This is a genomic window from Pseudoalteromonas sp. P1-11 (genome assembly GCF_001399995.1).
GTDB classification, from domain to species: Bacteria; Pseudomonadota; Gammaproteobacteria; order Enterobacterales; family Alteromonadaceae; genus Pseudoalteromonas; species Pseudoalteromonas atlantica.
The window spans coordinates 597,937-655,607 of sequence record NZ_LJSP01000002.1; the positions used below are offsets into that span (position 1 = coordinate 597,937).

Below are 57,671 nucleotides of genomic sequence, written 5' to 3' on the forward strand. Positions count from 1 at the left end.
CCACACTTCATAGGCTCTGCCTTGCCTAAAAACCAAACATACTGCTGCAAACTCAATCATTAAAGATCAACACGCCCTACTCAAATAAACAGCGAGGTGATTCCCGCTGTTTATTTTTATTGTGCGATTACTATTTATGGCTAAAAATTCGCGCTAATAAGTCTGTGTAAATGGCCTCAATTTTAAGTAAATCATCAACCGGAACATGCTCGTTTACCTGATGAATGGTACTATTTTTAACGCCGCACTCAATAACTTGGGTATGCTGGTTTGCAAAAAATCGGCCATCAGAAGTACCACCACTGGTACTTAACATGGGGTAACTCCCTGTTTGCGCATAAATGGTGTGCTCTAACTGCTGCAATAAACTCCACCCGTTTGTTGGTGGCGTATAATAGGGCTCACACGCTCGCTCCCATTCAACCTCAAGGTGCTGAGCGTATTCACTCAGCGCCGCTGATATACAGTGCTTTATTGCATTGCTTGTATAACCATGGCTATATCGCACATTAAAGGTAATTTCGCATTCACTAGGCACTAAATTATCAACAACATTATTTATATTAATGCCGGTCACTTGCAAGGTGGTTTTAGAGCTTGGCTCATCGTCAGGCCATGTTAAATTACTTAAACAATTTACAATATTACCCGCAATATGCGCAGCGTTTATAGTGTTCTGTGGGTAGGCAACATGTCCGGCCTTGCCATGAACTTTTATACGAGAAGAAATAGCGCCTCGGCGACCATTTTTAATTGTATCGCCTACGTGTGAAGAGCTTGTCGGCTCACCAACAATACAGCCATCAAGCTGTATATTATTTTTTGCTAAACGCGCGGCTATTACCTCTGAGCCAAATTCGGCCTCTCCTTCCTCATCGGAGGTAATAAGCCAGTAAAAACGCCCTTTTTTATTTTTAGTCTCTTTTAATAGTGCCTTAGTAGCACCAAGCATAGCGGCCACGCCGCCTTTCATATCGGCAGCGCCGCGACCAAACACGGCATTATTAATAATATTGCCGGCAAAAGGCGGGCTTAGCCAGTTGCCCGACTCTGCGGGCACAACATCAATATGCCCAGAAAACGCTACACATGGCCCTTCTTGCTCAAAACTAACGTAGGCAATTAAATTGGTAACGCCTTCACAAATAAACTGCTCACAGTTAAAGCCAAGCGCAGTTAACTCATTGCTAAGCCAATCTATGGCACCGCTTTGGTTAGGCGTTACAGACTCAAACCTAATAAGCGTTTGCGTATTTTTTACCACCGCGCTTAAAGGCTTACTTACACTGTTTTGCGATACTTTTGCAACAGACATAACAACACACTCAATAACCATAAGAGAGATTATTAAAGCGCGAGAATATGACCAAATAATGGCAAAGTTAATACAGTGCGATGACCGTTAAATATATAACTGTGTCAATTAATTAAAATACTTTTTGCACTGACTTTAATCTAAATCAAGAAAAGGGTTCACATACTTCAAACATTTTTGAAACTTTGATCTAGAACAGGTTTTCAACGCTCGGAGATTGTAATAATAGCGTCAATCAAAAAGTAGTTATTGGAGCACAACATGAAAACCCAAATCAGCATTGCCTTACTTACCTCTTTACTTGCTATTACCCCTGCGGCACACGCTAACCTTAGCGTTAATGTTGGCGCTATTAATGTAAATCCAGATAACAGCAGCTCGGCAATTAACGAAGCGCCAACACTGGGTCTCAAAGGCGACTCTGACACGCAGCTCGGTATTACAATCGATTATGCATTTAACGATAAGTGGGTGGTAGAGCTTATTGCCGCTACGCCGTTTTCGCACGATGTAAATGGCGCGGGTGGGTTAGCTGGCAATAAAATTGCCGACATCAAACAGCTTCCGCCATCATTGGTTGCGCAATACCACTTTTTAGATACAAGTTACGCGCTACGCCCGTTTATTGGTGTAGGGTTAAATTACACCACCTTTTTTGACGAGCAGCCTTCTCAAGCGCTAAAAGCAACCCTAGGTACTGATGATGTTGAAGTAAAACTCGATGATTCGTTTGGCTTTATTGCACAAGTAGGCGCTAACTATAAAATCGATCAACATTGGGGGCTACATGCCATGGTGTCAATGATTGATATAGATACCGATGCCACAGTGTACGCAAACGGTGCAAAAGCCCTTACATCAACCGTTGAGCTTGACCCAGTCGTTGCCATGTTTGGTGTAAGGTACAGTTTTTAATTAAGTTTGCAGCGCCTATGTTCTATGTGTTTAAGGCCGAAAGGCCTTATTTTATGAAAATTATTTAGGAAGGTTATTTACCTTTTTTTGCTCAAGCATTTCTTTCCAGTGCATAATTTCACTTGGCAAAATAGGCGCTACACCATCAAACTCGGCTACTTCAAGCATTTCTTCAATACTCACAATGCCTTTTTTGTTTTTAAACACACCGCGCACATACGCTATAGCGTGCAGGCCACGCGCAGAATGAAACTTTTGTTCAATGTAAAAATATTTATGATCCCACCCCACCAGCTTGGTACTAATGGTATAACGCTGCATAGGTTTAATATCGCGAATATAAGTTATGGCTGTAGCATTAACAATAGGAAACCAACGGCGCTTCATTACTTGTTTTAATAGACCAATTCGCTCAATCATCCAAGTGCGCGACAAGTCCATCATAGCCAAATAACGCGAGTTTGTTAGATGCAGGTTTATATCGCAGTCTGTTGGTAGCGCTTTGTAATCAATATCAACAGTATCAAGTAACTGTTGGTAGTCGCGGTTGCGCTTAATTTTAAAAAATAATAAAAGAAGTCTAATATATAAGTTCACGAGAAGGTCTTACCAGTATAAAGTTAACTCAGTGTAACATAGCCACTTGTTAAGGCGAATGTTCTGTTTTAATCTCAAATTATAAATATAAAAAAGTCATAGTATGAAATATAAATTAGCGACACTTTTCACAACCAGTTTATTATGCATTAGCACCTGCGCACTGGCCGATTTTACAATTAAAGGCCCAGGTACGGTAACTTACCCAACAGGTATAGAAAAAACCTTTAATTTTGGCTTTGCATGGCAGCAGCAGCTTGGTAAATTTTCGATAGGTAGCAAAAGCTACGATATGTCGCAATTACCTAACTCATACTCGGTGGCAATCACTTTAGCTAAAGACGATAGCCAAGTGTGGGTACAAGAGTTTAATAATGGCTTTATTGAAGCGTTTGATTGGCAAATAGGTAAACATACTGTCAGTTTGAAAAAGCAGCAATTTAAAGACCCCGTAAAAGGCAATTACGTGATTGAGCTTAATGGCCGCAGTTACTTTTTTACTCGTAATAACGCAAGCATAGTGATTAATTTTGATGTAAATGGCATAGAAACTATCGCCATTGATGGGGTTACAAAAAACATGGGCACTAAGAGCTAGTGCCCAGTAAAGCGGCTATTAAACTTTAACAGTTTTGCGATTAATACCGTAATCTCGTAGTTTATTTGCCACTGCAGTGTGGCTAAGCCCTAAACGCTTAGCTAATTGTCTTGAGCTTGGGTAAGCCGGATACAATTTGCGTAGCAAGGTTGCTTCAAAACGTTTTACAGCTTGATCTAACGACCCTTCAAAATCTGACTCTAAATAGCCTAAATCGTGGGTAAAAGTAGGCAATTGCAAATGCTCTACACGTAGCTCGCTATCATCAAGTAACGACACCGCTCGATAAATTGCATTTTCTAGCTGACGCACATTACCTGGCCACGGGTACTCTTGTAAAAAGCGTAAGCACTCTTGTGATAAAAGCGGAATTGCGTGGCCGTTTTGCTGTGCGTACTTTTGAATAAAGTGCTCGGCTAATGGGCCCACATCAGCTTTACGGTCTCTCAGTGGTGCAATCTCTAATGTGAGTACATTAATTCGATAGTATAAGTCTTCTCTAAATACGCCCTCTTGCACCATCGCGGGTAAATCTTTTTGTGTGGCTGCAATTATACGCACATTTACTTTTACTTCGTTTTCGTCGCCCACTTTTCTAAATGTGCCGTCTTGCAAAAAGCGCAGCAGCTTTGTTTGTAGCTGTGTAGACATTTCGCCAACTTCATCTAAAAACACAGTACCGCCATCTGCTTGCTCTAGTACCCCGCGTTTAGGTGCGGTGTTTTCTTCATATCCGGCGTAACCAAATAATTCAGATTCAGCCACATCATCGGGCAAAGATGCGCACGAAAGTGCAATAAACGGCTTAACCGAACGATTAGAGGCATAGTGGCACGCACGAGCAAGGAGCTCTTTACCTGTGCCAGTTTCTCCGGTTATTAAAATGGGGGCTTCTAGCTGTGACATTTTGCGTGCTTCGCGCACTACCCGGCGCATAGCAGTACTAAAGTTGTGAATTGTTGCAAAGCTTTCTTGTCCGTAACGTCTAAAGGCACTGACCTGCTGACCAAGGCGGCTTTGCGATTTTATATTTATAACCGCACCAGCTAACACGTCACCTTCACCACCTTGCGGGACGGCAATCGGTAAAATATCGGCAATAAAGTCTTCACCAGCAACATCTACCCGGGTTGTTTGTCCAAGTACTTCTTTGCCTTCTAACCAACGCGTAAAGTTAAACCCTTTTAGTAGGTTATTAATATTGGCCCCTACTACTTCTTTTTCGCTCAACTGTAGGTCTTTACAGGCAGCGTCGTTACACAAACGTACCCACCCTTTTGCGTCAATCGAAATAACACCATCGGGAAGTGCACGCAGCAGTGTATTTAATTCGTTATGCTCTCGCTCAGAGGGTAAAAAGGCGGTTGTGCGAACATCATGTACGCCATCAATCAAACGAATAGAAGGCATAATTTTTTGAAATTGCTCAAATTCAATTTCAGGAAAGCTTACATACATACGGCAATTTACCGAATCAACCTCAATCCCTTTTAAGTCAACATCGTAGTTTACTAAAATATTTAGGATCTCTTGGGCAATACCTACACGGTCGGCACAATGAATATCTAGACGCATACATCCTCGAATAAGGAAAAACTATATTAGCCGAATAATACGCTAACTCCGTTATTCAATACAGTAAATTGTAAACAAATTTGGACAAACCACCGCCTTTATCGCTGTAAACTCACGCCTATAAACATCAAACTGTAATAACGTACAGCTTAAAACTAAAAAACGCAGCGTGTAAGCTGAGTTTTAAAAGGGGTCATGCATATATGCTATTAATTTTGCGGGTATGGGGTCCAGTCTCCGCCATCTAATTGAATATAAGGACGCTGGTTGATATACATCATAATCGTGCCCTCATTTTCAGCAACTTTAGGCGCTTTAGGCAAATTTTCCAATAGATTAGCAACGCTATTATTTCCGCCAAATACATTGGTTTTCAATGTTTTGCTAACTATCTCAGAAAGTGCAAAGTAACTGGTTGATTTATTAACTACAATTTGCGAATAGTTTTGCACATCAGAGCCAATAAATTTAATAGCAACAGGAACGGAAACGATAGCTGGACTAGGAATTTCACGCAACCCTGAAAATTGTACTTTGTCACCTTTTAAGTTTGCGCCATGTTCTGGGACTATCATCAGCATGACATTACGCTCACTTTTTTCCAGCTTTTTAATAAAGCTTTTTATATCATTAAATAAATTTTTATGCCTTATTGAGTAGGTATCTTTACTATTAACTCTTGGCTGGTTCTCTAACTGATTACCATCATGCAAACTTGTAGTATTGTAGTACATAGCACAAGGTTTACAGTCATTTGATTGCTCTAACCAGGCGTTTAAAACAGCTTCGTCAGAGTAAATAGGGCTATCATCAAAACCTCTAAGCGCAACCGGCATTGAATCAATATTAAATGGCGTGCTATCTAAGCCACCAAACTTACTTATTAAACCTTTAAACTCATCAAAGTGGCCGTCGTGGTTCATTACCACATTGCTTTTGTAGCCTAAGTTTTCTAAATTTTTAAACAAATGACACTGCTCTGGCGCATTTTCAAATAAGGCAGTTTGGCTTGTTTGACCACAACTTGCTCGTAGAAGGCGAATTGCAGCAGGCCCAGAGTACGAAGTCGCCGAATTAAAATCAGAAAACACCACATCAAAATCGCTATATAAATCATCAAGGCTTACGCCAATGGCCTCTAGATCAGCCAAGGCCATCGAGCAAATATTTAGTACTATGACATCAAATAACTCGCCATCATATTGCTGAGGGAATTGGCTTGCTAGCAAACTTTGCTGCTGATAAAACTCTTTTAATTGCTGATCAGGCGATTTTGCTTCTTGCGTTACCACTTGTGCTTGTGCACGAGGCGCCGCTGTTTGAACATTATTAGCCGCCACTGGCTGTGAAATTAAATTATCCTCGTTGTTTGTGCCCTGCCAAGCTACAAACATAAGCCCAACAACTGTTACGGTGGTAAAGCGTATCCACTGTGAGCAATACCAAAAGCACACAGTAATAACAAACAGTGCTAATAACATATCAACATTAATAACCCGCGCCATGAGCTCTAAAAAGTAGCCAAAGCTAAAGTCTTGCACGTTACCAGCTTGGCGTGTTAAACGGTCTATAGGGGGCAACCACGAATCTTTATAAAGTAAAACAATGGCCATTACTGCGCCTAACAAATGTTTGGCTTTATTTAGTAAAGGGTGCGTGTAAGAAATAGCAAAAAAAGCAGCCAGCGCTGCATTTGCTAATAAGCCAAAGTCGATTGCACCATAATAAAAAAGTGCAAACTTAACTAAAAAATAGAGGTTCCACACCCCTAAGCCTGATAATTTCACTATTTACCCTTCTTTATTCTATTTGGTTTGTAAGGTTCGAGTACTTCATGTTTAAACGTAAGCTGAGCATAGTATTTTTTTATTTTTTTCAGTATCAACGACCCCGACATACATAAAAATACGCCAACTAGCATCGCTAAAATTGCTGTAATCAATAATTGATTAATACTCATACGTTACTCTTTATGGCCATTTTAAACGGCACAGCATCTGCGCGCTCGTTTTTAGTAAACTCTGGTGTTTCTAAATCAGCTGCAACACTTGCATCTATTTTTTGCGAAAATTTATAGCTTTCATTCTCTTTTAATTGGGCAGAGTAATCGGTTATATCTTGGCCCGCATAATAACGCCTAAGCTGTTTACATTCTTGCTGAATATAAAAATGATCGGAAATAATATTTTGCTGCGCAAAAAAATCGTTTGTTTCTAATTTAAACAAGTGCTTTATCGCATTGTTTACATCATTTTCGCGACACGCATGTAAATACAAATACACGGTGTTTTCTACCAAACTGAATACGTCACCTTCTCGCTTTATATGAAATAAATGCAAAGGGTGGATTGGGTCAATCCGAGGCAAAAGCTCTAATTTAACCAACACTCCACTTACCCCTAAATTTACAGCCGAGTCGCTGTGAACTTCTACCTGTTTGGTAAATTCTATAAAAGGCAAGTAACCTTTAGAAAAAGTATTTTCGGTAAATTGAAGTACATGTTCAATAGAAGGCGGTAACGGTCTTGAAAATTGAAACCCTTGAATTGACTGTACCTGTGAGAGCAACCTAGAAGGCTCTGAAAAACTATACAAAATAAGATTAACACCTAAGGTCAAAAATAAGCATTCATCTTGATGGCGGATCACCCCATCAACGTTCTGAATCACTAATTTAAGCCAGCGACCACAGTTTTTTCTCAGCTCAAAACATTGCTTGGCAAGCAGGGCTAAATCGGTATAGCGAGATACTGCAAATACCAATGTTGCCGCCTCTAATTTAGGGCCTTTAGAAAAAAGCGCATTGTTGTCTTTTATTATTTTATATTTTGCAGGAAGCTTGGTCCCTTCAGGAATAGCTCCTTGTACAATCCACACGTCGTCTTCATCTGCAAATACACCCGATGTTGAGGTTTGTTGTTCCGTAATACTATTTTGCTGCACTTTAAAGCAGCCATTTTCAATCATTAATGGATACTGTACAGAGGCGATGATACCTGTACTGTGATGCCAATAATCGTACTCTAGTACGCGCACTGTGGAATCATTCTCAACATATACTAACCCGTCGAGTTCCGAATTTAACCGCCTTAATAAAAAGCGATAGTTAGTCACCTCAGGGCCAGAAACTAAAAATAAGACAGTTGCTCCTGATTGTGTACTAAATTTTTTATAGGCCTGAACACTTTGCATCAGTTGCTTTTGATCCAATGAGGCTAAATCAGTCGTACTAAAGTGAACAATGACTAATGCATTATTTAGCTGTTTATAAGCATTTAGCTCTTTTAGAGTATTGTTAATTATTTGTTGCTTTGGCCAGTCGCGCGTATCTGCCGAAAACCTAAACGGATGCACTTTGTGTTGGTCAAATGCATGATTTAATGCATCGCTAAAAGGACCTTCAAAAAATATTTCTATTTGAGAAGAAACAATATAAATATCAGAAGCTGAGGGGTTATTAATTGCATGTAATGCCAGTTCAGTAGCAAAATTGTCTAAAGGGGCTAAAATTGCATATAACGATGCAGGTTTTAGCTCTGCAGCAGAGGGCTGCAAGCCTGAAATGTTAAAGTTTTGCACTGAATTTAGCCTATAAAAAATACTTTTTTACTAGTTTTACCCGCTATTCTATATATAATAGACAAATATTGTCCACTTTAAATAAAAATAATAAACTTTAGCACAAAGGCAACAATGCGTAATTTAACGACAAAAAGCTCTGAAACCTTAACATCAAATGACATTGAGAACCTTGCACGACGTTTTGGCGGCAAAAGTGAAGATTACGTTGAAATTGTTAATAAACAAAAAAATAAACAAACAATAAAAAAATATGCATTACTGAACGAAATACACCGTGCAGTAAATGCGTAAGTAGTAATTGAAACGACAGGTAAACAATCCTTTGCAAAGAATTTTTCTTAAAGGCATTAAAGGCGGCACTGGCGCTACTTCTATGGTTGCCAACTTAGCCTGCGTATTAAAAAAATCAGGCTCTGACGTTATTGCTATAGATTTAGACTCTAAAAGCGATTTGGGCCTGCACTTTGGCCTGCCTTGGAAGTACAACCACGGCTGGAGTAACGAGCAGGACTTTGAACAAGCCCTTGAGCACTTTCATCAAGATAGTGATGGCATAGTGTTTTTACCTTTTGGCGATAAAAGTGTTAGTACCGCCGCGTTATTCGACTTTATTAACAATTGCAATAAGCTGGATTATAACAATAATGCTTGGCTTCTTTTTGATTGCCCTGCACATATTGATATCACCCACTATCCGCTCGATAAAAACGACATAGTGATTGAAATAGTTAATTGTGATGCTATTTGCCACAGCTTAATTTATAAAAAACTACAAACGTTAAAACACACTGACAACCATTGGAAACACTTCTTTTTAGTCAATCGTTATAACTCTGCATCAACACTTGAGTTTGACCTGTTTTCTTTATGGCAATCTACCTTGCCGCTTATGGCGCCCTTTTTTATAAATAGTGATGAAGTAATTAAAGAGTCTACAGCCTATAGAAATGTAGCGCTTAATTGTGCGCCTTACAGTGTTGCTAACGATGACTTTGAAACACTTGCCGGCTGGCTTGTAAGTAAATCGGCCCTGTAGTTATGAGCTTTTCTTTATTTTATAAGCGCCCAATACACAGTACTTTGTATTTACTGTTAAGCATTATTTTTACTGAAAAACTTGTACGTTATATTTTATTTAAGTTTCATAGTTATTTTAACCAGCACAAAGTAAACGTAATAGAAGCCTTTTTAATGCCTTTTATTACGCTGATTAGTTCATTGTTTATCAATATAAAAGACCACAAAATTAACTTTGAACTTATTTTATATGATTACTACCCGCATCTTCGCTTGCCGTACCGCACGTTTATTTATTCAAATATTTTGCGCTTTATCATTCAAAGCGTTTATTTGTTATTTTTTAAATACAAACCTAACAATAACTCTGTAAGGGAACGGCTATCAAATCAGTTTTATAATGGGGTAAGTTATTCACTTAAACAGTTGCGTTGGTTTGACTTAAAGCTAGGTAGATTACTAAAGCGTTTGTTATCAAAAAACGTTAAGGGTTCTAAAAAAAGTGCTTTTAAAACCATGGCTGACGCTAAGATATGGCAAAATAAACTAATAAAATATGTGGTTGTAGCCTTTATATTGTTTTTACTGGGTATTTTTATAACCATTCCGTTTAGCCTAGAAGCGCAAGCCGTGTTTATTAGTTTTATTTTGATAGTGGCATACGGGCTCAAGCGCGTTAAAGGGCAAATGGCCACCATTGTAATGATCACCCTATCGGTAACCACTTCATCGCGTTATTTATGGTGGCGCTACACAGAAACCCTCAATTGGGATGACCCTGTTGCGCTTACGTTAGGCGCAGGCTTGCTGCTGGCAGAAACCTATGCGTGGCTAGTGCTCATTTTAGGCTTTTTTCAAACTATAAACCCCCTTGAGCGTAAACCTGTTCCGTTGCCAGAAAACATCGACTTATGGCCAACAGTTGATGTATACATTCCTACTTATAATGAACCATTAAGCGTTGTACAACCTACCACGCTTGCGGCGATGAGCATTGATTGGCCTGCTGATAAGCTCAACGTGTATATTCTTGATGATGGCAAACGCCCTGAGTTTAAAGAATTTGCTCAAAAAGTGGGGGTGGGTTATTTAACACGACCCGATAATAACCACGCTAAAGCCGGTAATATGAATAGCGCCATGCGCTACACTAACGGCGACTACATTGCTATTTTTGACTGCGACCACGTACCTGCCCGCTCATTTTTACAAATGACCATGGGGCAATTTTTAAAAGACAGCAAAGTATGTTTAGTGCAAACTCCGCATCACTTTTTCTCAGCAGACCCGTTTGAGCGTAATTTAAATAACCACAGCCAAATCCCTAATGAAAACATGCTTTTTTATGGCTTGATCCAAGATGGTAATGACATGTGGGATGCCACCTTCTTTTGTGGCTCATGCGCTGTTTTAAAACGTGAAGCACTCGACAATATTGGTGGCTTTGCATTTGAAACGGTAACCGAAGATGCCCACACTGCACTGCGTATGCAACGTGCCGGTTATAAAACCGCTTATATAAATATCCCACAAGCTGCAGGCCTTGCCACCGATAGCCTCTCTGCACATATTGGCCAGCGTATTCGTTGGGCTCGGGGTATGGCGCAAATATTTAGGCTCGATAACCCAATTTTAGGTAAAGGGCTCGATATACCACAGCGCCTGTGCTACTTAAACGCCATGCTGCACTTTTTATCGGGCATTCCGCGTATTGTATTTTTAACCGCGCCACTGGCACTCATATACTTTAATGCTTACATTATTTATGCGCCGTTTTTAGCTATTTTTATTTATGTAGTGCCTACACTCATACAAATAAAAGCGACCAACTCACGAATTCAGGGTAAATATCGCTACTCTTTTTGGGGTGAAGTGTATGAGTCTGTTCTTGCGTGGTACATATTAAAGCCGACAACCGTTGCGCTAATAAACCCTAATAAGGGTAAGTTTAACGTAACAGAAAAAGGCGGCTTAAATGATAAAGAACATTACGATTGGGGTATATCTAAACCCTACTTGGTACTTTTACTCATAAACTTAGTTGGCATGCTTGTAGGTGTTTTACGCTTAGGCTTTGGCGATCCGAGCCAAGTGGGCGTTTTGTTAATCAGCATGGGCTGGGCAATTTATAATATTATTATTTTAGGCGCTGCGGTAGCCGTTGCTGCAGAAGCTAGGCAAGTAAGGCAGTCACACCGTATTAAGGCAAACTTTCCGGCCGGCGTGCGCTTAGCAAATGGGCATACGTTAAAAGTTAAAATAACCGATTACTCTGATAATGGAGTGGGCATTGAAACAGAGCACGCTCATTTATGCCGAGTAAACGACAAAATAGAGCTATTAATGAGCCGCGGAAATAAACAGTTTTCGTTTACAACGTATGTATGTAACACCCGAAACAAACAAATAGGCTTAACGTTAAAAGATCTCTCGCTCGAAAAGCAAAAAGCATTTATACAGTGTACTTTTTCAAGAGCGGATGCGTGGCTTGATTGGCAAAATAATTTTCGTCATGACCGCCCTTCATATAGCTTTAAAGAAGTACAAAAAACAAGTTTAAGAGGATTTAGTAATTTATTGTTTCATGCTCCTAAGCCATTACAACCCTTTGTAAAACTAATGACAAAAATTGTTGTATATATAAACTCTTTCACCCCTAAAAAACCAATAGTGCATTATAATTATGATTAAAAATTTGCTTAATACATTTCTAATACTGTTTTTAACATGCAGTGCTTACAAAGCATGTGCTATTGAGCCAATGCACGATAAATCTGTGTTTATAAATGGCTACCCAGAAAGCGCCCACGTGTCTAGTTTAAGATTAGACTTTGCTGCTTTAGGCTTTGATGGCTACAAGCTTGATGGCATAAACAACAACTCAAGAGTGGATTTTACCAACCGTATTGATAAATTAAGCACCGATTTACAGCTTAATTTTTCGTACACAAACTCGCCATCATTGATTGCTAACGTGTCGCATTTAAAAGTGTATTTTAATGAAAACTTAGTCACTGTACTGCCCATAAATGAGCAACTAAGTGTGGTTAAAAATACCGTTAACCATAGCCTAAAACTCAATGCTAAGTATGTACAAGACTACAACCAAGTACGGTTTGAGCTTGTTGGTTATTATGATTTAAGTTGCCAAGATTACTTTAGCCGCTCTATTTGGACCGAAATTAATAAATCGAGCAATATCACGCTCAATCAAAAGCAACTGGCAATAGATAGCCGTTTAGAATATTTACCAGAGCCCTTTTTTGATGCCAAAGATTACAATAAGTTAAGCTTACCGTTTGTGTTTGCAAAAACACCTAACACCAAAACGATTGAAGCGGCTGCGACTCTTTCAAGCTGGTTTGGCGCGCAAGCTGACTGGCGTGGTGCTGATTTTCCGGTGGTGATTAACAAATCATTAGATACGCACAGCGTGGTTTTTATTACCAACGATTCAAAGCCTGACTTTTTAAAAGACTATCCCGATGTGGAAAAGCCAACCGTTGAGATTATTTCAAACCCACTACATAGATACAGCAAAATGTTGCTTATTTTAGGGCGTGATGAAGACGATTTAAAAACCGCCGTCACGGGATTGGCCTTTGGCCATAAAGTCATGACCGGCAGAACAGCTAGCATAGAAGCAATTAACCAACTACCGCTTCGCAAGGCGTACGATGCCCCGCGCTGGTTACGCGCTGATAGAGCTGTACACTTTGACGAATTAATTGATTTTGACAATCAGCTACAAGCACAAGGGTTAAATAACGGACCCGTAAAATTAAACGTGCGTTTTGCTCCAGATTTATTTACTTGGCGAGAAAAAGGCATCCCCATTACATTGCAATATCGCAGCACACCCGAGAGCGAGTCTTTGGACTCTCGGTTAAATATGTTGATTAATCAAAAGTTTATTAGTGGATATTTGTTAGATAACGACGACTCTACACTCAATACTACAAAAACATTATTGCCACTTATTGCCAATACCGATACTACACAAAACACAGAAAACTTTTCACTTAATGGCATAAACTTAGCCACTCGGAACGAGCTAAACTTTGATTTTAGATTTGATGCGATGAAAAAAGGTGAGTGTGCAATAGCACCACCTGGTGGTGAGTTTGGTGTTATTGATGGTAATTCTAATATTGATGTAAGTGGCTTTGATCATTACATTGCCCTGCCAGATTTAAATGTATTTGCGAACAGTGGCTTCCCGTACACCAAATATGCCGATTTACAGCAAACACTTGTACTAATTGACCAGCAACCTTCTGCAAAAGCGTTAACTTTGCTGTTTAATCTTACCGGTCATTTTGGCGCAATAACGGGGTATCCAACCCACAGAATGACAGTGGCCCATTTAAATGAAAATGTTGATTTAGACGACAAAGATATTTTAGTTGTTGCAAAGCCTGGCAGCACAGCTCAGCAACTAGATGAAGGTGTGCATACAAACGTACTTTTAACGAATAACCAACGTGAAATAAAGCAAGCAATTTACAACGGTGGATACGATGAGCAAGCCACAGATAAAATACAAGTGAGTGTAAAAAGTAGCGGAGATATGGCGGTAATTACAGCTTATCAATCTCCTTTTGATTCTGAACGCTCTGTTGTGTCACTTAATGCCACCACTGAAAAAGCATTTGGCTTAATTGATAAAACCCTTATGGATTCGCAAACATTAAGCCAATTAAAAGGCAGTGCTGCGGTTATAAACTCACAAGGCGTTAAAACAATAAAAACCGAAGAGCAATACTTTGTCGGTCATATTCCTGTACATACGCTGGTGTGGTTCCATTTATCTGACCATCCATTTATTTTAGCTCTGCTTTCAATATTAACGCTGTTACTAATTTCATTTATTTTATGGCGATTACTACAAGCACTCACCCATAAGCGTTTAGCTGAAGGAGATGAATAATGACATTACTTAACCGAGCATTATTAGTAGCCGCTTTTTTAAGTTTTTCTGTGTCAGCGCAAACGCAGCAGTGCGAGCCTTGGCAGGGGTGGCAAGTATTTAAAAATCACTTTATTAGTGATGAAGGCCGCGTAATAGACCTAGGTTCAAAACAAAATATTACCACCTCAGAGGGGCAATCATACGCACTATTTTTTGCGCTAGTAGCAAACGATAAAGCCGCGTTTGATAGCATTTTAGATTGGACGCAAGACCATCTCTCTGAAGGCGATTTAAGTACACGTCTGCCTGCGTGGCAATGGGGTGAAACAGGCAATGATACCTATGGGATTATAGACTCAAACCCAGCATCAGATTCTGATTTATGGATAGCATATAGTTTATCGCAAGCAGCTATTTTATGGGATGACCGCCGCTATAGTATTTTAGCTGCTGTATTAGCGCAGCGTATTATGCGAGAAGAAACCGCCTATATTTCAGGGTTAGGGCTTACTTTATTACCCGCCCCTGCTGGGTTTGAATTTGAAAATAACACCTATAAACTCAACCCTAGTTATTCACCGTTATTTATTTATCAGCAATTTAGCAAATTATACCCGCACTCACCTTGGCAGCAATTACATGAAGCGTCTGCAAAGCTTATTTTGGATACCGCTAAAAACGGAGTTAGCCCTGACTGGGTGATGTATAGCCCAGCAAAAGGTTTTTATTACGATAAAAAAGCAACCGATTTAGGCAGTTTTAACGCCATTAGGGTTTACTTATGGGCCAGCATGATGGCGAACGATGCGCCATACAAAGCACAACTAAGCGAGCAGTTTACCCCTTTTGTAGAGGCTATAAACAGCCGTGGATACGTCCCTTTAAATACCTATGCGCGCTCTGGCAAAACCCAAAAGCGTGGCCCATTAGGCTTTAATGCTGCCCTACTGCCCATGCTAAAAGAAAAAGGCGATGATTCTTTGGTTATGGCCATTCAACAAAAGTTAATGGTCGATAAGTCATTCACACAAACACGCTATTACGACAGTGTATTAAATCTGTTTGGTAGTAGTGCGCTTAATAAGCGCTTTTCAATAACAGCAGACGGGACGCTCAAGCCAAGGTGGAGCACTGAATGTCGTTAAAATGGGCTGTTGTTTGTACGTTAGCAGTCAGCGCAAGTGTGCATGCTAAAACAAATAATGACATTGATACACACTCTGTTGAGTGGCTTTTAAGCCAAATCAATATTGGTGAAGTGCAAGAAAATAAAGATTTAATTGCCGATAGCTTACAAAAGCTATTGGCTATTGCCCCTAATCGAATAGAAAGCCAGTGTGCGCTTGCTCGTTTTGAGTTTGCCAATGGTAAGGCTATACAAGCAAATCAAATTTTAAGAAAAATTGACGGTAACAACACACGTACCCACCCTTGTGTAGAACAGTTACGATTAATTGCTAGATTAGAAAACGAAGACAAAGCAGATATACAGCAAGCTAAATTACTTGCCCGTGCGGGACGTTACGAACAAGCGCGATTAATTTACAACAGGCTTTTTAAAAACACCTATCCAAGCTTAGCGTTTGAGCTCGAGCACTTAAGTTGGTATGCACAAGAGCAAAGCCAATGGAAAAATGTAAAAAAAGGCTACGAAAGGCTACTACGCAGTTACGAAAACATCGGCGCGGTAGATATTGCATATGCGCGCCACTTACTCAGAAATAACCCCACTGATAGCACCGCGCTAACTATTTTAAGTAAATATGGAAATAACCCATCTTTTATCAATGAGGTAGAGTTTATTTGGCTTGCAGCCTTAAAGAGTATGGAGCTTTCTCAAGAGACAGTAGAACAGTATCAACGCTATTTCTCCGTTTATCCATTTAGTAGTAAGGGCAAGTTACAATATGAAGACTTCCAAAAAGATTTACAAGTAAGGCAAACCTTACTTGCCGATCCTGCATATCAACTTTGGCTTAAAGGAGATCGTTTAGTCAATGCGAAAAAATTAAATGAAGCTGAGCCAATACTATTAAACGCTTTAAAAGGTCGGCCAACCGATAAAGAAATTATGCGTAGCTTAGGATATTTGTATTTAGGCAGAAGCGACTATAAAAAATCGTATTACTACTTTTTTGCCGCTCAAAAATATACACCTAACTTTGATGAGCGTGAAGAACTTAAAGAACTCGCAACAGTTGCGAAGTTTTGGCTGTACATGACTGAAATGGAAGACGCTATCGAGCAATATGACTTCAAGACTGCACAGTTAAAACTAAACCTAGCTGAGCAATTAAATTATGATCAAGAAGCTTTTCTCTATAACAAAGGCTTATTGTTAGTCGCTCAAGGAAACTACACTCAAGCAGCAGCCGCCTATTACGCAGCCCTAAAAACCAACCCTTTATATGAAAATGCCTTACTTGGCTTATTGGATATTACGCAGCTTGATAAAAATCAAAAATCTATTCGCAATTTTTATAATTCATTAAATGCTAAGCAGCGAAATTTAATCTATCCCTCTTATGCAGCTGCAATTAGCAACAATCTAAGAGGTAAGGCAAATGAGTATACTAATGAGGGCAATTTAGAGAAAGCAGAAGAGTTACTTAAACAGGCGATTGAACTTTCACCGGAGCAACCATGGTTATACTACGATTTAGCCTTTATATTCCAGCAAAAAGGTCTTCCTCAACAAGCACGTAATTTATTTAATAATGCATTGTGGCAATTCCCACTAAATCCCCAAATAAGATATAGCCATGCTTTATTTTTACGCTCAATTGATGATTATCAAGGCGCTTTAAACACCTTAGAATATGTGCCGGTTAATGATCGAAATGACGACATAATCTCTCTTGAGCAACAACTTAGGCTCAACGAGTCTCTTCGACAAAGCGAGCGACACTTAAATACTAAAAATAGAACCACGGCTATTTTTCATTTAAGTAATTTAGAAGCGCAAAATTTAACTCCAGTAATGAAAGCCGAGCTATCGCGTAGCTGGTATCAAATAGATGAGAAAAAACATGCTCTAAAGTTAATTAATAATGCATTAAATACCGAGCCTACTTTATCACCTTATTGGCATATGCTTTACGCGCAGTGGCTATTAGAACAAAACGAGCGCCCTGCTGTAGAGCAATGGTTTTCTCATTACAGCTTGCCTAATAATGCAAGTGCTGGCGAAGTAGAACAGTACGTCAATTTATACACCACGTATATTAATCAGTATTACGAAGGTGGCGAATTATTAGCAAAGCTTAACCAGCTTGATCAAAAGTACCAAAGTACACCCGCCATCACCACGGCATTAATAAATGCGAATTTAGCTCTGGGGCAGCAAGAGTCAGCAATTATTGTTTATCAGCAAAAACTGAAAAACAATCAGCCAATTGAACCTCAAGCAATGCTTGCAATAGCTAAAGCTTACAGAGAATTAGGTAACGACTTTCAGGCAAAAGAAGTTACTGAGCGCGCAATAACGCAAACAGATGATCAGCAAGCCTACTTACAACGCCAAATAATGACCTCGTTAAATGACTTTAATTACGCAGGTGATGCTTTAGCTTTAGCCAATCAATTAATTGCTAAATCACCCAATGATAAAGAGCTTAGTTATTTAGGCGCTGAAGTTGCCCGAAATTTTAATGAACAAGACCAAGCTAAGCAATGGTATTTAAAAACGCTATCAAGCGAGCAACGACTAAACGATGAATCGTTTTATAAACAAATTGCTCGCATAGATGAAAATGATGCGTGGTATATTAATGGCGCTAAACGCGAGCTTATAAATGAGCAAAGCAAAAACCAAGCATACATTGCTATTGGGGTTAACTTTAGTGGCCAAACAAGCACCGAAAGCGAGGCAACTCTTGGCGCAGGCTTAGTACCTATTGAGGCCTACTTTCCACTTTGGCAAGGCCAAGGGTTTATTAAAATAGACCCAACCACTATTAGCGCTCAAACAACTCGCTTTGATGAGCAATTTGCTGGTAGCCGCTACGGCCAAGGTGCACTTTGTATATTTACCTGTGCTATTGATGAAGTAAGCCCTGAGCAAGATGGGGTCGACATAGGTATTGGATGGCAAAATAAAAATTGGCGTGTTGATGTAGGCACGACCCCGCTTGGCTTTTTAATTGAAGACATAGTATGGGGTGTAAATTACGCCAACAGTATTGGCGACTTTGGTTATAGCCTAGAGCTCGAAAAACGCCCTGTAACAAGCTCCGTGCTCTCTTATGCTGGGCTTGAAGATGTAAATACCGGTGAAGTTTGGGGCGGTGTGCGCTCAACAGGCCTAACTGCTAACTTATCTCATGACTTAGGTGGCGATTGGGGCTTTTGGTCAAGCGCCGACTTTACGCTCTATAAAGGGCAAAATGTTAAAGATAACCAACGCTATAGAGTAATGGGCGGGTCTTATTATCGCGTTATTAGTAATCAAGAACGCGAATTTACCGTCGGCGCAAGTCTATTACATTGGGCATATCAGTATAATTTAAGTGAAGAAACATGGGGCCACGGCGGTTACTATAGCCCACAAAACTACGTTGGGTTGTCGGTGCCTTTAAGCTACGATGCGCGCTGGGGCGATGACTTTGTTTATCGCTTAAAAACAGGGATTTCGTATTCGCAAACAAAAACCCAAGCCATTGATTTTTATCCTAACGATACTGACTTGCAGCTACAAGCCTACGATAGAGAAGCGATTACCGGGGTAGACCCAGTATTTGAGAGTGATGACAGCTCTGGCGTGTCATACAATCTTGAAGGGAGCTTTGAGTACCGTATAACGCCACATTGGTTTTTTGGTGGTTATTTAGCCATCGATCGCGCTGACTTTTACGAACCAAACTTTGGCCAGCTCTATATTCGCTATTACTTCAATCCTGTGTACGGGACGTTAGAGTTTCCTGGCACCCCAATTATTCCCTATGCAGACTTTTAACGCAGTGCAAGGTGATACATCGCGAATGCTTCCCCTCGCACTAAGGTATATGTATACTTGAGCGCAATTGTAACTAGGATAAGGGTGTGTCTCTTACCTTGTGGTGTTACTACCATTTAGCAAATCATTATCTTAGCTACAAATAATATACAGATGGTCGAGCGTTTTAGTGCCCCATGGCACAAAACAGCTAAAGCAAAAAATTATAAGGCCATTACAACAATTCTTAAAGTTAGGAAGTAAATATGAGTTCAGCTCCAGATAGTGGTTGGTTTGGCCACCCTAAAGGACTTTCGACATTGTTCTTCACTGAGATGTGGGAACGAATGAGTTACTACGGCATGCGAGCGATGCTCGTATTGTTTATGACAGCAAGCCTACAAGAAGAAGGCCTTGCCTTTACTGTTGCATCAGCTGCTGCAATTTACGGTTTATACACAGGTGCCGTTTATTTCTTAGGCTTACCGGGTGGTTGGCTAGCGGATAGATTATTCGGTGGTCAAAAGGCCGTCTGGTACGGCGGTATCATCATCATGTGTGGCCATATTATTTTGGCCGTGCCTCATGAGTATTCATTTTTTATTGGTTTGATCTTTGTTGCTACAGGTACTGGTTTGCTAAAACCAAATATCAGCGCAATGGTAGGCCAGTTATACAGCGATGCTGATGAGCGCCGTGATGGCGGTTACGCTATATACTACATGGGTATTAACTTAGGTTCTTTAATTGGTTACTACGTATGTGGTTACTTTATGGAAAACGTAGGTTGGCACTGGGCATTTGGTGCAGCTGCTGTGGGTATGGCTATTGGCTTAATCCAATATAAGCGTACGCTTAACAACCTACCAGAGCACAGTGCATTCCCGGCTAACCCATTAAGCGCTAAAGGTGCATCTCGTGCATGGTTTGGTATTGCTGCTTTTGTTGTTATTGCCGCTGGTGTGACCGCTGCAGCAATGACGGGCGCAATTATTATTAACCCAACTGTTGTAGCAGGCTACACAGCTGTTGTGTTTACTATTATATTCTTTATTTATTTCGGGGTTATTTACTTTACAGGTAAATTAACAGCGGGCGAAAAACAAAGAATGTGGGCACTATTTTTAGTGTGTGTTGCCTCTGCGTGTTTTTGGTCTGGCTTTGAGCAAGCGGGTTCATCACTTAACCTATTTGCCCGTGATTACACAGATCGCCTTATTGGTACTTTTGAAATTCCGACTACGTGGTTCCAATCTTTAAACTCACTATTTATTATTGCTTTATCGCCATTTTTTGCCGCGCTTTGGATTAACTTATCTAAAAAGATGGTATCGCCGACTTATAGCGTAAAATGTGCAATGGGCTTAATTATTATGGCTTCGGGCTTTTTAGTTATGTTTATGGCCGCTCACTACGCAGCTGAAGGCTTAAAAGTAGCGCCATACTGGCTAGTAACAACCTACTTTTTACATACAGTGGGTGAGCTTTGTTTAAGCCCTGTAGCATTAAGTGCGGTAAGTAAACTTTCGCCGCGTCGTTACACAGGCCAAATGATGGGTGTATTTGTATTAACTTATTCAATTGGTAACATTATTGCTGGCTTACTGGCTGGTAACTTTGATCCAAATAACGTTGAAGAAATCCCTAACTTATACTTACAAATTGCCTTATTTAGCATTGGCGTAGGTATTGTTTTAGTGCTTATGAGCTTTAAAGCGAAAGTATGGGAAAAACAAGGCCTAGAAGAAAAAGCTGCATAATATTGCACGTTTAATTACGCGTAATACTAATTATAATTTCCCCCATAGCCGCTATGGGGGAAATTTTCTCAAATTCCTATATCACCTCGCTGTAAACTGCTATCATCTGCTGATTAATTTTTAACTAGTCTCAGGGACGCAGTACATGCGCTTGTTAACTTTATCTCACACCCTATTTTTAACCTTAAGCATTGTTTTTTTATCAGCCTGTGGTGGTTCAGACGATCAAGTTACAACTAACCCTAATGATCCCGTTGAGCCTGAGCCTAGCGAGTTAACCGTATCTACAACTACAGGTTTAGATGTCAGCCTTGATGAAGGAAGCTTTTTACTGACTGTACCTGCCAATGCCGTCTCTCAAAACACTGAACTTACACACGAAAAAACAGTATTAGATGATGCAAATGCACTACTAAATATTATCTCAGATATACACCTACTCACCCCAAGTACGCTTTCTTTTAGTGATCCAATTACTATCAGCATAAAAATACCTGATGATTACCAATTAGGAGGCCAGCTATTTATTGCTAGACAATCTGGCGATAGCTGGGCAGTTATTGATAACTCTTTTGTTGCAGATGGGTTTGTAAGTGCGCAAGTAACAACACTAGGAACCTTCGCTATTATGATGCAGCGCAATGAGGCCTTTGCTGCTATAGGCCCAACGTGTGATGCCACAGCCACAGAGCAATCGGTTAGATTTGTTCATGTTGCCGACCTACATGCGCGATTCGGTTATGAGGAGCAATACTTTAGCCGTATAAAGGCCTACTACAATCAAGCACTTGCACAAACGCCGCATACCCTTTTTACCAACGGGGGTGATGACTACGAAAAAGGCACTGTTGCTGAGCAACTATCACAAGGTAGCGCTACAGAAGAAGCCATTAAAGCCATGCAGTTTGATTTACGTGTAGTAGGAAATCACGACTATGCATGGGGGCCAGAAAAATTATTAAGCTACTCGCAAGATGATAACGCCATAGTACTTGCCAGTAATACACGCTATGAAGGCGAACAATTACAAGATTTTGCCGCTGTAGGCTTTGCTAAAGTACAAGTAGGCTGTGTGACCTTAGGTGTATTTGGTATGACCTCAGTACCTTGGAACGAGCTAGACGAACCGATAGATGATGAGCCTATACCTGATTTTATCAAACAATTTAAAATGAGCTGGCAGTGGCAACAAATAGCACAAAGTATAGTAAACCAATACCAAGACGATGTTGACTACATGGTAATGCTAAGCCATTTAGGTGAAGGCTTAGACATTGATATGGCAACCGATGTAAGCGGTATTGATTTAGTGTTAGGCGGACATACCCACGGCGGTGAAAGTTATAATACGCTCGAGAACGGCGCTGTGGTTATTCAGCCAGATTTTTATGCAAAAGGTATTACAGACGTAACACTTACCTTTAACACTCAAGATAAAACGTCGCCTACAATTAGCTACAGCACAATTGAAACCGACAGCATCAGCGAACGTGATGAACCAACTAAACTGGCAATTGATGAAATTATGGGCCGCTATGCGCCTGATGCAAACACTGAAATTGCTATTTCTGAAAACTACCCAAGTAGTTTAGAACTTGCAGAAATAACGGCTTTAGCTGCAGCCCATGCAAGTGATATAACGGCGGCCCTGCTTAACCCAGAATTAGTACAAACGAGGTGGACACCAGGGACCTTAACGCAAGAAGACTTTCATAAAGCCTACTATGTTGAGCGCCAGCCCTCTAACACTCCGGGCTTTAATTCATTATATAGCGTAACGGTTACAGGTAGCGATTTAAACACCATGTTTGCCAGTCAGCCTGATTGGTTTTTACTCAAACCAGATGATATACAAGCTGCGAGCACTTATCAGGTTGCGTTGTTCAAAGGCGCAGCACTTAATCCCGAGCTATTTTTTAGCGGTGTAACGTTTTCAAACATAGAAGCCATTAACGAAGCATGGTGGTTACTTGATCAATATGCGCGTTTTAGAACAAGCCAATGCTTATACCTAGATACCGATAATCAACTCTTTTCATGTAATGAGCAAAGCAATGTCACAGTGTGGAATTTTGATGATGCAAATAGCCCTTTGGCAGCAGATTATGGCCCTTCAGTATTGAGCTATTTTGACCCAGAACAGACAAACTGGGGCCCTGAAGAAACGCAATATAATACAACTCAAGAACTTGGTATTGCTGATTTTGCTGATGGCAGCTCAGGTGTAATGGCGTTTTCACGCCACGCCCCTAGCGAGGGGTTATTAATAACCTTAAATACACCTGCCAATGGTGATTATGCAAGTGAAGGAATGGTTTCTGATTACACCTTAGTAATGGATTTATATTGGCCAGAAGAAGGCAAAGATATTTATCGCGCTATCATGCAAGCAAACACACAAGATTACCTCACTGATGATGCCGATATGTTTATCGAACCAACCGGCGGTTATGGTAAATCAACTAGTGATAGTGGTTACTTTGGACAAACAGAGCCTGAAAACTGGCACCGAGTTGCATTTGTATTTTATACCGCCCCCAGTAATGGGGTATTTGAAGTGTACATAGACGGCGAGCTTGCTGGTGTGAAAGAAGACGGTGAAATAAATAACACCTGGGCATTAACGTCATCTGTTTTACTCTTTACAGATAACAACTTTGAAACAGTGCCCGGTTATTTAAACGCCCTTTTATATGCTGGGCGCGCCCTGACTCGAGACGAAATTAAAAGCATAGGCAGTGCACAATCAAAGCTGACATTTACCCCTACAACACGGGTATTAAACCAAGCTATTGAGCGCCATTACCAAGCAGCTCCAACCGTAAAACCTAACCTTTGGCTCGAGCAGCGCAACACATTTTTTAACAATCGCACACAAAGTGTAAACAATTAAATACAAAAAACATTACGTAACTACATTTTTAAAAGAGGTTTTATTTTTATAAAACCTCTTTTTTATTCATTTATATCAATATCTTAAACTTTAATAAACTAAAAGCATCAAGCTAATACATGCTCGTTTACCCTAAAGCGTAAGGTATAAACCTATTGACTAAGTAAACGTCTTATTAAATTTACAGTTTGCTCAAATGCTAAATCTGCTCCCCCTCTTCCCCAAACTTAAAATCTAGTTGATTATCTAGCTCAACACGACAACAACACATAATCGCAGTAGCAATATTTATTGCAGGAGTAATAAAAATGAGTGAAGCAAATAATCCACTAGGTTTAGTTGGTATTGAGTTTACTGAATACGCAACACCTGATGCAGACTACATGGATAAAGTGTTTACTGATTTTGGTTTTTCAAAATTAAAAAAATTTAAAGGCAAAGATATTGTCTATTACAACCAAAACGACATTCACTTTTTACTAAATAACGAACGCGATGGTTTTTCTGCTGAATTTGCAAAAAGTCATGGCCCAGCAATTTGCTCTATGGGTTGGCGCGTTGAGGATGCACAGCATGCATTTGAAACAGCTGTAGCACGTGGTGCAAAACCCGCAACCGACTCAACCCATAAAGACTTACCTTACCCCGCCATTTACGGTATTGGCGATAGCCTGATTTACTTTATTGAGCAATTTGGTGATAAAGGGTCTATTTATGAGTCTGACTTTGAAGATTTATCATCACCTAATGTAGTTGAAGATAAAGGCTTTATACGTATAGATCACTTAACTAATAACGTTTACAAAGGCACTATGGAAACATGGGCAAACTTTTACAAAGACGTGTTTGGTTTTACAGAAGTACGCTATTTCGATATTAAAGGTCAAAAAACAGCGTTGCTATCGTATGCATTAAAATCACCCTGTGGCACCTTCTCAATTCCTATTAATGAAGGTAAAGGCAATGACAACAACCAAATTGACGAGTATTTAGGCGAATATAATGGCCCTGGTGTACAACATCTCGCGTTTTTAACTGACGATTTAGTTAGCTCGCTTGATAAGCTTGATAAATCGACCATTGCTACTTTAGACATTATTCCTGAGTATTACGACACTATTTTTGACCGTGTGCCGTGGGTTGCAGAAGATAAAGAAAAAATTCGCGAGCATCAAATATTAGTCGATAGCCAAAGTGAAAACTGCTACCTATTACAAATTTTCTCTAAAAACCTATTTGGACCTATTTTTATAGAAATGATCCAACGTGTAGATGATGGTGGTTTTGGTGAAGGTAATTTCCAAGCATTGTTTGAGTCAATTGAGCGAGACCAAGAGCGCCGCGGCGTTTTATAACTTTTTTGAGTAAATTAAAAGCAGCGATCTTCGCTGCTTTTTGTCGTTTTAATATTTAAAAAGTAGGGTGCAAGATACAAGTATGCTTAAATAAATGCATGCACCCAACATCAAACCTAAAGGATAAGTAATGAGCCAAATTAACGAAACCCACGACATTAATTTAACTAGCTGGGTAGAGTCGGCCAATATTAAAGGCTGTGACTTCCCGATTCAAAATTTACCTTTTGCAGAATTTCGTACTAAAAACACAAATGAAGAATTTAGAGGCGGGGTTGCTATTGGCGATCAGGTTATTGATTTAGCAAAATTGAGCCACTTAAACATTTTTACCGGTGATGCTAAAACAGCCCTAGATGCAGCAAGCGAATCAACACTAAATACATTTATGGGTTTAGGGGAGCAATACTGGTCAGCACTGCGCTTAGCGCTTTCAAAAGCATTGCGTGAAGGCGCACAGCAACAAAAAGAAATGCAAAGTACCCTTATTGCTCAAGCTGATATAGAGTTTTCACTGCCGTGTCGTATTGGTGATTATACCGACTTTTATACCTCAATTTACCATGCAACAGCCGTTGGTAGCTTGTTTAGACCAGACAACCCGCTTTTACCAAACTATAAATGGGTGCCGATTGGCTATCATGGCCGCTCTTCATCTATTGATGTATCGGGGCAAACGTTTCACCGCCCTAAAGGGCAAACTAAAGCGCCCGATGCAGATACTCCATCATTTGGCCCATGTAAACGCCTAGATTACGAGTTAGAGCTTGGTATTTACTTAGGCAAAGGCAATGCGCTGGGTGATGCTATCGCCATTGAAAACGCTGAAAACCATGTATTTGGTTTTTGTGTATTTAACGATTGGTCAGCACGAGATTTACAAGCATGGGAATACCAACCATTAGGCCCGTTTTTAGCTAAAAACTTTGCATCAACCGTATCGCCTTGGATTGTCACCACTGAAGCACTTGCACCTTTTAGAACTAGCTGGACACGTGATGAAAACGACCCTCAGCCAATGCCGTACCTAGAATCTGCTGCTAACCGCGAGCAAGGAGCATTTGATATCCAAATGGATGTTAAAATTCAGACTCAAAAAATGCGTGATGAAAACCACCAACCTAAGCAGGTCTCTGCCTCAAGCTTCAAACATTCATATTGGACTGTGGCGCAAATGGTGACCCATCACACTGTAAATGGCTGTAACTTTATGCCAGGTGATATGCTCGGCTCTGGCACGCAGTCAGGCCCTACACATGAAGAAGCGGGCTCTTTATTAGAGCTTTCTCGTGGTGGTAAAGAAAAAATAACCCTGAGTAATGGTGAGCAACGCAGCTTTTTAGAAGATGGCGATAATGTAATTATGCGCGGCTGGTGTGAAAAGCCTGGCTATGCCCGTATTGGCTTTGGTAGTGTAGAAAGCACAGTATTACCTGCTAAATAACTTATTGGTTATTGATATGTCCTAAATAAGCAAACACATTTGAGGACAACACATAGCAAATAAAAAAGCCACCTAGTTAAACTAGGTGGCTTTTTCGTATCTAAAGTACGGGTTGATTAAAGGTCTTTTTCAACCTCATCAAATAGCGCAGTAATATTTTGCGCTGGCTCTTTCGTCGCTAAGCTTACAACGACAATTGCAATACTTGCTAAAATAAAGCCTGGTACAATTTCGTACATGTAACTGCTTAAGCTTTGCCCATCAATCATAAATGGTGAGTAAATCCAAAACAGAACCGTACCAGCACCTACAACCATACCTGCTAGTGCGCCTTCAAAGTTCATGCGTTTCCAGTACAGGCTAAATAAAACCAGAGGGCCAAATGCCGCACCAAAACCTGCCCATGCATTACTTACTAAGCTTAATATTGAGCTGTCTCTATCGTACGCTAAGTAAATAGCACACAAAGCGACTGCTGCTACACTAATACGCCCTACAGTAACAAGCTCTGTGTCGCTTGCTTCTTTGCGTAAAAACGTTTTGTAAAAATCTTCAGTTAACGAACTTGAACTAACAAGTAACTGCGAAGAAATTGTACTCATGATTGCAGCTAAAATAGCCGCCAATAAGAAACCAGCAATTAATGGGTGGAATAATAACTCAGAAAGAATTAAGAAAATGGTTTCTGGGTCTTCAACAACAATGTTGTTTTCATAAGTGTACGCGGCACCAAATAAACCAGTACCCACAGCACCAATGGCTGCAACTATCATCCATGTCATACCGATACGGCGAGCCGTTGGCATATCTTTTACACTACGCACCGACATAAAACGTACAATAATATGAGGTTGACCAAAGTAGCCCAAGCCCCACGCCATTGCCGAAATAATCCCTAATGCAGAGCCTGCACCTATCCAATTAAGCATATCGGGGTTAACGCTATGAAGCGTTGACTCTAGCGGTTGATCTAATAAAGAGTAAGCAACGGTCGGTACCAGTATCAAGGCAATAAACATAATACAGCCTTGCACAAAGTCAGTTAAGCTAACTGCTAAGAAGCCACCAAATAAGGTATATAAAACAACAACACCAGTGGTGATGTATAAACCCATTTCGTAACTTAAGCCAAACGAGCTTTCAAACAATTTACCGCCTGCTACAACACCTGATGATGTATAAAGCGTAAAGAACACAATAATTACTACCGCTGAAACTACACGTAAAAGGTTTGATTTATCATTAAAACGATTAGAGAAGTAGTCTGGGATTGTGATTGAGTCGTTTGCTTTTTCAGTGTAAACACGCAAACGAGGCGCAACTAAAAAGTAGTTTAACCACGCACCAATAACCAAGCCTATTGCTATCCATGTGCTACTAAAGCCAGTAACGAACATAGCGCCAGGTAAGCCCATTAAAATCCAACCGCTCATATCCGATGCGCCAGCAGATAATGCTGCAACACTTGGAGATAAGCTACGTCCACCTAACATATAACCCGAAACATCACTTGTAGACTGTTTGTATGCATAAAGTCCAATGCCAAGCATGACTATAAAATACAATGCCAGTGAAATAATCATTCCTGTTTCCAAATTCGCCTCCACAAAGTTGTATAAAACAGGCTTTTAATCCTAATAATGACTCTTAAAATATTATAATAAAGACACTATTGGGGTAAAAACCATCCGTCTTGACTATACCATGCTTAAAGGTGATAACTCCAACTTGTTACACTGAAGTGAACAAAAAACAGCCTCATTGACTATTTAACCCTCAAACACCCGATATATAGTAAATTTATTTACATATATAGCTAATTTTTAATAACAATTCATTAAATCAATAATAATTACCTAATGCTATTTCGAACGTTTTGCCATATATTGTAGCCATTGCTAATAATTATTATTTTGTACGGAACTATTTATGTATTTTTATGCTGCACGCCAACCTATTTTAGACCGCGAAAAGGAGCTTGTTGGATACGAGTTATTATTTCGTGATGGCGTTGATAATGTATTTCCAGACATAGACGGTGACGAAGCAACAACGAAGCTAATCGAAGGGAGTCAGTTTAATTTTGGCTTAGAAGATTTAACTGGCAACAAACCCGCCTATATTAACTTTACCCTAGAAACCTTACTTAAAGGTTACCCTACTATGTTAGGGAAAGAGACGGTCGTTGTAGAAATCCTTGAAACAGTGCAACCAGGTAAGCGCTTACTGGCTATTGTTAAAGATTTAAAAGAAAAAGGCTACACCCTAGCGCTTGATGATTACATTCACCAACCAGTATGGCGCCATTTTTACCCATTTATCGATATTATAAAAATAGACTTTTTAACTACTGATGAAAGTGCAATAAAAACCATAATTAACGATATTAAAGACTATCCACACATCAAGCTTTTAGCTGAAAAAGTAGAAACCTATGAAGCTTATAATTTAGCTCTTGAGCTTGGGTTTGAATATTTTCAGGGGTTCTTTTTTTCAAAGCCTGAAATGGTACAAAGTAAAGCACTGCCGCCATCAGAAATGGCATTAGCAGAGCTGCTTTACGAAACCTCATCTGTTGAAATGGATCTTAAAAAGATAACCGATGTGTTTGAACGTGACGTAAATCTATCATACAAGTTATTGCGTTATTCAAACTCAGCTGCGTTTGCGCGCAGAGCCGAAATAAACACAATCAAACAAGCACTCATCGTCCTTGGCGCTAACGAAATTAAAAAGCTGTTATCTTTGTTATTTGCAGCGCAAGTTTCTGCCGATAAACCTGTTGAGCTAATTAGGCTTTCGCTAACACGTGCACGATTTGGCGAACTACTTGCTATTTCACACGGGCAGTTTAAAGATACCGGCATGGCCTTTTTAACTGGCATGATGTCGCTTATGGACGCTATTTTAGATGAAACCATGGAAAGCGTTATGCAAAAGCTCCCGCTGTCTGCAGAGATAAAAGCTGCGCTATTGAATGACGAAGGCCTGCTTGCTCAGTATCTAAACTTGGTTAAGTTTTATGAGCACGCAGATTGGGAAGCCGCCAACGAAATTGCTAAACAGTTAAACTTAGGAGAAGAAGTTGCCAATGCATACCATGACGCCTTAACGTGGGTTAATGAGCAAATGCAGCTGATGGTTAAAGAATAATAAACATTAGGGCTTATTTATTTAAGCTCAAAATACACATAAAAAATGCCAGCAATTGCTGGCATTTTTTATAGCTGTTATTTATAAGCTTTCTAAGAAGTCTTCATCAAAGTCTTCAGGCTCTTCTTTGATTGGTGGGTTGCCGTCGTATAGCTCATAAAGCTGACGCTGAAAGTATATGTCTTTAACAAACAAATACGGGTCAAGAGAGTCATTAAGTAGGCCTTCTTGCGGGATAAGTGAAGCACGAGCTTCGACCGCTTTAAGCGCAAAAACTAAAATAGTTTGAGGCGTAGTCAGAGCGATTTCTGGTAACACAAAGTTATCAACTACATCGCCTGTTAAGTTACGTGCTGTAGTTGGTCCCATTGCCGGCAGCATAATATATGCGCCATCGCCAACGCCCCATACGCCCAATGTTTGGCCAAAGTCTTCATCTACCAGCTCAAGTCCAAGTGAACTTGCAACATCAAAAATACCAAATACACCTACCGTAGAGTTAACTAAAAAACGCGCTAAACTCACGCCTGCGTTGCCCGCTTTACCTTGTAGCCCTGCGTTTATCATATCAACAGGCGCACTAATATTATCGGTAAAGTTAACAATCCCATTGCGTACAGGCACAGGGGTCACTTCTACATACCCTACAGCCACAGGGCGTAAAATATAAGCATCAAGAATATCCATATTAAAGTCGTACAATGGACGGTTAATGCTTTGTAGCGGATCGCGCTCATCAACTTTGTTTTCTGGTACTTGTGCACATCCGGCTAGCACCAATAAACATAAAAAAGTAAAACTATGCTTTAACATCTAATGTCCTTAAGGTATTAATGTATCAATTTGAAGTCGGTAGTCACTTACGTTTTCACGTTGTAGTGTCTCAGAGTGACCCTCTAACTCACCACTACTTGGCATAACTGACTCATCGATTGAGATCCGCGCTGTGATCACAATATCTTTAGCACTTGATAAGTTTAACCCATCAACCATTGCATTAGCATCAGTGAGTTGCACCGTTAGCGGAAAGCTGTATTCATTTAGTTTAACAACCGCTAATGGCATAGGAGAGCCTTGAGCAGCCTTGGCAAAAATAAATAAAGTCCCCTGCTGTGGCTGCTTATCGAAAAGCTCATTCGCTAAGCTCACAGTAACACTAATAGCACTATTAGCAGAGACCGGCATTACAGAGCCCTCATTTTGCATTTGTTGCTCTATATCGGAAATACGCTGCGCTATCATTGAATAACGCGTATCGCTTTTATCCATGCTTGCAAGTAATACTTCAAACGCCGCTTTGGCTTGCGGCCAGTCCTTGCGCTCATAGGCAATAAGCGCTAATAAAGAAATAGCATCAAGGTTTGTTGGTTCAACTTTTAGCACTTTAGATAGCATACCCGCTGCACGGGTCATGTTCTCTTCGCTGCCTTCAAGCAGTAAAACTTGACTGTAGCTAATGAGTACTTGCATATTGTCTGGGTTCATTCGCAGGGCTTTATCAAACGATTGCTGCGCCATATCAAATTCGTTTAACGACATAGCCACACGTCCAAGCAGCATCCACGCAACTTCGTCATCGCCTGATTCACTAAGCTTAGTGCGCAGCGCTAAAGCAAACGCTTGCAACTCGTTTTGAGTTAATGGCTCACCTTTTTGCATTACCGCACGCTCGCCATAATCTGCAAGGTTATCCATTGCATCATACCACGCTGCTATTTGCTGCTGGCTCCCTGTAAAGGTGTAAAAAACACCGGTGAGGGCTAATAAAAATGCTGCGCCTGTTAAAGCAAAAATACGGTTATTACCTTTGCTATTAAGCGATTTTTCTGGTGAAAGCTCGTTCAATAAACGACGTTTTAGCTCAATAACCGATTCACTGTGGTTTTGCGCATCAATACGTTGATTGTCTAAGTCGTTTTGCAGCTCAACTAAACGCTGCTCGTAAATGCTGATCAATTCTGCATTAGCATTGTGAGTAATGGTTTGCACGCGCTCTTTTTTTAAAAAAGGCAACATAATAAAAGCCAGTGCAATTAGTGTGAGTAAAGCAAAACACGCCCACATTAAAATCATTAATTTTGCTCCTGACGTTTATTTTCTGCAATTAACTTAGCAAGTTTTGCTTCATCATCGCTGTTCCAGGTTTGCTTAACTGACGCCTTACGCTGGCGAATTACAATAAAACCAAAACCCAAAATAACAATAAGTACAGGTAAAACCCAAAGTACTAATGTGGCTGGTGTTACAGGCGGATCGTAATGAACAAAATAACCGTATCTGTCTATCATGTAATCGATTACTTCGTCTTTTGTTTTACCTTCTTTTACCAACGCGAGTACCTTGTCGCGTAAATCTTTTGCAACAATGGCATCAGAGTCTGCAATATTTTGGTTTTGACATTTAGGGCACCTGAGCTCTTTGGTTAACTCTTCAAAGCGCACGGCTTGTTGGTTATTGTCAAACTGGTAGCGATCTTGCTCGGCATACACTGCCATACTTATAAAAAAGCTCAGGGTTAATAAAAACACTCGCATTAATTTAGCTCCTGCATAACAGGGGCAAATTTAGCACGCCATACGCGCGGATTTAGATCCCCTGTATGGTGTAATAAAATTTTACCCGTTTTATCCACTAAAAATGTTTCAGGGGCACCTGATACACCTAAATCAAGTGATAAGGTACGGTGCAAGTCTAAAATATTAAATTGGTATGGGTCGCCTGCACGGCTGAGCATATCGCTCACATCGGTACGCAAAGCCTGCATATCAAATGGGCCATCAAAATCGGCATCGTACCCTTGTACATAGTACAAACCAATAATTTTTACGCCTTGCTCGCGTAGCTTAGTTAAATACCCTAGTTCAACTAAACATGTAGGGCACCAAGTCCCCCATACATTAAGTAAATAAACTTCGCCTTTTAGGCTTTCATCTGTCCAGCGCTTATCATCTTGCATTAAATCAGGCAGGTTAAACGCAGGCATCGTTTGGCCTAGTCGACCGGTTTGAATTTCACGCGGGTTGGCAAACAAACCTTGATACAAAAATACACATAAAAATATGAATATTAATAACGGTGCTAAAGCTAAAATTTTACGGTTCATTACGCATTCTCCAACGCTTTTTTGCGTGTACTTGCTGATGTACGGTAGCGTTTATCAAATAAAATCATAAACCCTGCAAGCGATATAAGTACACCGCCTATCCACATCCAACGCACGAAAGGTTTGTGATAAATACGCAGTGACCATGCCCCTTTACTTAATTGCTCTCCGAGCGCTAAATATAGGTCGCGAGTAAAGCCGGCATCAATTGCCGCTTCGGTCATAAATTGCATACCAATATCGTATTTGCGTTTTTCTGCATGTAACTCAGTCACTAGCTTATCGTTATTGAATACCGACACTACACCAGCATGTCCACTGTAGTTAGGGCCGCGTATTGATTTAACGCCATCAAATCGGTATTCGTATTGGTTAAGCGTAACAATATCGCCTTGCTTCATAGAAACATCACGCTCTACTGAGTACGCCGAAGTAAGCGTAACGCCTGCAATAACAAATGCTAAACCAACGTGACCTAGCACCATAGCCCAGTAGCTAATACCTAAACGTTTAATGCCTTCTTTTAGCGTTCCGTGAACCGACGCCTTGGCGTATAAATCTATGGCAGTAGAGACAGCAACCCATACACCTAAGGTGGTGGCTAATAATGTAAGTGGCTTTACGACATCGTAGCTTGAGAACAACCACGCACAGGTAATAACAACACTTATTAACACACCTATTAATACTTTATTTTGTAGTACAGCCCACTTGTTTTGTTTCCAACGAAGAAAAGGCCCTATTCCCATTAATATGGCAAATGGTACTAATAAAATGGCAAACATTTTATTAAAGAACGGTTCGCCAATAGAAATACTGCCTAGGCCCATTTCTTTATGAACCATAGGTAACAAAGTGCCTAAAAGAACAATTAATGTGGCTACCACTAAAAAGATGTTGTTAAGCCACAGCGCCACTTCGCGTGATACAAACTTGTAACGGCCTTCGCTTTTAACTTGTGATACGCGCAGCGCATACAACGATAAACCGCCGCCAACAACAATGCCTAAAAAGGCTAGAATGAATAAACCTCTATCGGGGTCAGTGGCAAATGCATGCACCGATACAATAATGCCTGAGCGAACAATAAAGGTGCCTAATAAGCTTAGGGAAAATGCAGCGATGGCAAGCAGCACAGTCCACGATTTAAATACACCGCGCTTTTCTGTCACGCTCAAAGAGTGCAATAAAGCCGTAGCGACTAGCCAGGGCATAAGCGATGCGTTTTCTACCGGATCCCAAAACCACCAGCCACCCCAGCCAAGCTCAGAGTAAGCCCACCAGCTGCCTATGGTTATTCCTAAACTTAAAAAGCCCCAAGCAGTCATCGTCCATGGGCGAGACCATTTAGCCCAGGTGTTATCAAGTTTACCTGTTAAAAGTGCTGCAATAGCAAATGAGAACGCAACCGATAACCCTACATATCCCATATACAGTAATGGCGGATGAATGATCATACCTGGGTCTTGTAGAAGCGGATTTAAATCACGCCCTTCAACAGGAAAATACGGCAGTAAGCGTTCAAACGGGCTTGAAAGCAGTAGTGTGTACATCATAAAACCGACACCTAAAAAGCCAAGCACACCTAAAACGCGTGCACGCAACACCCAAGGTAGCGATTTAGAACGCATAGCAACTACGGCGGTCCACCCTGCTTGCATTACAAGCCAGAGTAAAATAGCGCCTTCGTGCCCACCCCACGTAGAGGTAATTTTATAATACCAAGGCAACGTACTACTTGAATGATACGCCACATAAGATACCGTAAAGTCATCTGTTAAGCTGGCATAGATAAGCGCAGCAAACGAGAGAAGTACAAAAGCAAATTGCCCAACGGCTAAAGACGGGGCCGCACGCATTAAACGAAGATTACCGGTATGCGCGCCCCACAGCGGAAAAATACACAGTAAAACGCTTAGCACCATGGCAAGCGTTAAAGAAAAATAACCAAGTTCTGGGATCATATTAGCTACCGCTATCTAGGTTGTATTTTGGTTTTTCGTGTTTAATTCCTTTTACGGCTTCTGCTACTTCTGCTGGCATGTATTCTTCATCATGCTTAGCCAGTACTTCAAAAGCTTCAATCACGTTTGGTTCTACAAGCACACCTTGCGCTACAATACCTTGGCCTTCGCGAAATAAGTCAGGCAAAATGCCTTGGTATTTAATTGTTACTAATGGCCCAGTATCAATCAATTTAAAGCTGACTTGTAAACTTTGTTCATTACGAATGACAGAACCCGGCACAACCATACCGCCAATACGCAACTTTTGCCCTATTTGCGGCTTTTCTTTATCTGGGCCTTTGCCGTCTATTAGCTCGCTTGGTGTATAAAATAAGTTTATGTTTTCTTGTAGTGCATAAAGCACTAAGCCTACAGAGGCACCAATACCAAACAGTACTGCAATAATTACCAATAGGCGTTTTTTACGTCTTGGGTTCATGAGATTTGTTCCTGCTTCGCTTTTTTAATTCGCGCTTCGCGCGCAACTTGCTGCTCTACTGAGGCCATGATACGTTTTGTATCACGTAAAGAGCTAAATAAAATGCCCAACAAAATTAAGGCGCATGTACCAAATGAAAGCCACACATAAAACCCGTAGCCTCCCATTGCAATAAAATCAGAAAAAGAGTCAAACTGCATAATTTACCCCTTACTTAACAAGGCTCGAACCCAAGGTCGATGCTTTTCACGTTGTAAAATTTCATTTTTAAGGCGAATTAACGTTACAGTGCCCACAAACGCTGCAAACGCTAAAATATTTACCATAAGCGGCCAAAACATACTTGGGTCAATGGCTTTTGTATCAAGCTTTGTGATTGTTGCGCCTTGGTGCAGAGTGTTCCACCACTCTACGGAGTAGTGAATAACAGGTAAATTAATTACCCCTACAATGGCTAAAATAGACGCTGCGCGCCCTGCTGATTTTTTATCTTCAAAGGCATGGTAAAGCGACAGCACGCCTAAGTATAAAAACAATAAAATAAGTTCAGAGGTTAAACGTGCATCCCATACCCACCAAGCACCCCACATAGGTTTACCCCATGCAGCGCCGGTAATTAAGGCAATAGCTGTAACACATGCTCCCACCGGGGCAATAGCAATTACAGCAAGTTCAGCGTTACGTAATTGCCACACTAAAGCGACAATAGCTGCTATAGCCATAGAAGAGTATGCGCCCATAGACAAAATAGCCGATGGAACATGAATGAAAATAATACGGTAGCTGTCTTTTTGTTGATAATCAGCCGGTGCAAAACCTAAGCCCCAAATCCAACCAACAAGCATACTTATAACCGTAACAACGGCAAAATAAGGCAGTAACGTATTACATAATTGATATGCGCGCTCTGCTTTTGCGTAGGGATGTAACCACTTCCACATATTAACTTACACTCACTTTTAATGCTGACGATATGGCGATGGGTGCGCACATAATAGCAACTACTAACATGGCCCCAAGAATGGCAAGCTGCCCGCTATAATCCAGCGACATAGTACTGGTATCAATGGCTGACGTTGCAAAAATTAAAACAGGAATATACAAAGGCAACACTAATAGGCTCATTAAAATGCCGCCTTTTTGTAATCCCACAGTAAGGCCAGCCCCAATTGCACCAATAAAGCTTAATAATGGCGTGCCTAATAATAATGTTATTACGGTCGCTAACAGCGCAGAGCTCTCTAAATTTAGCAATAAAGCAAATAACGGTGTCATTAATACTAATGGTAAACCGGTAACAACCCAATGCGCCGCAACTTTAGCCAACACGGTGAGTGATAGCGGGTACGATGATGCAATTAACTGCTCCAACGAGCCATCGTTATAGTCGTCTCTGAATAATTTATCGAGTCCAAGCATGGTAGAGAGCAAAGCTGCTACCCAAATAATACCTGGCGCCATTCTGTTTAATAGACCGGGCTCTGGGCCAATTGCTAACGGAAATAAAGAAATAACAATGAGAAAAAACAAGATAGGATTGATAATTTCAGCACGCTGGCGAAACGCAAGCTTTACATCTTTACTAAATACCGCACTAAACAGCAGCCAATATGAATGTTGACGAGTCATCAGTAACGATACTCCAAGGTCACCGTTTGTAGGTTTTCAAACTGTGTTGTTAAATCTTGATGGGTTGTTAGTAAAATAGCGCCACCACTTTTTAAATGCTCAGAAAAACGTTGTTGTAAAAAGGCAACGCCATTTTTATCAAGTGCAGTAAAGGGTTCATCAAGCACCCATAGTTTTGCATCGCTTAACCATAATCGCACTAAAGCGACACGACGCTGCTGCCCTGCAGAGAGCATTCTTACCGGCACATCTTCAAGGCCCACTAAGCCAAGCTTAGCTAAAATTGGATATAAGTCGGGCTCATTTGTATAGCCGTTAATGTGTAACCAATGGCGTACGTTTTCCAGTGCGCTGAGCTGCACATTGACACCGGTTTTATGGCCTATAAATAGCAGGTCTGTGGCGTACTCTTCATAATGCTTGGTAATAGCTTGCTGGTTATAAAAAATAGCACCTTCATCAGGCACACTAAAGCCTGCGACAATACGCAATAATGATGTTTTGCCAGCCCCGTTAGGACCTGCTAATTGCATGATTTGACCGCTATTTAGGCTAAAATTAAGATCCGCAAACAAACAACGTTCTTGCTTGATGCAGGTGACGGACTTAATGTGTAACAAGATGACGTTTCTCTATGCCAAAAATTAGGCGTTAGTCTACCATAATGATAGGGTAATACGAATATTGCTTTAAAATCGATTCACGAAAATTAGCGAAAACTTGATTTAAAATAATGAATAATCCAACGCAAATCACATTATCTAATTCATTGGTTAATAACCAAAGCGCCCCGAGCACTTCGGACGAATTAGTACAATTACCAGATCAGGTACTTGCGGCTAAAAATATTCAGTTTTCAAAAGGCTCAATTACACTCGATGTTTTAATAGATAAACACTGGCAAACTCTACGCTTAGGCATAACGCATGCCCCTCAAAATACAGACAAAATAGCAAGTGCTAACATACAGCTCAGCGCTGATGGAAAGCAGCTAAATATTACTCCTAACAATACCAATATAACACTTAGCAACGCATCACAACTGCAGCGTTTTTTAAATTATGTTAGTACCGGTAGTGAAATACAAAGTAAACCTTTGCCAGTCAATGTACAGCTTTCGCCGTCACCGCAGCTTATGATACCTAGCCTTAATGCCAGTATTGCAATTAACAAAGAAACCGCACAGCTGTTAAATACCGAGCAGCCATTACAGGTACTTATTAATACAACCAATAAAGGCGCACAAATAAATGTTATTAACCGCTTTGCTGACACCGTCCATACTCAAACTCTCAGCCAACATAAAATTTCGCAGCTATTAACTAACTTACTGCCCAGCGCGCAACTACAAGCAACGCCTAAATTAGCTATTATTTCGCACCCTCAGCATAGCGGCTCGTTCACAACCCCGATAACCAATAAACAGCTTAGTGAATTGCCTAGCAAGCCCGTGGCAGTAAATATTACTAATCAAGCAGATAAGCTGCTCATTAAAACTAACTTACCTAAAATGCAGGTCGCACTTAATAACTCATTTAGTAAACCCTTTACCGACTTGGTTTTATCACAGCAGCAAAATGCAGCCAGACCCTCCGCTGATATAACAAGCCCGCAGTTAAGTGCACAAAGCCCTATAAAGTCATGGTTACAAAGTAGCTTTAGTGATATAAAAACGCGAATTAACGATGCCGTTAAATACTTTGAAAACAAACCCTTTGCGAGTAAAACGCCGCCTTTGCAGGCTCAACAAGCTAAGCTTGATGTAAATAAAACGCCTACACAAATAAACACGCTAACAAACCCTAATTTAAGCAAGCTAAATATAACCGCAGAAGTTGCTAATCATTCTTTTACCCCTAGCAGCCCTTTAGCTAAACACTTTGCGCAGCTTCCTCCTTTAGTGCAAATAACCCAGCAATTAAAGGCGAGTGTGTCGTTATGGCAATCAGCAAACAACGCAGCTCAGCCCCATGCAGTGAGCGCCCAACCAACAAATGTAAGTACGCAAGGCAACTCTTCTGTGCCGCTGAGTTTAAAAACACTACATGCCACAACTTCACAGGTAAATACTCCTAACCAACCCAGTTTGTCTCACTCACTTTTTAACACAGCTGTAAGTCAACAGTTACAACCAACAGAGGCTAAACTTTTAACCTCGCTTTTAAATTTGCCAACAGAGAGTGAGCGCCCAAATAGCGCTTCCAACCCTAAAACATTGTTGAGTAGCCAAATTACTGACATAGCAAGTAAAGCTACTCAAAATACACCTGATCTTACGCGTTTAGTGAATCAAGCTTTTAATAGAATGGTCTCCAGTACTAATGTGCACCCAGCCACCATACAGCGAGAGCTTTTAAGTACCTTACAACCGCTTACTACGCCAAACGACACACTACAAAGTAGCTTTACAAAAGGGCTTGAGCAACTTGCGGTTACTATTTTAGCGGCGCCAATAATAAGCCAATCAAGTACTTCGCTAACGTTTAATAACCACACAGGGGTTGATGCCCTACTTAATGTGCTTTTACCTACTTTTAAAGTAGGTAAAAGCGCGGATAAACTATTAGAGCAACTTCAACAAACACAAATACAAGAGCTTGCCCCAGAGCTGCTACAAGTTAAAAATACCCTTAGCCAAGTACAAGTAACTACGCCAAACCAACAAAGCGACACAAATCCGCTAGCACAGTTTTTATTTCCGATGAAACTTCCGCCTGAAGCGGGACAAACAGAGATAACCTTAGGGCAATATAAAAAAGCCAGTGTAGATAAAACCGAAAAAAACGTGTGGTTTGTTAGATTAAATTTTGATTATGCACAGCAAGGGCAATTACAAATAGTGGCTGAACTTATGGACAAAGCACTCGATTGCCAGCTGCTTGCCTCTAGCCAAGAAGTAAGTGCAATTGCACACCCTCACTTAGATAGCCTCAGGGCTAAATTAGCTCAGCATGGCTTGCAAGTTGGCGAGCTAAACTTAAAACGCGCAGATGCTAGTCATCAAGCGTTTTATCAATCGCATGCCATTATAAATATTAAGGTTTAACATGACTGACACCTCTAATTTAGCAGCAAATAATAAATCCGCGATTGGCCTGTTGTATGAAGCAGGAAGCACCCCCGCGGTAAGTGTAAAAGGGTTTGGCGAGTTGGCCGATGAAATAATCGCAGCAGCGAAACAAAAAGGCATTATGATCCACCAAGATGAAGCACTTGCTAAAACACTCTCACACTTAGAATTGGGAGAGGAAATACCTAAAGAGCTTTATTATGTTATTGCTGAATTGATTGCTTTTTCGTACGTGCTTCGTGGGCAGTTCCCACCTGGCTGGCAAGACTTTCAAGGTAAGCTAAATGTAAAGGCATAACTAGGTGGATAAATTATATCTCCCCATTTATTAAGTATTACTGCACATTGGTATTGTGTAGTTAAAAGCAAAAAAGACGCTAGGCGTCTTTTTGTTTATGTAACGAAAATAATAGTTCAGCTTCAGCCCTAGGAAGCTCGCACTCGCGTATCACCTCATCTAAATCTGCGCCAAGCTCAACCATTTTAACAGCACGAGAATATATTTTTGCGTCTGGGTCATCATATTTTTGGGCAGCTTGTTGTTGCATCAACTCTTGATTTTGTTGCTCAACTTCAAGTACGCGCTTACCAATACTTAAAAGCCCTGTTCTGAGCTCAGACACTTCACTGCGTAATATATGTGTTTGCTCTGAGGTATCTTTTAATTGCTGTGATACCGCATTAAGCTCCGCCGACTGTTTATTTTTTAATGCAACAATTAGCGCCAGGGATATTAAACCTATCCCTAGCGCTGCTATTGCGATACTGAGTAACAACATAATTTTAGTGGTAAAGCTTAAATATCGCTTAACTCATCCCATTCGTCATCGCTAAGTAATTTATTTAAATCGACTAAAATAAGTAATTCGTTATCGCGGTTACATACACCTTGGATAAACTTAGCGCTTTCTTCGGTACCAACATTTGGGGCGCTGTCTATTTCAGAGCTGCGTAAATACACAACTTCAGAAACACTATCAGCTAAAATACCAATTACTTGCTCTTCTGCTTCAATAATTAAAATGCGAGAGTTATCAGTTGCATCTGCAGCAGGCAAACCAAAGCGTGCACGAGTATCAATAACAGTGACTACGTTACCACGTAAATTTATAATGCCAATAACGTATGAAGGTGCTCCAGGTACTGGGGCAATTTCGGTATAACGTAAAATTTCTTGCACCTGCATTACGTTGACGCCATACGTTTCTTCTTCAAGCTTAAACGTTACCCACTGTAAAATTTCATCGTTGTTATCTGCGTTTTTATTCGCTGATAATAGTCTATCTTCGCTCATGCTGTTACCCCGTAATGGTCGTTACTACTGACGGCTATCTAAGCCTTTTTCTAATAGTGCATTTAAATTATCTACATCTATTAAAGCACACATTTTTTCTTTAATAACACCGGCAAGCCAAGGGCGTTTGCCACTGTTTTTTCGCCATTTTACATCTTCTTTACTCAATGTAATGTTATTTATTAACTTTTCGGCTAATAAACCCCAGTTGCTATCGCCCAGGGTTATTAAATACTGATAATTAAGAGAGGCCTCTAACTTTTCATCGTACTTTTCAGGCATTACCCAACGGGCAGTATCAACTACGTTTAGCTTTTCATCTCTATTAAGCATAACGCCTTTAAACCACTTTGGCTTACCAAATAAATGATTTACTTCACCTAATTGATGAATTCCTCCAAGCGCTTTCAAAGGAACAGCCAATGTTAAACCAGCCACTTCAAAAAACAGAGCCTGAAATTCACCTTCAAAGTAATCTTCTTGGCTATGTAATAAAGGAGCAGGTTCTGTACTTAACTGGGTTTGCACCTCAGGTGTCTCTAATGGCTCAGGCTCAATAGGTGCAGGTGGCGAAATAGTGGCGTCAGCCTCGCTATTACTCTCTTTTACTTGCTCAGAATAAAGCTGCTCGGTTACTTTTAATTGCGCTTTGGGCTTTAAAAGTACTTCGTCGTTTTGTAAGGCACTAGGTACTTGCTCAAGTAGCTTTGCTACAGGCTCAAGGTTTTCCTCAGGTTCGTCTTCGCATAATAGCGCCCCTAAGTATTGAGTCATTACTTTTTCATTAGCAAATAATTGCTTACTCATTCATTAACCTTGTCCAATTAAATAATCTAATAACGCTTTATAAGCGTAAACCCCACGCGAACGTGGGCAAAACTCTATGGGCACCTTTTGTGCAAGGCTTGCATCTCTAAACTTTGTATCAACGGGGATCACTCCTGGCCATACTTTATCTTTATATGTATTTTGCAACGTTTTGTAGGCTTCAAGCGACGCTTTAGTGCGCTTATCATACATAGTAGGGATTATAGTATATTGGTACTGTTTCGCTTGAGAGCTTTGCATTAATTCCATAGTGCGCATCATTCTATCAAGCCCTTTGAGCGCCAAAAACTCAGTTTGCACTGGCACTAAAATACGTTCGCTGGCGGCTAATGCGTTCACCATTAAAACACCTAAAACGGGCGGGCAATCAAGCAGCGCATAATCGTAATGTTCACTAATTTTTGCAAGTGTTTTTTTTAAAATTAAGCCCATTCCCGTTTTATTGCCCATACTTCTATCGAGGGTTGCTATAGCCATCGTCGCGGGCAATATATCCAGGTTTTCCATCGTAGAGGGGCACAATGCTTGAAGTACTTCTTCACTTTGCATTGAGGTGCCGCGGGCAAAAATATCGTACACACTGACTTCTAAATCTTCAGAATCAATACCAAAATAGTACGTTAGTGAGGCGTGAGGGTCGGTATCAATGAGTAATACGCGTTTACCTTGCAAGGCCAAAATACCAGCAAGACTGACAGCCGTTGTGGTTTTACCTACACCGCCCTTTTGATTTGCTACTGTCCAAATCTTCACATTAAGTCCTAATTACTGTTCATTGCGCGTGGTGATTCTGATGCCACCATGAGGTAAACGAATTATTTTAATAGAGTTATCATCAGAGGGAAGTTCGACCTCTGGCTCAGGCGCAGCTTGTTGAACTTGCTCATCAGGCTCAGCTTCATTTTCGGTGGTTTGTTGTACTAAGCCATACTTAGAAAGCGCAATAACAACTTTACGATTCTCTGCTCTACCCGCTGCGGTGTCGTTATCGGCAAAAGGTGAGTATTGCCCATACCCCTCGATTGCCATTCGCGCTGGGTTAATTCCTAACGTTTCTAATTCAACTAAAATAGAGGTCGCCCGTGCAACTGACAACTCCCAGTTAGAGCGAAACATTTCATTGCGAATACTTTCGTTATCTGTGTAACCTCTTACCCTTATGTAGTTATCTACTGGGGCAATAATATCTTTTACAATTTTTACGACTTGCTTAGCTCGCGCATGGGCCACAGAGCTACCACTTGAGAACAGCATTCCTGAACTTAGCTCAATAATAAGCCAATCTTGGTTGAGCTCTAAACTGGCTTCTCCATCACGAATTTCATCAATAAGTGCTGAATGTAATTTAGTTAACAAACTATCGAGTGGTTTACCTAAATGTTTTTGTTTTATATTGCTGGTATCACTATGTCCATCTAACAGCTCTGGGCCAGACTCCTGTTTTTGAATGCTCTCACCGTACAATAACTCTTGCTCAGGGGTAACACGGTCAGTAAGTAGCCCTTCGCCTGTCACGCCCTCACCTTGTTGCGATTGTTGCCTTGCTGATTTGTCAAAAACCTGTTCTAGGGAGTCGGAGAGGATTTGAAAACTTTCTTCTTTATTTATGGCAATGGCATACATAACCACAAAAAAGGCAAACATAATGGTCATGTAATCAGCATAAGAGACTAACCAACGTTCTGTATGTTGATTTTTTTCAGCTGATTGACGTAAGCGCCGGCGTAACATAAAAGTTACTCTACCACGACATTAGGGCGCTCTGTGCGATAAGCTTCAAGCTTTAATTCTATGTTGATAGGACTTTCGCCAAGGCTTATAGCAATCACCCCTTCGGCCATCATTTCATGGTAAAGCATTTTTTGCTCTACTCGCTGCTTAAGCTTATTGGCCATAGGTAAAAATAATAAGTTAGCTAAACCCACCCCATATATTGTTGCAATAAATGCGGTGGCGACCCCTGCACCTAGCTTTTGAGGGTCGGTAATAAATGACATTGCTTGAATAAGACCAAGTACAGCCCCTAAAATACCTATAGTTGGGCTATATCCGCCCATGGCTTCGTACACTCTACTTGCTTCAAGTAAGCGGTCTCGCTCAAGCATTAAATCTATTTCTAAGGTGTCGCGTAGCTTTTGCTCCGAACACCCATCTACTAGTAAACTAAGCCCTTTTGCTGCATAAGGATCTGGGTGACTAAGTGCCTCTTTTTCAAGCGCTAAGTACCCTTCCTGGCGAGCTTTATGCGACCACGTTTTAATTTGCTCTATGGCTTGCTCAATATTGTACTGGGGTGAAAAAAACACCCAATGGCTCATGCTTAGCGTTTTTTTAAAGGTGCTTGTCGCCGTTTGCAACATAACAGCCCCTAAGGTGCCGCCAAGTACAATAATAAGTGCAGGGCCATTAAATAACGCCGTGACAACGCCACCCTCTAAAGAGTAACCAATCGCTATAGCGCCCAGCGCAATGATTAACCCTAAAACAGAGAGCTTATCCACAACCAGTCTCTCTTTTTATTCTTGCTGCTACGTCGTTTAACGCTAAATGCTCAGAGGCAAGCCCAGCGTTGGCAATAGCTTGAGGCATACCGTATACCACACAGCTTTTTTCATCTTGCGCCCAAATTGTTGCGCCAGATTGCTTAAGCATTCGCGCGCCATCACGTCCATCAGCGCCCATGCCGGTTAAAACAATAGCAAGTACGTCTCCTTGGTAGCTTTTAGCAACACTTGCAAAAGTCACATCAACGCTTGGTTTGTAGCTTATTCGTTCACTATTATCTTCAAATACACGCAACGTTTTGTTACCACTTCGCCCCTCTACCATCATTTGCTGTCCACCAGGTGCTAAGTAGGCTGTGCCGGCTTCTAGCCTGTCACCTTGTTGCGCTTCTTTAACGCGTATTTTGCAAAGGCTATTTAAACGTGCCGCAAACGCAGGCGTAAATGCCGCCGGCATGTGCTGAATTAACAAAATAGGGTGTGCAAAGTTAGCAGGTAATTGGGTTAATATAGTTTGTAAAGCAACTGGCCCGCCAGTTGAAGTGCCAATAGCCACTATTTGATAGTGTTTACCGCTGGCACGCGTGGGCATACTGGGTGTAGTTGTTGTCTGTACTGGGGCAGCACGTTGAAAGCTTCTATCAGGTTGTTTAAGCGATGAGCTTGTTGTGCCAAGTTTGCTTGCAGATGGAGCAGTAGTCTTACTTGATGTTAATGGCCTAACAGGGCGCGGTGCACGCCTGCGACCAATTTCCTTCACTTTAGCTTGCAATAACTTAATTGCATCTTCGTTATTTCGTGCAATGTCTTCAAACTTTTTCGGTAAAAAGTCCATAGCTCCGGCATCAAGTGCATCTAAAGTTGCGGTTGCACCGTCGCGAGTTAATGAAGAAAACATAAGTATTGGCGTTGGGTTACTCGCCATAATTTCTTTTACTGCGCTAATACCATCAAGCACAGGCATTTCTACATCCATGGTGATCATATCTGGACGTAACTGCGCTGTTTTTTCTACGGCTTCTCTACCGTTAACAGCAAAACCTATTACTTCAATACCGCTGTCTTGTTCAAGGATTTCGCTTACTCGACGGCGAAAAAAACTGGAATCGTCAACAACTAAAACTTTTACGGCCATTGCGCTCTCTTATTAAATTTATGTGTAGGCATACACAGGTATGCCTACATTTTATCCTGCGTAATGCTTAAGCATATTAGGTACATCCAGAATCAGCGCAATACCACCGTCAGATGTAATTGTTGCACCAGCCATTCCAGGCGTACCTTGTAATAACGCATCAAGAGGCTTAATAACAACTTCTTCTTGGCCAATTAATGAATCAACCACAAAGCCAACTTGCTGAGTACCTATTTGTACAATTACCACATGACCTTGCGCTTTTCGCTGAGAACAATCAGCACCTTTAACTAGCCAATGCTCTAAGTAAAATAGCGGTATCGCTTTTTTACGAACAATAATTGTGAGCTGACCATCTACCACATTGGTTTTGGTTAAATCTAAGTGGAATATTTCACTCACACCAGCAAGTGGTAACGCAAACGTTTGCTCACCAACAATAACCATCAGCGTAGGTAAAATAGCCAGTGTTAGTGGTACTTTTATCTCTAAAATAGTCCCCACGCCCAACTCTGACTGTATACTCACAGAGCCATTAAGCTGCGTAATTTTAGTTTTTACTACATCCATGCCTACGCCACGGCCAGAAATATCAGATATCTCTTCTTTGGTCGAAAAGCCTGGTGCAAATATTAAGTTATACGCTTCTGTATCTGATAAGCGACTTGCCTGATCATGGTCAATAACGCCTTTACTGATCGCTATTTTTTTCAGTTTTTCCGCATCCATACCTGCACCATCATCTTTAATGGTTAACAAAATATGGTCGCCTTCTTGCGAAGCCGATAATGTAACGTTACCGGTTCTAGGCTTACCCGCAGCTTCACGCGCTGCTGGCATTTCAATACCATGGTCAACTGAGTTTCGCACTAAATGCACCAACGGATCGGCCAATGCCTCAACTAAGTTTTTATCTAAATCGGTTTCTTCACCTACAAGCTGTAAATCAATTTCTTTATTTAAGCTACGGGCTAAGTCACGTACTACGCGAGGGAATCGGCCAAACACTTTTTTGATAGGCTGCATTCGCGTTTGCATTACTGCACCTTGAATATCAGCAGTGACCACATCAAGATTTGATATTGCCTTACCCATCGCTTCACTGTCTGTATTGGTCGCTAAACTGACCAACCTATTTCGTACTAATACCAACTCGCCAACCATATTCATTATTTGGTCTAAACGCTTTGTATCAACACGTACTGTGGTTTCAGCAGGTGGAGGCGTAGCTTTTTTAGGTGCAGCGCTACTCGCTGGTTTTTCAGCCACTTTAGGTTTAGGCGCAGCTGCTTTTGCCGCCGGAGCTTGTTTTGCTGCAGGTGCTGGCGTAGGTTTTGTTGGCGTTTGTGCTACAGGTGCAGCCTTAGGTGACTGCGGTGCAGGTGTGTCAGCTTCTTTTGATTCTGGTGCGGCGCCTTTACCATGCAGTTCATCAAGCAGTGCTTCAAATTCATCATCGCTGATTTCATCATCACCGCTATCATTTGTAACAGCCGCTGGTGGTGCTGTGTGTTTTACTTCTGGCTCACTGCTTGAAGTATCTCCTGCAACCGGACCAAAACTACCTACACCGTGTAATTCATCTAATAAACTGTCAAATTCATCATCGGTAATATCTGAACTTGAATCTGGCTCTGCACTTGCACTTGGTTGCGACACCGGGCTTTGGCCTTTGCCGTGTAGCTCATCGAGTAAGCTTTCAAATTCATCTTCTGTAATTTCGTCAATTTGCGTGCTATCTGCTGAAGGGCTAGAACCTGCCACATCAAATAGTTCATCAAATGCAAATGGGTCTTCATCATCTGTTGCGCTAACGGGAGCTGCGGGTTCTTGTTCAACAACGTCGGGGGCTGTTTCAGTAAGCTCATCATCCGTAGGCGGTTGACCAAGTTTGTGAAGGGTTTCTAATAATTGAGGGTCTGCTGGGTCTGGCTGTTCGCGGTTTTGAATAGTGGCAAACATTTCATTAATGGTATCTAGTGCTTGTAAAATCACATCCATTAATTCTGAATTAACGGTTCTAACCCCTTGGCGTAAGAGATCAAATACGTTTTCAGCACCATGACAGGCATCAACAAGCTCAGTCATAGCTAAAAAGCCAGCTCCCCCTTTTACGGTATGAAAGCCCCTAAAAATAGCATTTAGTAACTCAGTATCTTCTGGGTTATTTTCTAGCTCAACTAACTGTTCAGATAAAAGCTCTAGGATTTCTCCAGCCTCTACAAGAAAGTCTTGTAAAATATCTTCATCGACTTCAAAGCTCATGCAGTTACTCTCCTCTTAGAAGCCCAAACTTGATAATAGGTCATCGACCTCGTCTTGGTCAGATACAACATCACTTCGCGACTCTTTATCAATAATAGGGCCTTCAGGACCTGCTAATGTTTGTGCGGCAACCAGTTCTTCTGTTTCTTGTTGTTCTTTACTTTCAGCAATGCTGTCATCTTGTGCAGCAAATGCTGTTAAAAGGTGGATTAAACTTTCTTCTACTTCTCTGACTAATTCAATTACACGGCGGATAACCTGGCCGGTTAAATCTTGAAAATCCTGCGCCATTAGTACATTAGTCATTAAAGTTTGCAACTCATCGGTTTTATGATGAGAGCTGTTCATAAACTTGTCGATGCTGTGGCATAAGGTTTTAAACTCGCCCAGCTCTATTTCGCGGTTCATAAGCCTATCCCAAGTAGGCTTAATATGTGCAATTTCATCTGCTAGCTGCTGCGCAATAGGGAGGCTTGCTTCGACCGCATCCATTGTCTTATTAGCTGCATTTTCTGTCATTTCCATGACATAGTTTAAGCGCTTTTTCGCATCCGGAATTGCATCAGTGGTTAAATCGGTTAAACGCGTATCAAGTTCAAAGCTTTTAAGGGCTTCGTGTAATTGGCGTGTTAACTTACCTACTTCAGCAAAAAGCTGCGATTGCTCTTGAGAGGCAGTATCTAAAATTAATTGATCAGCTTTATCTTGCTCACCATTTTCTAAAAAAACGACGAGCTGACGAGCTTGTTCTAAAGTAATTTGAGGCGCAGCTGGTGCTGACATAAGCCTCTCCTCTCATTAACCTAAGCGTTCAAACACTTTTTCTAATTTAGTTTTTAAAGTACCAGCAGTAAATGGCTTAACAATATAGCCATTAACACCTGCTTGCGCTGCCGCTATTATTTGTTCTTTTTTAGCTTCTGCCGTCACCATTAAAACCGGAATATGTTTTAATTTTTCGTCAGCTCTAATGGCTCTTAGCAAGTCAATACCCTGCATGCCTGGCATGTTCCAATCGGTTACAACAAAGTCAAAAACCTGATTTTGCAACATAGGTAATGCTGTAGAACCATCGTCAGCTTCTTGAACATTCGTGAACCCTAGGTCACGCAACAGATTTTTTATAATACGTCTCATTGTAGAGAAATCATCAACAACAAGAATTTTCATGTTTTTATCCAAAACATCCTCCGGTGAGGTCTTAACCTATAATTTACTTACTACTAGTTTATCCAGTCATTGATTTTTGCTTTGAGCTTAATCATCGCCTGACCATGTATCTGACTTACACGCGATTCACTTACATCGAGTATATGCCCAATTTCTTTTAAATTCATTTCATCGTTGTAATACAAAGAAAGCACCATTGCATCTCGCTCTGGTAAAGACTTTATTGCCTCTAACAATGAATTATTAAACCGTTCATTTTTAACATTATTAAATGGTTTGTCTAGCGCTAAATCTTGACCGGCAGGGCTAATAACATCTTCATCTACCCCTAGGTCTTCTATACCAAGCACTTTACTGGAATTAACATCATTTAAAATATGATGGTATTCTTCTAGCGAAATATCAAGTTTTTCAGCTACTTCAGTATCTTTTGGTTCTCTATTTAAGCTATTTTCTAATTCTGTGATAGTTTCGGCTACTAATCGGCTTTTACGGTGCACCGAACGTGGTGCCCAATCCCCTCTGCGCATTTCATCAAGCATAGCGCCGCGGATACGAATACCAGCAAACGTTTCAAAGCTTGCCCCTTTACTGGCGTCAAAGTTTTTTGAGGCCTCGATAAGGCCAATCATTCCCGATTGGATTAAGTCATCAAGCTGAACGCTAGGAGGAAGACGAGCTATTAAATGGCACGCCACTTTTTTGACAAGCGACGCGTGCTTTTCAACAATCACATTTAAATTTTGTGTTGATTGATATCCCATAGCTCTTTTCACCGATGTTGTCATAATCAGCCGTTTACTAGCTTCTCAATGAAAAACTCTAAATGTCCTGAAGGTTGATTAGGTATAGGCCATTTTACTGCTTTTGTCGCTAATGTTTTAAACGCGACTGCTGCTGGTGAATTAGGGAAAAGATCGACAATTACTTTTTGTTTACGCGTAGATTTACGCATATTTTCATCATATGGAATAGTCGCAACAAGCTCCATAGACACATCTAAAAAGCGGTCTGTTACTTTAGAGAGCTTTGCAAAAAGCTCTTGGCCCTCGCGCATACTGCGCACCATGTTTGCAACAATTTTAAATTTATAAACGCCATGCTCGCGGCTAAGTACTTTAATAAGCGCGTAGGCATCAGTAATAGAGGTCGGCTCATCACACACCACCACCATGACATCTTGCGCTGCACGAGAAAAACTCAGCACCATGTCAGAAATACCAGCGGCGGTATCTACAATTAAAATATCAAATTCGGTATTAAGCTCACTAAAGGCACGAATTAACCCAGCATGCTCAGATGGGGTTAGCTCCACCATACTTTGCGAGCCTGATGTAGCAGGCACGATTTTAATACCGCCTGGGCCTTCAACTAAAATCTCGTCAAGTACGCACTCGCCTGAAAGGACATGAGATAAGTTTTTTTCAACACGTAGTCCTAGCATTACATCACAATTAGCTAGGCCTAAATCGGCATCTAATACTAATACACGATTACCCTGCTGCCCTAAAGCAATAGCAGTATTTAAAGAGACGTTGGTTTTACCCACCCCTCCTTTACCGCCGGTGACAGCGATAACTTTTACGCCGTTGTTGTTGTTTTGACTCATTTTGCGCAGGCCGCTTGCTTGATCTAATACTGTGTTAATCATACATCCCTACTGTGCTTGACGCCACTGCTTGGTGTCTTGAATGTTGTGCTTTTGCTCTTTTTAAATACAATTGCTCAGCTTTTTTTACTAGTTTTTCAGCATTTGCAACGCGAATATCTTCTGGTACACGCTGACCATTAGTAAGATACCCTATTGGAAGGCGATTTTGAATCGCTATACTAATAATCTCACCTAAACTTAATGATTCATCTAACTTAGTGAAAATACAACCGCTTAGCTGAACCTTTTTAAAATGTCTTACGGTTTCTTGCAGTACATTTATTTGTGCAGTGGCACTTAATACTAAATAACTACGTATATCTACTCGCTGGTTGCGCATTAACGTATTTAATTGCTCTGTAAGGCGTAAATCACGTTGGCTCATACCCGCTGTATCAATTAATACTAGACGCTTATTGCGTAAATGATATAAAACTTCAGCTAATTCATTGGCATCTTTTACTTGTTTAACACCACAACCAATAATACGACCATATGTTGCAAGCTGCTCATAAGCACCAATTCTGTATGTATCAGTTGTGATTAGGGCAACTTTGTCGGCGCCATACTTTTGTGCGCCTAATGCGGCAAGTTTAGCTACTGTGGTTGTTTTACCTACACCAGTAGGCCCTACAAGGGCGTACACACCCCCTTGGCGAAGAATTTCGTTGTTGGTGGTTTGCATTTGATCTTCAACCATTTGCAATAATGCTTTCCAACCTTGCTGACGCGATACGTCATCTGGAATAAAACACGCCATTTGCTCTGCAACGTCTTTATCTATTCCCATGCCAACTAAACGGTCAATCATGCATGCACGTGTAGGGTCGCGACGTGCCATATCTTGCTGCATTAAACCCGATACTTGGTGTTCTAGTAACTGGCGAATTGCGTTCATTTCATCACGCATCGCGCTCATTTGGGCGCTTTCGTTGTTATTAGCTTGAGGACGCGGAGCCACAGGCGCATCTAAATCGTCAAAGTCTTGATCTAAGTCATCAAAGCCTAGGCTGTCTGCTTGGGTTTGCATGCGTTTTGGCGCTTCATTTTCGCGTGCAAACATATTTGTCGTACGTGGCTGTGCTGGCTCTTGGTAATGCTCAGACGTATCAATACCTGATTGCGAAAACATAGAGGCTAGCTCAGGAGAGCGAGGGCGTGGCGACTGGCGCTCTAATAAAGCTTGTAAGCTATCAGCTACTTTTGCTTGTGGCTCAGGTTGCGCACGCTTAGGCTCTGGCTTTACAAAGTTATGAGTAGGCTGTTGCACGGCTCTTTGCGGAGCAGGCGCTGCCTGTGGTTGCGCTGCGGCTTTAGGGGCTGCTTTGTCGTAATCTACTGCGGCAACAATTTCTACACCATTAGCGAGTTTTTTGTTCGACATAATAACGGCATCAACACCTAGCTCATCTTTAACTTCTTTCAGTGCGGTGCGCATATCTTTGGCAAAAAAACGTTTAATCTTCATGGTTCAACCCCTGTTAAAATCTTTATTGTTGGCCTACTGAGCTGACAATCTTGATCTGTCTTTCATCTGGTACCTCTTGATAAGACATCACCCTTAAACCCGGTATGGTGTACTTAACAAAGCGAGATAACACAGTGCGTAACATTCCTGACGTTAGCAATATTGAAGGTTCTCCGGCCATTTCTTGATTCTGATGCGCTTCGTTTAATGATGTTTGAAGTCGCTCAGCAAGGCTTGGTTCTATTCCGGCACCTTCGTCGCCTGCATTTTGCAATGACTGATGCAACATCTGTTCCAACTCAGGCGCCAAGGTTATGACAGGGATTTCTGATGACATTCCCACAGCGTCTTGAACTATTAAGCGGCGCAGCGAAATACGCACTGCAGCTGTTAAAACATCGGCATCTTGGCTACGTGGGCCGTACTCTACAAGGGTTTGAACAATAGAGCGCATATCACGAATAGCCACCCCTTCGTTTAATAAGTTTTGCAGTACTTTTACAACGGTTGTCAGTGGTAGTACTTCTGGCACTAACCCTTCTACTAAACGCGGATGGCTTTTAGCTAACATATCAAGCAGGTTTTGAACCTCCTCATGCCCGAGCAATAATGCGGCACTGTTAGTTAATAACTGGCTAATGTGGGTGGCTACCACAGTGGCTGAGTCAACCACGGTGTAACCTAGTGATTGTGCTTCGTCTTTTTGATCAGGCTTTATCCACACCGCATCTAGGCCAAATGCTGGGTCTTTGGTTTCAACCCCTTTAATAGGGCCAAATACTTGCCCTGGGTTGATGGCCAGTTCATCGCCATGTTTGAGTTCGCCCTCACCACTTGAAACACCCATCATGGTAATACGGTACGCATTAGGGTCTAACTCTAAGTTATCGCGAATATGTACAGGCGGTACTAAAAAGCCAAGCTCCTGAGATAGCTTTTTACGCACCCCTTTAATTCGGTTGAGCAGCTCACCACCTTGAGATTGGTCAACAAGCGGAATAAGCCTGTAGCCAACTTCTAAGCCAATAACGTCAATTTGTTGTACATCGTCCCATCCAAGCTCTTTTTGCTCTTGCTTGTTTGCAACGCCAGTACCGGCAACGGCACCACTTTCAGCCTCTTGGGCTGCTAGAGCAGCGGCTTTTAATTTTTGCTGCTGAGTAAAGTAAGCTAAGTAGCCAAGTAGTGCGCCTAAACTTAAAAAAGCAATATGAGGCATACCCGGAACTAACCCCATAATGATTAAAATACCTGAGGCGATAAATAATGATTTTTCGTTACCTAATTGGGCTTTAAATTGCTCACCCATGTTATGTGATTCGTTTTGGCGAGTAACAACAATAGCAGTACCAATAGAGAGTAATAATGAAGGAAGCTGCGCCACAAGGCCGTCACCAATGGTAAGTAAAGTATATACTTCCATTGCGCGGCTAAAGCTCAAGTCATGCTGGATCATGCCCACAAATAAGCCGCCAACAATATTAATAATTAATATCACGATACCGGCAATGGCATCGCCTTTTACAAACTTACTCGCCCCATCCATAGAGCCGTAAAAGTCGGCTTCGCGGGTTACTTCACTGCGGCGCTCACGTGCTTGCTCTGCACTAATAAAGCCAGCGTTTAAGTCGGCATCTATCGCCATTTGCTTACCCGGCATAGCATCTAACGTGAAACGAGCCGATACTTCAGAAATACGCCCAGCACCTTTGGTTATTACTACAAAGTTTATGATGATCAAAATTAAAAACACCACTAAACCTACCGCATAGTTTCCGCCAATAACCACTGAGCCAAACGCTTCAATTACCTTACCAGCCGCATCGCCCCCGTTGTGACCCTCAAGGAGCACCACGCGTGTACTGGCAACATTGAGGGCTAAACGCATAATTGTAGCGATTAACAGTACCGCGGGAAACATGCCAAATTCGAGGGGTTTCATGGTGTAAACAGTCACCAGTAAAACAACTAAGGCAAGGGCAATATTAAATGAAAATAATATATCAAGAAGAAATGGAGGCAGCGGTAAAATAACCATACCCAGCGCTGCAAGTACTAATAGCGGTGTGCCAACACCTTTGGCATACTCTTTTTTATCTTTGTTAAGTTGTTGTAATACCGCTTTAAAATCCATAACTCTACAATTCAATAAATTGACACTAGCCTGAAATAGCAATAACTATTCCAAGTATAGAGCCAGCAATAGATTCATTGAGTATTGATACAAAATTTAAAGCAAGTGAGAGACAAGAGCGAATGGGCTTTATGGTTTGAATTTGCAGCCCCATGTTGGTATTTAGGCAAGGCGCTCCTGTAAAGTGTGGTTAGCTCAGCTTACCCTAATCGTATTTAAAATCATCCGGAATAGGCAGTTTAGACTTAAGCGGAATAGGTCGTTTACCACGCCCTTTTTTAAACCGTTTAAGCTGAAATACATAGGCTAAAACTTGAGCGACAGCGGTAAATAGCTGATCTGGGATCTGTTGGCCTATTTCAGCAGTATGATAAAGCGCCCGCGTAAGCATAGGGGATTCTACAATCGGTACTTCGTTACCTTTGGCTATCTTACGAATTTGCATAGCCATTTCATCTACCCCTTTGGCAAGTACAATCGGTGCACCTGCTCGCTCAGTATCATATTTTAGCGCCACAGAATAGTGAGTAGGATTGGTTACAATTACGTCGGCATCGGGGACATCTTGCATCATCCTTCGCTGCGACATTTGCCTTTGTGTTTGCCTTATTCGCGCTTTAATTTGCGGATCACCCTCTGAGTTTTTGTACTCGTCTTTGATCTCCTGCATGGTCATTTTAAGTTGTTTGTTGTGGTTATAACTTTGATAAGGCGCATCTATTGCGGCAATAATCACTAAAGTGCACGACAACCCTAAAAACATCCACGAGAGTATTTCAAGGGCATGAATTATATTACTAGGTGCGCTTTCAATACTTAAATGCAAAATTTCATCAAAAAAAGTTTGAATCAAAAACACCGCAAAAATAGCCACCAGCGCAAACTTTAATATAGATTTTACAAGCTCTATCGCTGCTTGTGGGCCAAACATGCGTTTAAAGCCCTTCATTGGCGACATTTTACTGGGTTTAGGTGCCGCAGCTTCCCAACTAAAATTAAAGCCGCCGAGTAAGGTATTTCCTATAAATGCTGCAATAACAATAATTAAAACAAACATCGCCATAGGAAACAGCAGCGCACTGGCCACCTCACTCCACACCGCAAACATTTTAGTGGTGTCGTAGGTTTCACTGCGATTTAAAGACAGCATCCTGCCCATAATATTGTATAAGCCTTTGCCTATTTCGGGCCCATATAACAGCAACGAAATTGCAGAAAAAATAAGTACAAACATAGTACCTAGTTCTTTTGAGCGTGCTATTTGACCTTTCTTTTTAGCATCTTCGAGCTTTTTGGAGGTGGGTTCTTCTGTTTTTTCTTGTCCTGAATCTTCAGCCATTGCCCCTCCTACACCGTACAGCCAACAAGGCTACACATTAGCTCAATCATTTTTAACCACTGAAACTCAAATTGGGTTACAAAATTACCCAAGGTGGCCCAAATAATCATTAAACCGGCAACTAATGTAAACGGAAAACCTATTGAGAAAATGTTTAATTGCGGTGCTGCGCGGGTCATAATACCAAATGAAATATTAATAATGAGCATGGCCGTTAGAGGGGCTAAAGCCAATACCAATGCAGTGGTAAACATCCAGCTGCCCCACGTTACTATGTCCCAGTAATGATCAACAGCCCACCACTGGCCGTTTATAGGCAACACCGAAAAACTATGCACCACCATTTGAATCATCATTAAATGGCCATTAAAAACAAAAAATAACAAGGTCGCTAAAATTAAGTAAAACTGTCCAACTGCAGGCACACTCGCACCATTTGAAGGGTCTATAACAGAGGCAAAGCCCAAACCGGTTTGCATTGCCAGTATTTGCCCAGCAAGCACAAAGGTATTTAGCATTAGCGTAGAGGCAAACCCTATCGCAACACCTATCAACATTTGCTGAATAACCACCAGCACCATTTCAAAAGAAAATAAATTGGTAAATGTTGCAGGAGGCAGCGCTGGCACAACTAAAAACGTTACCACTACCGCCAACCCCATTTTAATGCGCGTAGGTACGTTTTGCGCGCCTAAGCCCGCCATAATCATGATCATAGAGCTGATGCGAACTAAAGGCAGTAAAAAATCACTTAACCATTGAATAACAACAGAAAAAGGAAATTCCACAATTAGCCTGCAATTTCAGGAATGAGTAATACTAGGCGGGTAAAAAAGTCCATTAGCTCTTGAGTAAGCCAATGCCCACCTACAATAAGTGCCCCAATGGTAATTAATAATCGCGGTAAAAAACTTAGGGTTTGTTCATTAATTGAGGTTGCCGCTTGGAACACCGCCACCACTAAACCAACAAGTAAACCTGGTACCACAATAGCTGATACCAGCTTAATAACTAAAAACAGTGCATCGCTAAGAATATCAACAAAAATTTCTGGTTCCATGTTGTACTCCTAATGTTTAAAAGTGCGAATGTAAAACATGGTTTATGTCCCTAAGCCAAAGCTTTTGGCTAACGTGCCCATTACTAGGCTCCAGCCATCGACCAGTACAAATAACATTATTTTAAAAGGCAAGGACACTATCATGGGCGAGAGCATCATCATACCCATGGCCATTAATACCGAGGCAACCACTAAATCCACAATTAAAAACGGTATAAAAAACATAAAACCAATAATAAAGGCGGTTTGTAGTTCGCTGGTCACAAATGCAGGTATTAACACAATAAGCGGTGTGGCCTCTGGCGAGTCAAGCTGGTCATAACCGGCTATTTTGGCAAACGTTTCTAAGTCTTTTAATCGTACCTGCGAGAGCATAAAGGCCTTCATGGGCTCCTTTGCAAGCTCTAATGCTTGTACCGAAGTAACTTGTTCATTTAAATAGGGTTCTATCGCACGTTCGTTAACTTGCTGATAAATAGGCGCCATAATAAAAATACTTAAAAAAAGCGACATCCCTAATAAAACTT

49 protein-coding genes (1 of these 49 running past the window's edge) are annotated in these 57,671 nt (G+C 41.0%); 15 read left to right on the forward strand and 34 right to left on the reverse strand.

Going from position 1 to position 57,671, the window contains the following annotated elements:
• Positions 1-130: 130 nt before the first annotated feature.
• Entirely contained in the window at positions 131-1,315 is a 1,185-nt protein-coding gene (dapE, locus tag AN390_RS05385) for a succinyl-diaminopimelate desuccinylase (protein WP_055253198.1), read from the reverse strand.
• 261 nt (positions 1,316-1,576) lie between these two features.
• Here dapE and AN390_RS05390 point away from each other — a divergent pair, with 261 nt between their 5' ends.
• Positions 1,577-2,230, forward strand: coding sequence for an OmpW family protein (locus AN390_RS05390; protein ID WP_004588347.1), 654 nt, complete (start codon positions 1,577-1,579; stop codon positions 2,228-2,230).
• A gap of 60 nt (positions 2,231-2,290) precedes the next feature.
• Here the strand turns inward: AN390_RS05390 and AN390_RS05395 are convergent, their stop codons facing one another.
• Positions 2,291-2,827, reverse strand: coding sequence for a thioesterase family protein (locus AN390_RS05395; protein ID WP_004588346.1), 537 nt, complete (start codon positions 2,825-2,827; stop codon positions 2,291-2,293).
• 103 nt (positions 2,828-2,930) lie between these two features.
• On the opposite strand from AN390_RS05395, the gene AN390_RS05400 reads away from it, so the two are divergent.
• Positions 2,931-3,425 (forward strand): hypothetical protein, encoded by a 495-nt coding sequence (locus AN390_RS05400; protein ID WP_055253150.1) that lies wholly within the window; start codon positions 2,931-2,933, stop codon positions 3,423-3,425.
• A gap of 18 nt (positions 3,426-3,443) precedes the next feature.
• Here AN390_RS05400 and tyrR read toward each other — a convergent pair whose 3' ends face one another.
• From tyrR to bcsE, 3 genes are all read right to left on the reverse strand, one after another.
• A complete protein-coding gene (tyrR, locus tag AN390_RS05405) occupies positions 3,444-5,000 on the reverse strand; it encodes a transcriptional regulator TyrR (RefSeq protein ID WP_004588344.1) in 1,557 nt (518 codons plus the stop codon).
• 209 nt (positions 5,001-5,209) lie between these two features.
• Entirely contained in the window at positions 5,210-6,787 is a 1,578-nt protein-coding gene (gene bcsG / locus AN390_RS05410) for a cellulose biosynthesis protein BcsG (RefSeq protein ID WP_055253151.1), read from the reverse strand.
• A 169-nt stretch (positions 6,788-6,956) separates the two neighbouring features.
• Positions 6,957-8,579 carry a cellulose biosynthesis protein BcsE gene (bcsE, locus tag AN390_RS05415; protein ID WP_055253152.1) on the reverse strand — a complete coding sequence of 541 codons (1,623 nt, stop codon included), beginning with the start codon at positions 8,577-8,579 and terminating at the stop codon, positions 6,957-6,959.
• Between the two features lie 114 nt (positions 8,580-8,693).
• On the opposite strand from bcsE, the gene bcsR reads away from it, so the two are divergent.
• From bcsR to fahA, 10 genes are all read left to right on the forward strand, one after another.
• Positions 8,694-8,873 carry a BcsR/BcsP family cellulose biosynthesis protein gene (bcsR, locus tag AN390_RS05420; protein WP_055253153.1) on the forward strand — a complete coding sequence of 60 codons (180 nt, stop codon included), beginning with the start codon at positions 8,694-8,696 and terminating at the stop codon, positions 8,871-8,873.
• 31 nt (positions 8,874-8,904) lie between these two features.
• Positions 8,905-9,618: a cellulose biosynthesis protein BcsQ gene (bcsQ, locus tag AN390_RS05425; RefSeq protein WP_055253154.1), complete on the forward strand. Its 714-nt coding sequence runs from the start codon at positions 8,905-8,907 to the stop codon at positions 9,616-9,618.
• Between the two features lie 2 nt (positions 9,619-9,620).
• A complete protein-coding gene (gene bcsA, locus AN390_RS05430; protein WP_055253155.1) occupies positions 9,621-12,290 on the forward strand; it encodes a UDP-forming cellulose synthase catalytic subunit in 2,670 nt (889 codons plus the stop codon).
• Positions 12,283-14,529 (forward strand): cellulose biosynthesis cyclic di-GMP-binding regulatory protein BcsB, encoded by a 2,247-nt coding sequence (bcsB, locus tag AN390_RS05435; protein ID WP_055253156.1) that lies wholly within the window; start codon positions 12,283-12,285, stop codon positions 14,527-14,529. The genes bcsA and bcsB overlap by 8 nt, the downstream gene beginning before the upstream one ends.
• Positions 14,529-15,656 (forward strand): cellulose synthase complex periplasmic endoglucanase BcsZ, encoded by a 1,128-nt coding sequence (gene bcsZ / locus AN390_RS05440; RefSeq protein WP_095206730.1) that lies wholly within the window; start codon positions 14,529-14,531, stop codon positions 15,654-15,656. The genes bcsB and bcsZ overlap by 1 nt, the downstream gene beginning before the upstream one ends.
• Positions 15,647-19,465: a cellulose synthase subunit BcsC-related outer membrane protein gene (locus AN390_RS05445; protein WP_055253158.1), complete on the forward strand. Its 3,819-nt coding sequence runs from the start codon at positions 15,647-15,649 to the stop codon at positions 19,463-19,465. The genes bcsZ and AN390_RS05445 overlap by 10 nt, the downstream gene beginning before the upstream one ends.
• Before the next feature lie 245 nt (positions 19,466-19,710).
• Positions 19,711-21,204 (forward strand): peptide MFS transporter, encoded by a 1,494-nt coding sequence (locus tag AN390_RS05450; protein ID WP_055253159.1) that lies wholly within the window; start codon positions 19,711-19,713, stop codon positions 21,202-21,204.
• A gap of 145 nt (positions 21,205-21,349) precedes the next feature.
• Positions 21,350-24,097 (forward strand): metallophosphoesterase, encoded by a 2,748-nt coding sequence (locus AN390_RS05455; RefSeq protein ID WP_055253160.1) that lies wholly within the window; start codon positions 21,350-21,352, stop codon positions 24,095-24,097.
• Between the two features lie 308 nt (positions 24,098-24,405).
• Positions 24,406-25,452 carry a 4-hydroxyphenylpyruvate dioxygenase gene (gene hppD / locus AN390_RS05460; protein ID WP_055253161.1) on the forward strand — a complete coding sequence of 349 codons (1,047 nt, stop codon included), beginning with the start codon at positions 24,406-24,408 and terminating at the stop codon, positions 25,450-25,452.
• A gap of 130 nt (positions 25,453-25,582) precedes the next feature.
• Positions 25,583-26,896: a fumarylacetoacetase gene (fahA, locus tag AN390_RS05465; RefSeq protein ID WP_055253162.1), complete on the forward strand. Its 1,314-nt coding sequence runs from the start codon at positions 25,583-25,585 to the stop codon at positions 26,894-26,896.
• Positions 26,897-27,012: 116 nt separating this feature from the next.
• Here the strand turns inward: fahA and putP are convergent, their stop codons facing one another.
• Positions 27,013-28,491, reverse strand: a complete 1,479-nt coding sequence (gene putP / locus AN390_RS05470; RefSeq protein WP_004588331.1) for a sodium/proline symporter PutP — start codon at positions 28,489-28,491, stop codon at positions 27,013-27,015.
• Positions 28,492-28,825: 334 nt separating this feature from the next.
• On the opposite strand from putP, the gene AN390_RS05475 reads away from it, so the two are divergent.
• Positions 28,826-30,049, forward strand: a complete 1,224-nt coding sequence (locus AN390_RS05475; RefSeq protein ID WP_055253163.1) for an EAL and HDOD domain-containing protein — start codon at positions 28,826-28,828, stop codon at positions 30,047-30,049.
• Positions 30,050-30,130: 81 nt separating this feature from the next.
• On the opposite strand, the gene AN390_RS05480 is transcribed toward AN390_RS05475, so the two are convergent.
• From AN390_RS05480 to ccmA, 10 genes are read right to left on the reverse strand one after another with little or no spacing between them, the layout of a single operon-like run.
• Positions 30,131-30,862 carry a VacJ family lipoprotein gene (locus AN390_RS05480; RefSeq protein ID WP_004588329.1) on the reverse strand — a complete coding sequence of 244 codons (732 nt, stop codon included), beginning with the start codon at positions 30,860-30,862 and terminating at the stop codon, positions 30,131-30,133.
• Positions 30,863-30,871: 9 nt separating this feature from the next.
• Complete coding sequence (gene ccmI / locus AN390_RS05485) at positions 30,872-32,122, reverse strand: c-type cytochrome biogenesis protein CcmI (protein WP_055253164.1); 1,251 nt, start codon at positions 32,120-32,122, stop codon at positions 30,872-30,874.
• The gene (locus AN390_RS05490) at positions 32,122-32,583 is read right to left on the reverse strand and encodes a cytochrome c-type biogenesis protein (protein WP_004588327.1); all 462 of its coding nucleotides are present in this window, start codon (positions 32,581-32,583) and stop codon (positions 32,122-32,124) included. Before AN390_RS05490 ends, ccmI begins: the two co-directional genes overlap by 1 nt.
• Positions 32,583-33,152, reverse strand: a complete 570-nt coding sequence (locus AN390_RS05495) for a redoxin family protein (protein WP_029773820.1) — start codon at positions 33,150-33,152, stop codon at positions 32,583-32,585. The genes AN390_RS05490 and AN390_RS05495 overlap by 1 nt, the downstream gene beginning before the upstream one ends.
• Entirely contained in the window at positions 33,152-35,116 is a 1,965-nt protein-coding gene (locus tag AN390_RS05500; protein ID WP_029773819.1) for a heme lyase CcmF/NrfE family subunit, read from the reverse strand. Before AN390_RS05500 ends, AN390_RS05495 begins: the two co-directional genes overlap by 1 nt.
• Before the next feature lies 1 nt (position 35,117).
• Positions 35,118-35,597 (reverse strand): cytochrome c maturation protein CcmE, encoded by a 480-nt coding sequence (gene ccmE, locus AN390_RS05505; protein WP_004588324.1) that lies wholly within the window; start codon positions 35,595-35,597, stop codon positions 35,118-35,120.
• Positions 35,594-35,797, reverse strand: coding sequence for a heme exporter protein CcmD (ccmD, locus tag AN390_RS05510; protein WP_004588323.1), 204 nt, complete (start codon positions 35,795-35,797; stop codon positions 35,594-35,596). Before ccmD ends, ccmE begins: the two co-directional genes overlap by 4 nt.
• 3 nt (positions 35,798-35,800) lie before the next feature.
• Positions 35,801-36,538, reverse strand: coding sequence for a heme ABC transporter permease (locus tag AN390_RS05515; RefSeq protein ID WP_004588322.1), 738 nt, complete (start codon positions 36,536-36,538; stop codon positions 35,801-35,803).
• A 1-nt stretch (position 36,539) separates the two neighbouring features.
• Positions 36,540-37,226, reverse strand: coding sequence for a heme exporter protein CcmB (gene ccmB / locus AN390_RS05520; RefSeq protein ID WP_055253165.1), 687 nt, complete (start codon positions 37,224-37,226; stop codon positions 36,540-36,542).
• Positions 37,226-37,846 (reverse strand): cytochrome c biogenesis heme-transporting ATPase CcmA, encoded by a 621-nt coding sequence (gene ccmA, locus AN390_RS05525; RefSeq protein ID WP_086004334.1) that lies wholly within the window; start codon positions 37,844-37,846, stop codon positions 37,226-37,228. Before ccmA ends, ccmB begins: the two co-directional genes overlap by 1 nt.
• A gap of 113 nt (positions 37,847-37,959) precedes the next feature.
• On the opposite strand from ccmA, the gene AN390_RS05530 reads away from it, so the two are divergent.
• Positions 37,960-40,272, forward strand: a complete 2,313-nt coding sequence (locus AN390_RS05530; protein ID WP_055253166.1) for a flagellar hook-length control protein FliK — start codon at positions 37,960-37,962, stop codon at positions 40,270-40,272.
• A 1-nt stretch (position 40,273) separates the two neighbouring features.
• Positions 40,274-40,594 carry an EscU/YscU/HrcU family type III secretion system export apparatus switch protein gene (locus AN390_RS05535; RefSeq protein ID WP_004588318.1) on the forward strand — a complete coding sequence of 107 codons (321 nt, stop codon included), beginning with the start codon at positions 40,274-40,276 and terminating at the stop codon, positions 40,592-40,594.
• A 79-nt stretch (positions 40,595-40,673) separates the two neighbouring features.
• On the opposite strand, the gene AN390_RS05540 is transcribed toward AN390_RS05535, so the two are convergent.
• The 18 genes from AN390_RS05540 to fliP all read right to left on the reverse strand — a co-directional run.
• Entirely contained in the window at positions 40,674-41,075 is a 402-nt protein-coding gene (locus tag AN390_RS05540) for a DUF2802 domain-containing protein (RefSeq protein WP_004588317.1), read from the reverse strand.
• Positions 41,076-41,092: 17 nt separating this feature from the next.
• The gene (locus AN390_RS05545) at positions 41,093-41,590 is read right to left on the reverse strand and encodes a chemotaxis protein CheW (RefSeq protein WP_004588316.1); all 498 of its coding nucleotides are present in this window, start codon (positions 41,588-41,590) and stop codon (positions 41,093-41,095) included.
• Between the two features lie 24 nt (positions 41,591-41,614).
• Positions 41,615-42,397 carry a chemotaxis protein CheW gene (locus tag AN390_RS05550; RefSeq protein WP_055015939.1) on the reverse strand — a complete coding sequence of 261 codons (783 nt, stop codon included), beginning with the start codon at positions 42,395-42,397 and terminating at the stop codon, positions 41,615-41,617.
• A gap of 3 nt (positions 42,398-42,400) precedes the next feature.
• Complete coding sequence (locus AN390_RS05555; RefSeq protein ID WP_054983008.1) at positions 42,401-43,171, reverse strand: ParA family protein; 771 nt, start codon at positions 43,169-43,171, stop codon at positions 42,401-42,403.
• Between the two features lie 12 nt (positions 43,172-43,183).
• A complete protein-coding gene (locus AN390_RS05560) occupies positions 43,184-44,149 on the reverse strand; it encodes a flagellar motor protein MotB (protein ID WP_054983007.1) in 966 nt (321 codons plus the stop codon).
• A gap of 5 nt (positions 44,150-44,154) precedes the next feature.
• Positions 44,155-44,919, reverse strand: a complete 765-nt coding sequence (locus tag AN390_RS05565; RefSeq protein WP_004588312.1) for a flagellar motor protein — start codon at positions 44,917-44,919, stop codon at positions 44,155-44,157.
• On the reverse strand, positions 44,912-46,057 hold the full coding sequence (locus tag AN390_RS05570) for a chemotaxis response regulator protein-glutamate methylesterase (RefSeq protein ID WP_024032307.1): 1,146 nt from the start codon (positions 46,055-46,057) through the stop codon (positions 44,912-44,914). Before AN390_RS05570 ends, AN390_RS05565 begins: the two co-directional genes overlap by 8 nt.
• Positions 46,058-46,108: 51 nt before the next feature.
• A complete protein-coding gene (locus tag AN390_RS05575; protein ID WP_055253167.1) occupies positions 46,109-48,322 on the reverse strand; it encodes a chemotaxis protein CheA in 2,214 nt (737 codons plus the stop codon).
• 15 nt (positions 48,323-48,337) lie between these two features.
• The gene (locus tag AN390_RS05580) at positions 48,338-49,105 is read right to left on the reverse strand and encodes a protein phosphatase CheZ (RefSeq protein WP_055253168.1); all 768 of its coding nucleotides are present in this window, start codon (positions 49,103-49,105) and stop codon (positions 48,338-48,340) included.
• A gap of 15 nt (positions 49,106-49,120) precedes the next feature.
• Positions 49,121-49,504 (reverse strand): chemotaxis response regulator CheY, encoded by a 384-nt coding sequence (gene cheY, locus AN390_RS05585; protein WP_004588308.1) that lies wholly within the window; start codon positions 49,502-49,504, stop codon positions 49,121-49,123.
• Positions 49,505-49,545: 41 nt separating this feature from the next.
• A complete protein-coding gene (locus tag AN390_RS05590; RefSeq protein ID WP_024032309.1) occupies positions 49,546-50,256 on the reverse strand; it encodes an RNA polymerase sigma factor FliA in 711 nt (236 codons plus the stop codon).
• A 26-nt stretch (positions 50,257-50,282) separates the two neighbouring features.
• Positions 50,283-51,143: a MinD/ParA family protein gene (locus tag AN390_RS05595; protein WP_055253169.1), complete on the reverse strand. Its 861-nt coding sequence runs from the start codon at positions 51,141-51,143 to the stop codon at positions 50,283-50,285.
• Complete coding sequence (flhF, locus tag AN390_RS05600; RefSeq protein WP_055253170.1) at positions 51,136-52,611, reverse strand: flagellar biosynthesis protein FlhF; 1,476 nt, start codon at positions 52,609-52,611, stop codon at positions 51,136-51,138. Before flhF ends, AN390_RS05595 begins: the two co-directional genes overlap by 8 nt.
• A gap of 22 nt (positions 52,612-52,633) precedes the next feature.
• Positions 52,634-54,745 carry a flagellar biosynthesis protein FlhA gene (gene flhA, locus AN390_RS05605; RefSeq protein ID WP_024032312.1) on the reverse strand — a complete coding sequence of 704 codons (2,112 nt, stop codon included), beginning with the start codon at positions 54,743-54,745 and terminating at the stop codon, positions 52,634-52,636.
• A 205-nt stretch (positions 54,746-54,950) separates the two neighbouring features.
• Positions 54,951-56,084, reverse strand: a complete 1,134-nt coding sequence (flhB, locus tag AN390_RS05610; protein WP_055253171.1) for a flagellar biosynthesis protein FlhB — start codon at positions 56,082-56,084, stop codon at positions 54,951-54,953.
• A gap of 8 nt (positions 56,085-56,092) precedes the next feature.
• The gene (gene fliR, locus AN390_RS05615; RefSeq protein WP_004588302.1) at positions 56,093-56,872 is read right to left on the reverse strand and encodes a flagellar biosynthetic protein FliR; all 780 of its coding nucleotides are present in this window, start codon (positions 56,870-56,872) and stop codon (positions 56,093-56,095) included.
• A gap of 2 nt (positions 56,873-56,874) precedes the next feature.
• Positions 56,875-57,144: a flagellar biosynthesis protein FliQ gene (gene fliQ / locus AN390_RS05620; RefSeq protein ID WP_004588301.1), complete on the reverse strand. Its 270-nt coding sequence runs from the start codon at positions 57,142-57,144 to the stop codon at positions 56,875-56,877.
• A 42-nt stretch (positions 57,145-57,186) separates the two neighbouring features.
• A protein-coding gene (fliP, locus tag AN390_RS05625) for a flagellar type III secretion system pore protein FliP (protein ID WP_024032315.1) crosses the window boundary here: on the reverse strand, positions 57,187-57,671 show its 3' portion. It continues 259 nt past the right edge of the window; 485 of the gene's 744 nt are visible here — the last part of the coding sequence; its start codon lies beyond the right edge, outside the window; its stop codon occupies positions 57,187-57,189.

What these genes read in the sequence shown, in the direction of transcription:
- dapE (WP_055253198.1), bottom strand. Translation starts at nt 1,315, where the DNA reads ATGTCTGTTGCAAAAGTATCGCAAAACAGTGTAAGTAAGCCTTTAAGC.
- AN390_RS05390 (WP_004588347.1), top strand. Translation starts at nt 1,577, where the DNA reads ATGAAAACCCAAATCAGCATTGCCTTACTTACCTCTTTACTTGCTATT.
- AN390_RS05400 (WP_055253150.1), top strand. Translation starts at nt 2,931, where the DNA reads ATGAAATATAAATTAGCGACACTTTTCACAACCAGTTTATTATGCATT.
- tyrR (WP_004588344.1), bottom strand. Translation starts at nt 5,000, where the DNA reads ATGCGTCTAGATATTCATTGTGCCGACCGTGTAGGTATTGCCCAAGAG.
- bcsR (WP_055253153.1), top strand. Translation starts at nt 8,694, where the DNA reads ATGCGTAATTTAACGACAAAAAGCTCTGAAACCTTAACATCAAATGAC.
- bcsA (WP_055253155.1), top strand. Translation starts at nt 9,621, where the DNA reads ATGAGCTTTTCTTTATTTTATAAGCGCCCAATACACAGTACTTTGTAT.
- bcsB (WP_055253156.1), top strand. Translation starts at nt 12,283, where the DNA reads ATGATTAAAAATTTGCTTAATACATTTCTAATACTGTTTTTAACATGC.
- bcsZ (WP_095206730.1), top strand. Translation starts at nt 14,529, where the DNA reads ATGACATTACTTAACCGAGCATTATTAGTAGCCGCTTTTTTAAGTTTT.
- AN390_RS05445 (WP_055253158.1), top strand. Translation starts at nt 15,647, where the DNA reads ATGTCGTTAAAATGGGCTGTTGTTTGTACGTTAGCAGTCAGCGCAAGT.
- AN390_RS05450 (WP_055253159.1), top strand. Translation starts at nt 19,711, where the DNA reads ATGAGTTCAGCTCCAGATAGTGGTTGGTTTGGCCACCCTAAAGGACTT.
- AN390_RS05455 (WP_055253160.1), top strand. Translation starts at nt 21,350, where the DNA reads ATGCGCTTGTTAACTTTATCTCACACCCTATTTTTAACCTTAAGCATT.
- hppD (WP_055253161.1), top strand. Translation starts at nt 24,406, where the DNA reads ATGAGTGAAGCAAATAATCCACTAGGTTTAGTTGGTATTGAGTTTACT.
- fahA (WP_055253162.1), top strand. Translation starts at nt 25,583, where the DNA reads ATGAGCCAAATTAACGAAACCCACGACATTAATTTAACTAGCTGGGTA.
- AN390_RS05475 (WP_055253163.1), top strand. Translation starts at nt 28,826, where the DNA reads ATGTATTTTTATGCTGCACGCCAACCTATTTTAGACCGCGAAAAGGAG.
- AN390_RS05480 (WP_004588329.1), bottom strand. Translation starts at nt 30,862, where the DNA reads ATGTTAAAGCATAGTTTTACTTTTTTATGTTTATTGGTGCTAGCCGGA.
- ccmI (WP_055253164.1), bottom strand. Translation starts at nt 32,122, where the DNA reads ATGATTTTAATGTGGGCGTGTTTTGCTTTACTCACACTAATTGCACTG.
- AN390_RS05490 (WP_004588327.1), bottom strand. Translation starts at nt 32,583, where the DNA reads ATGCGAGTGTTTTTATTAACCCTGAGCTTTTTTATAAGTATGGCAGTG.
- AN390_RS05495 (WP_029773820.1), bottom strand. Translation starts at nt 33,152, where the DNA reads ATGAACCGTAAAATTTTAGCTTTAGCACCGTTATTAATATTCATATTT.
- AN390_RS05500 (WP_029773819.1), bottom strand. Translation starts at nt 35,116, where the DNA reads ATGATCCCAGAACTTGGTTATTTTTCTTTAACGCTTGCCATGGTGCTA.
- ccmE (WP_004588324.1), bottom strand. Translation starts at nt 35,597, where the DNA reads ATGAACCCAAGACGTAAAAAACGCCTATTGGTAATTATTGCAGTACTG.
- ccmD (WP_004588323.1), bottom strand. Translation starts at nt 35,797, where the DNA reads ATGCAGTTTGACTCTTTTTCTGATTTTATTGCAATGGGAGGCTACGGG.
- AN390_RS05515 (WP_004588322.1), bottom strand. Translation starts at nt 36,538, where the DNA reads ATGTGGAAGTGGTTACATCCCTACGCAAAAGCAGAGCGCGCATATCAA.
- ccmB (WP_055253165.1), bottom strand. Translation starts at nt 37,226, where the DNA reads ATGACTCGTCAACATTCATATTGGCTGCTGTTTAGTGCGGTATTTAGT.
- AN390_RS05530 (WP_055253166.1), top strand. Translation starts at nt 37,960, where the DNA reads ATGAATAATCCAACGCAAATCACATTATCTAATTCATTGGTTAATAAC.
- AN390_RS05535 (WP_004588318.1), top strand. Translation starts at nt 40,274, where the DNA reads ATGACTGACACCTCTAATTTAGCAGCAAATAATAAATCCGCGATTGGC.
- AN390_RS05540 (WP_004588317.1), bottom strand. Translation starts at nt 41,075, where the DNA reads ATGTTGTTACTCAGTATCGCAATAGCAGCGCTAGGGATAGGTTTAATA.
- AN390_RS05545 (WP_004588316.1), bottom strand. Translation starts at nt 41,590, where the DNA reads ATGAGCGAAGATAGACTATTATCAGCGAATAAAAACGCAGATAACAAC.
- AN390_RS05550 (WP_055015939.1), bottom strand. Translation starts at nt 42,397, where the DNA reads ATGAGTAAGCAATTATTTGCTAATGAAAAAGTAATGACTCAATACTTA.
- AN390_RS05560 (WP_054983007.1), bottom strand. Translation starts at nt 44,149, where the DNA reads ATGTTACGCCGGCGCTTACGTCAATCAGCTGAAAAAAATCAACATACA.
- AN390_RS05570 (WP_024032307.1), bottom strand. Translation starts at nt 46,057, where the DNA reads ATGGCCGTAAAAGTTTTAGTTGTTGACGATTCCAGTTTTTTTCGCCGT.
- AN390_RS05575 (WP_055253167.1), bottom strand. Translation starts at nt 48,322, where the DNA reads ATGAGCTTTGAAGTCGATGAAGATATTTTACAAGACTTTCTTGTAGAG.
- AN390_RS05580 (WP_055253168.1), bottom strand. Translation starts at nt 49,105, where the DNA reads ATGTCAGCACCAGCTGCGCCTCAAATTACTTTAGAACAAGCTCGTCAG.
- AN390_RS05590 (WP_024032309.1), bottom strand. Translation starts at nt 50,256, where the DNA reads ATGGGATATCAATCAACACAAAATTTAAATGTGATTGTTGAAAAGCAC.
- AN390_RS05595 (WP_055253169.1), bottom strand. Translation starts at nt 51,143, where the DNA reads ATGATTAACACAGTATTAGATCAAGCAAGCGGCCTGCGCAAAATGAGT.
- flhF (WP_055253170.1), bottom strand. Translation starts at nt 52,611, where the DNA reads ATGAAGATTAAACGTTTTTTTGCCAAAGATATGCGCACCGCACTGAAA.
- flhA (WP_024032312.1), bottom strand. Translation starts at nt 54,745, where the DNA reads ATGGATTTTAAAGCGGTATTACAACAACTTAACAAAGATAAAAAAGAG.
- flhB (WP_055253171.1), bottom strand. Translation starts at nt 56,084, where the DNA reads ATGGCTGAAGATTCAGGACAAGAAAAAACAGAAGAACCCACCTCCAAA.
- fliQ (WP_004588301.1), bottom strand. Translation starts at nt 57,144, where the DNA reads ATGGAACCAGAAATTTTTGTTGATATTCTTAGCGATGCACTGTTTTTA.